Annotated in this window: 56 protein-coding genes and 2 riboswitches (2 of these 58 only partly in view); of the genes, 33 read left to right on the forward strand and 23 right to left on the reverse strand. The window is 58.7% G+C overall.

Annotation, left to right across the window (positions count from 1 at the left end; all coding sequences use genetic code 11):
- From PH5382_RS09595 to cobJ, 7 genes are all read left to right on the forward strand, one after another.
- On the forward strand, nucleotides 1–365 hold the 3' portion of the coding sequence (locus PH5382_RS09595; protein WP_306341245.1) for a DUF1636 domain-containing protein. 157 nt of this gene lie to the left of the window's left edge; the window shows 365 of its 522 coding nt (coding positions 158–522); the start codon falls outside the window, past its left edge; the stop codon is at nucleotides 363–365.
- 3 nt (nucleotides 366–368) lie between these two features.
- Nucleotides 369–1403, forward strand: a complete 1035-nt coding sequence (gene cobW / locus PH5382_RS09600) for a cobalamin biosynthesis protein CobW (protein WP_058334158.1) — start codon at nucleotides 369–371, stop codon at nucleotides 1401–1403.
- Nucleotides 1404–1563: 160 nt separating this feature from the next.
- Nucleotides 1564–4809, forward strand: coding sequence for a cobaltochelatase subunit CobN (gene cobN, locus PH5382_RS09605; RefSeq protein WP_058334159.1), 3246 nt, complete (start codon nucleotides 1564–1566; stop codon nucleotides 4807–4809).
- Entirely contained in the window at nucleotides 4806–6008 is a 1203-nt protein-coding gene (gene cobG / locus PH5382_RS09610) for a precorrin-3B synthase (RefSeq protein WP_058334160.1), read from the forward strand. Before cobN ends, cobG begins: the two co-directional genes overlap by 4 nt.
- Before the next feature lies 1 nt (nucleotide 6009).
- Nucleotides 6010–6639 carry a precorrin-8X methylmutase gene (locus PH5382_RS09615; RefSeq protein ID WP_058334161.1) on the forward strand — a complete coding sequence of 210 codons (630 nt, stop codon included), beginning with the start codon at nucleotides 6010–6012 and terminating at the stop codon, nucleotides 6637–6639.
- Nucleotides 6640–6641: 2 nt separating this feature from the next.
- On the forward strand, nucleotides 6642–7382 hold the full coding sequence (gene cobI / locus PH5382_RS09620) for a precorrin-2 C(20)-methyltransferase (protein WP_058334162.1): 741 nt from the start codon (nucleotides 6642–6644) through the stop codon (nucleotides 7380–7382).
- Nucleotides 7379–8140, forward strand: coding sequence for a precorrin-3B C(17)-methyltransferase (cobJ, locus tag PH5382_RS09625; RefSeq protein WP_058334163.1), 762 nt, complete (start codon nucleotides 7379–7381; stop codon nucleotides 8138–8140). Before cobI ends, cobJ begins: the two co-directional genes overlap by 4 nt.
- Here cobJ and PH5382_RS09630 read toward each other — a convergent pair.
- Nucleotides 8122–8865: a cobalt-precorrin-6A reductase gene (locus PH5382_RS09630; RefSeq protein ID WP_058334164.1), complete on the reverse strand. Its 744-nt coding sequence runs from the start codon at nucleotides 8863–8865 to the stop codon at nucleotides 8122–8124. The genes cobJ and PH5382_RS09630 overlap by 19 nt on opposite strands.
- Here PH5382_RS09630 and PH5382_RS09635 point away from each other — a divergent pair.
- The 11 genes from PH5382_RS09635 to cobF all read left to right on the forward strand — a co-directional run bounded on the left by PH5382_RS09635 (nucleotide 8864) and on the right by cobF (nucleotide 17615).
- Nucleotides 8864–10075, forward strand: a complete 1212-nt coding sequence (locus PH5382_RS09635; protein WP_058334165.1) for a bifunctional cobalt-precorrin-7 (C(5))-methyltransferase/cobalt-precorrin-6B (C(15))-methyltransferase — start codon at nucleotides 8864–8866, stop codon at nucleotides 10073–10075. The genes PH5382_RS09630 and PH5382_RS09635 overlap by 2 nt on opposite strands.
- Complete coding sequence (locus PH5382_RS09640; RefSeq protein WP_058334166.1) at nucleotides 10072–10458, forward strand: cobalamin biosynthesis protein; 387 nt, start codon at nucleotides 10072–10074, stop codon at nucleotides 10456–10458. Before PH5382_RS09635 ends, PH5382_RS09640 begins: the two co-directional genes overlap by 4 nt.
- On the forward strand, nucleotides 10455–11249 hold the full coding sequence (gene cobM / locus PH5382_RS09645; protein ID WP_058334167.1) for a precorrin-4 C(11)-methyltransferase: 795 nt from the start codon (nucleotides 10455–10457) through the stop codon (nucleotides 11247–11249). The genes PH5382_RS09640 and cobM overlap by 4 nt, the downstream gene beginning before the upstream one ends.
- On the forward strand, nucleotides 11242–12573 hold the full coding sequence (locus PH5382_RS09650; RefSeq protein ID WP_058334168.1) for a cobyrinate a,c-diamide synthase: 1332 nt from the start codon (nucleotides 11242–11244) through the stop codon (nucleotides 12571–12573). Before cobM ends, PH5382_RS09650 begins: the two co-directional genes overlap by 8 nt.
- Entirely contained in the window at nucleotides 12570–13307 is a 738-nt protein-coding gene (gene cobA, locus PH5382_RS09655; protein WP_058334169.1) for a uroporphyrinogen-III C-methyltransferase, read from the forward strand. The genes PH5382_RS09650 and cobA overlap by 4 nt, the downstream gene beginning before the upstream one ends.
- 4 nt (nucleotides 13308–13311) lie before the next feature.
- Nucleotides 13312–13659 (forward strand): DUF1636 family protein, encoded by a 348-nt coding sequence (locus PH5382_RS09660; protein WP_058334170.1) that lies wholly within the window; start codon nucleotides 13312–13314, stop codon nucleotides 13657–13659.
- 83 nt (nucleotides 13660–13742) lie between these two features.
- A riboswitch (cobalamin riboswitch) is annotated at nucleotides 13743–13965 on the forward strand.
- A gap of 32 nt (nucleotides 13966–13997) precedes the next feature.
- Nucleotides 13998–14168, forward strand: a complete 171-nt coding sequence (locus PH5382_RS19455; RefSeq protein ID WP_082645619.1) for a CbtB domain-containing protein — start codon at nucleotides 13998–14000, stop codon at nucleotides 14166–14168.
- A 4-nt stretch (nucleotides 14169–14172) separates the two neighbouring features.
- Nucleotides 14173–14862 carry a CbtA family protein gene (locus PH5382_RS09665; protein ID WP_058334171.1) on the forward strand — a complete coding sequence of 230 codons (690 nt, stop codon included), beginning with the start codon at nucleotides 14173–14175 and terminating at the stop codon, nucleotides 14860–14862.
- 86 nt (nucleotides 14863–14948) lie between these two features.
- Nucleotides 14949–15497, forward strand: coding sequence for a hypothetical protein (locus tag PH5382_RS09670; RefSeq protein ID WP_058334172.1), 549 nt, complete (start codon nucleotides 14949–14951; stop codon nucleotides 15495–15497).
- A gap of 258 nt (nucleotides 15498–15755) precedes the next feature.
- Nucleotides 15756–15974: riboswitch (cobalamin riboswitch) on the forward strand.
- Between the two features lie 56 nt (nucleotides 15975–16030).
- Nucleotides 16031–16708, forward strand: coding sequence for an energy-coupling factor ABC transporter permease (locus PH5382_RS09675; protein WP_058334173.1), 678 nt, complete (start codon nucleotides 16031–16033; stop codon nucleotides 16706–16708).
- A gap of 88 nt (nucleotides 16709–16796) precedes the next feature.
- On the forward strand, nucleotides 16797–17615 hold the full coding sequence (cobF, locus tag PH5382_RS09680; RefSeq protein ID WP_231751840.1) for a precorrin-6A synthase (deacetylating): 819 nt from the start codon (nucleotides 16797–16799) through the stop codon (nucleotides 17613–17615).
- Between the two features lie 22 nt (nucleotides 17616–17637).
- On the opposite strand, the gene PH5382_RS09685 is transcribed toward cobF, so the two are convergent.
- Nucleotides 17638–18504, reverse strand: a complete 867-nt coding sequence (locus tag PH5382_RS09685; protein WP_058334174.1) for a DMT family transporter — start codon at nucleotides 18502–18504, stop codon at nucleotides 17638–17640.
- 55 nt (nucleotides 18505–18559) lie between these two features.
- Nucleotides 18560–19960: an aminotransferase-like domain-containing protein gene (locus tag PH5382_RS09690; protein WP_058334175.1), complete on the reverse strand. Its 1401-nt coding sequence runs from the start codon at nucleotides 19958–19960 to the stop codon at nucleotides 18560–18562.
- Nucleotides 19961–20169: 209 nt separating this feature from the next.
- Between PH5382_RS09690 and PH5382_RS09695 the strand changes: the two genes are divergently transcribed.
- Nucleotides 20170–20547: a DUF983 domain-containing protein gene (locus PH5382_RS09695; protein ID WP_082645628.1), complete on the forward strand. Its 378-nt coding sequence runs from the start codon at nucleotides 20170–20172 to the stop codon at nucleotides 20545–20547.
- A gap of 243 nt (nucleotides 20548–20790) precedes the next feature.
- Nucleotides 20791–21246, forward strand: coding sequence for a response regulator (locus PH5382_RS09700; protein WP_058334176.1), 456 nt, complete (start codon nucleotides 20791–20793; stop codon nucleotides 21244–21246).
- Nucleotides 21247–21447: 201 nt separating this feature from the next.
- Here PH5382_RS09700 and PH5382_RS09705 read toward each other — a convergent pair whose 3' ends face one another.
- The 10 genes from PH5382_RS09705 to PH5382_RS09750 form a co-directional block, all read right to left on the reverse strand.
- Nucleotides 21448–23364 (reverse strand): methyl-accepting chemotaxis protein, encoded by a 1917-nt coding sequence (locus PH5382_RS09705; RefSeq protein ID WP_058334177.1) that lies wholly within the window; start codon nucleotides 23362–23364, stop codon nucleotides 21448–21450.
- A gap of 326 nt (nucleotides 23365–23690) precedes the next feature.
- Nucleotides 23691–24155 (reverse strand): CoxG family protein, encoded by a 465-nt coding sequence (locus PH5382_RS09710; protein WP_058334178.1) that lies wholly within the window; start codon nucleotides 24153–24155, stop codon nucleotides 23691–23693.
- A 110-nt stretch (nucleotides 24156–24265) separates the two neighbouring features.
- Nucleotides 24266–25060: an XdhC family protein gene (locus PH5382_RS09715; protein WP_058334179.1), complete on the reverse strand. Its 795-nt coding sequence runs from the start codon at nucleotides 25058–25060 to the stop codon at nucleotides 24266–24268.
- Nucleotides 25057–26247 (reverse strand): vWA domain-containing protein, encoded by a 1191-nt coding sequence (locus PH5382_RS09720; protein ID WP_058334180.1) that lies wholly within the window; start codon nucleotides 26245–26247, stop codon nucleotides 25057–25059. Before PH5382_RS09720 ends, PH5382_RS09715 begins: the two co-directional genes overlap by 4 nt.
- Nucleotides 26244–27134 carry an AAA family ATPase gene (locus PH5382_RS09725; RefSeq protein ID WP_058334181.1) on the reverse strand — a complete coding sequence of 297 codons (891 nt, stop codon included), beginning with the start codon at nucleotides 27132–27134 and terminating at the stop codon, nucleotides 26244–26246. Before PH5382_RS09725 ends, PH5382_RS09720 begins: the two co-directional genes overlap by 4 nt.
- Nucleotides 27135–27211: 77 nt before the next feature.
- Nucleotides 27212–29629, reverse strand: coding sequence for an aerobic carbon-monoxide dehydrogenase large subunit (locus PH5382_RS09730; protein WP_058334182.1), 2418 nt, complete (start codon nucleotides 29627–29629; stop codon nucleotides 27212–27214).
- On the reverse strand, nucleotides 29626–30135 hold the full coding sequence (locus PH5382_RS09735) for a (2Fe-2S)-binding protein (RefSeq protein ID WP_058334183.1): 510 nt from the start codon (nucleotides 30133–30135) through the stop codon (nucleotides 29626–29628). The genes PH5382_RS09730 and PH5382_RS09735 overlap by 4 nt, the downstream gene beginning before the upstream one ends.
- 12 nt (nucleotides 30136–30147) lie before the next feature.
- The gene (locus PH5382_RS09740) at nucleotides 30148–31002 is read right to left on the reverse strand and encodes an FAD binding domain-containing protein (RefSeq protein WP_058334184.1); all 855 of its coding nucleotides are present in this window, start codon (nucleotides 31000–31002) and stop codon (nucleotides 30148–30150) included.
- Nucleotides 31003–31168: 166 nt separating this feature from the next.
- On the reverse strand, nucleotides 31169–32344 hold the full coding sequence (locus tag PH5382_RS09745) for an MHYT domain-containing protein (RefSeq protein WP_058334185.1): 1176 nt from the start codon (nucleotides 32342–32344) through the stop codon (nucleotides 31169–31171).
- A 353-nt stretch (nucleotides 32345–32697) separates the two neighbouring features.
- Entirely contained in the window at nucleotides 32698–33468 is a 771-nt protein-coding gene (locus PH5382_RS09750) for a transporter substrate-binding domain-containing protein (RefSeq protein ID WP_058334186.1), read from the reverse strand.
- A 159-nt stretch (nucleotides 33469–33627) separates the two neighbouring features.
- Here PH5382_RS09750 and PH5382_RS09755 point away from each other — a divergent pair, with 159 nt between their 5' ends.
- The 4 genes from PH5382_RS09755 to PH5382_RS09770 all read left to right on the forward strand — a co-directional run bounded on the left by PH5382_RS09755 (nucleotide 33628) and on the right by PH5382_RS09770 (nucleotide 37136).
- The gene (locus tag PH5382_RS09755) at nucleotides 33628–34368 is read left to right on the forward strand and encodes an amino acid ABC transporter ATP-binding protein (RefSeq protein ID WP_058334187.1); all 741 of its coding nucleotides are present in this window, start codon (nucleotides 33628–33630) and stop codon (nucleotides 34366–34368) included.
- 15 nt (nucleotides 34369–34383) lie between these two features.
- On the forward strand, nucleotides 34384–35145 hold the full coding sequence (locus PH5382_RS09760) for an amino acid ABC transporter permease (protein WP_058334188.1): 762 nt from the start codon (nucleotides 34384–34386) through the stop codon (nucleotides 35143–35145).
- A gap of 12 nt (nucleotides 35146–35157) precedes the next feature.
- Nucleotides 35158–35496, forward strand: a complete 339-nt coding sequence (locus tag PH5382_RS09765; RefSeq protein WP_058334189.1) for a carboxymuconolactone decarboxylase family protein — start codon at nucleotides 35158–35160, stop codon at nucleotides 35494–35496.
- Nucleotides 35497–35831: 335 nt separating this feature from the next.
- Nucleotides 35832–37136: an alpha/beta hydrolase family protein gene (locus PH5382_RS09770; protein WP_058334190.1), complete on the forward strand. Its 1305-nt coding sequence runs from the start codon at nucleotides 35832–35834 to the stop codon at nucleotides 37134–37136.
- Between the two features lie 247 nt (nucleotides 37137–37383).
- Here the strand turns inward: PH5382_RS09770 and PH5382_RS09775 are convergent, their stop codons facing one another.
- On the reverse strand, nucleotides 37384–37974 hold the full coding sequence (locus tag PH5382_RS09775) for a 2-hydroxychromene-2-carboxylate isomerase (RefSeq protein WP_058334191.1): 591 nt from the start codon (nucleotides 37972–37974) through the stop codon (nucleotides 37384–37386).
- 291 nt (nucleotides 37975–38265) lie between these two features.
- Between PH5382_RS09775 and PH5382_RS09780 the strand changes: the two genes are divergently transcribed.
- From PH5382_RS09780 to PH5382_RS09790, 3 genes are all read left to right on the forward strand, one after another.
- Nucleotides 38266–38823, forward strand: a complete 558-nt coding sequence (locus tag PH5382_RS09780; protein ID WP_058334192.1) for a carboxymuconolactone decarboxylase family protein — start codon at nucleotides 38266–38268, stop codon at nucleotides 38821–38823.
- Between the two features lie 248 nt (nucleotides 38824–39071).
- A complete protein-coding gene (locus PH5382_RS09785; RefSeq protein WP_058334193.1) occupies nucleotides 39072–39725 on the forward strand; it encodes a DsbA family oxidoreductase in 654 nt (217 codons plus the stop codon).
- Nucleotides 39726–39745: 20 nt separating this feature from the next.
- Entirely contained in the window at nucleotides 39746–40345 is a 600-nt protein-coding gene (locus tag PH5382_RS09790) for a TetR/AcrR family transcriptional regulator (protein WP_058334194.1), read from the forward strand.
- Nucleotides 40346–40355: 10 nt separating this feature from the next.
- On the opposite strand, the gene PH5382_RS09795 is transcribed toward PH5382_RS09790, so the two are convergent.
- From PH5382_RS09795 to PH5382_RS09825, 8 genes are all read right to left on the reverse strand, one after another.
- Nucleotides 40356–42158, reverse strand: a complete 1803-nt coding sequence (locus PH5382_RS09795) for a putative bifunctional diguanylate cyclase/phosphodiesterase (RefSeq protein ID WP_197410028.1) — start codon at nucleotides 42156–42158, stop codon at nucleotides 40356–40358.
- A gap of 115 nt (nucleotides 42159–42273) precedes the next feature.
- Entirely contained in the window at nucleotides 42274–43077 is an 804-nt protein-coding gene (locus PH5382_RS09800; protein ID WP_197410029.1) for a PstS family phosphate ABC transporter substrate-binding protein, read from the reverse strand.
- A gap of 316 nt (nucleotides 43078–43393) precedes the next feature.
- On the reverse strand, nucleotides 43394–43873 hold the full coding sequence (locus PH5382_RS09805) for a phosphatase domain-containing protein (RefSeq protein WP_058334197.1): 480 nt from the start codon (nucleotides 43871–43873) through the stop codon (nucleotides 43394–43396).
- Complete coding sequence (locus PH5382_RS19460) at nucleotides 43821–44414, reverse strand: histidine phosphatase family protein (RefSeq protein WP_082645621.1); 594 nt, start codon at nucleotides 44412–44414, stop codon at nucleotides 43821–43823. Before PH5382_RS19460 ends, PH5382_RS09805 begins: the two co-directional genes overlap by 53 nt.
- Complete coding sequence (locus PH5382_RS09810; protein ID WP_156414877.1) at nucleotides 44411–45508, reverse strand: MBL fold metallo-hydrolase; 1098 nt, start codon at nucleotides 45506–45508, stop codon at nucleotides 44411–44413. Before PH5382_RS09810 ends, PH5382_RS19460 begins: the two co-directional genes overlap by 4 nt.
- Complete coding sequence (locus PH5382_RS09815; protein WP_058334198.1) at nucleotides 45509–46552, reverse strand: ABC transporter ATP-binding protein; 1044 nt, start codon at nucleotides 46550–46552, stop codon at nucleotides 45509–45511.
- Nucleotides 46540–48243 (reverse strand): ABC transporter permease, encoded by a 1704-nt coding sequence (locus PH5382_RS09820; RefSeq protein WP_058334199.1) that lies wholly within the window; start codon nucleotides 48241–48243, stop codon nucleotides 46540–46542. The genes PH5382_RS09815 and PH5382_RS09820 overlap by 13 nt, the downstream gene beginning before the upstream one ends.
- Nucleotides 48243–49211 (reverse strand): ABC transporter substrate-binding protein, encoded by a 969-nt coding sequence (locus PH5382_RS09825; protein WP_058334200.1) that lies wholly within the window; start codon nucleotides 49209–49211, stop codon nucleotides 48243–48245. Before PH5382_RS09825 ends, PH5382_RS09820 begins: the two co-directional genes overlap by 1 nt.
- A gap of 172 nt (nucleotides 49212–49383) precedes the next feature.
- Between PH5382_RS09825 and PH5382_RS09830 the strand changes: the two genes are divergently transcribed.
- Nucleotides 49384–50163, forward strand: a complete 780-nt coding sequence (locus PH5382_RS09830) for a DeoR/GlpR family DNA-binding transcription regulator (RefSeq protein WP_058334201.1) — start codon at nucleotides 49384–49386, stop codon at nucleotides 50161–50163.
- Nucleotides 50164–50207: 44 nt separating this feature from the next.
- On the opposite strand, the gene PH5382_RS09835 is transcribed toward PH5382_RS09830, so the two are convergent.
- Nucleotides 50208–51077: a LysR family transcriptional regulator gene (locus PH5382_RS09835; protein ID WP_058334202.1), complete on the reverse strand. Its 870-nt coding sequence runs from the start codon at nucleotides 51075–51077 to the stop codon at nucleotides 50208–50210.
- A gap of 124 nt (nucleotides 51078–51201) precedes the next feature.
- On the opposite strand from PH5382_RS09835, the gene PH5382_RS09840 reads away from it, so the two are divergent.
- The 5 genes from PH5382_RS09840 to PH5382_RS09860 all read left to right on the forward strand — a co-directional run.
- Nucleotides 51202–52380: an ABC transporter ATP-binding protein gene (locus PH5382_RS09840; protein WP_058334203.1), complete on the forward strand. Its 1179-nt coding sequence runs from the start codon at nucleotides 51202–51204 to the stop codon at nucleotides 52378–52380.
- Nucleotides 52381–52480: 100 nt separating this feature from the next.
- On the forward strand, nucleotides 52481–53347 hold the full coding sequence (locus PH5382_RS09845) for a carbohydrate ABC transporter permease (RefSeq protein WP_231751842.1): 867 nt from the start codon (nucleotides 52481–52483) through the stop codon (nucleotides 53345–53347).
- Nucleotides 53347–54309, forward strand: coding sequence for a carbohydrate ABC transporter permease (locus PH5382_RS09850; RefSeq protein ID WP_058334205.1), 963 nt, complete (start codon nucleotides 53347–53349; stop codon nucleotides 54307–54309). Before PH5382_RS09845 ends, PH5382_RS09850 begins: the two co-directional genes overlap by 1 nt.
- A gap of 101 nt (nucleotides 54310–54410) precedes the next feature.
- Nucleotides 54411–55658 carry an ABC transporter substrate-binding protein gene (locus PH5382_RS09855; RefSeq protein ID WP_058334206.1) on the forward strand — a complete coding sequence of 416 codons (1248 nt, stop codon included), beginning with the start codon at nucleotides 54411–54413 and terminating at the stop codon, nucleotides 55656–55658.
- Between the two features lie 66 nt (nucleotides 55659–55724).
- A protein-coding gene (locus PH5382_RS09860; RefSeq protein ID WP_058334207.1) for a phosphodiesterase crosses the window boundary here: on the forward strand, nucleotides 55725–55948 show its beginning. Its footprint extends 607 nt past the window's final position; 224 of the gene's 831 nt are visible here — the first part of the coding sequence; it begins with the start codon at nucleotides 55725–55727; its stop codon lies off the right edge, out of view.

Genomic DNA, 55948 nt, shown 5'->3' on the forward strand with positions numbered 1-55948 from the left:
CCCTGACGATTTGCACCACCTGTCGGCGCGAAGACGTTGACCCCGAAGCGACGCGCCCCGGTGCCATCTTAATGGCCGCGCTGGACGAGGCCACTCTGCCCGCCGGTGTCACTGTGCGCGGTGTTGAATGCCTGTCAGCCTGCAAACGTGGCTGTGCCATGGTGCTGACCGGCGGCGAAAACCGCTGGAGCTACATCTACGGCGATCTTGACCCTGCAGCCCATGTCGATGACATTCTGGCCGGGGCCGCCGCCTATGCCGCCACGACCGATGGCCTGGTCCCCTGGCGCGAACGCCCGCAGGTGTTTCGCAAACAATCCATCGCCCGCATTCCCCCGATCAAACTGCCTTCCAAGGACGAATAAGCCATGAGCGACCTTAACAAAATCCCCGTCACCGTCATCACCGGCTTTCTGGGTGCGGGTAAAACCACGCTGATCCGCCACCTGATGCAGAACCCGCAGGGCAAACGTCTTGCAGTGCTGGTCAATGAATTTGGCACCGCAGGTGTCGACGGTGACATCCTGAAATCCTGTGCCGATGAGAACTGCCCGGAAAACAACATCGTTGAGCTGGCCAATGGCTGCATCTGCTGCACCGTAGCGGATGATTTCATCCCCACCATCGAAGCCCTGATGTCGCTGCCGGAACAGCCAGAACACATCCTGATTGAGACCTCTGGCTTGGCCCTGCCCAAGCCCCTGTTGAAGGCCTTTGACTGGCCCGCGATCCGCTCGCGCATCACTGTTGATGGCGTCATTGCCCTGGCAGATGCCGAGGCCGTGGCTTCGGGGCAGTTCGCCCCTGACCTGGCCGCTGTTGAAGCCCAACGTGAGGCGGATGATAGTCTCGATCACGAAACCCCACTGTCCGAGGTTTTTGAAGATCAAATCTCCTGCGCCGACATCGTTTTGCTATCCAAGGCCGATCTGGCTGGCGAAGCAGGACTGGAAGCAGCGCGCAAGGTGATCGAGGCCGAAGCGCCGCGCCAGCTGCCTATCCTGCCGATGAGCGAGGGCGTGATTGATCCGCGCATTATTCTGGGTCTGAATGCCGCCGCCGAAGACGATCTGGAGGCTCGCCCCAGCCACCACGATGGTCATCACGACCACGAGCATGACGATTTTGAAAGCATTGTTGTCGAAATGGGCGAAGTATCCGACCCAGAAGCGCTGCAAAATGCCATCGTGAAACTGGCCCGCGAACGCAATATCCTGCGTGTCAAAGGCTATGTCGCAGTGGAAGGGAAGCCGATGCGTATGTTGGTTCAGGCCGTCGGCGAACGCCTGCGGGCACAATATGACCAACCCTGGGGTGATGCACCGCGTCGCACCCAGCTGGTGGTGATTGCCGAACACGACAATATCGACGGCGCCGCTATTCGCGCCGAACTCGGGGCCTGAACGCCATGGCTCTGCGCCCGACATGCCAATCTCTCATGCGGAAAGGATCGCGCCCGGCCAAGCCTGGGCGCAGTCGCGCCCGCCATGAAGGCGGGTCGGGCGCGATCCAGAGCTTTTGCGATGGAATCGAACTCTCTTTTACTCCGCGAGGCAAAGCCTGATGCATGTCGTCTTTCGCGAAAACCATGGGCTGGATGAAACCGATACCCCGCAGGATTTGGGGCAAACGCCTGCAGATCTTGTGGCGCTGTCGTTTTCCGACAGCGATCTCGGCGCTTTTGCGGCGGGTTGGCATCGTGCCGACGGCAAGCTGCCCTCGCTGCGGCTGGCCAATCTGGTTGCCCTCAAACATCCCCTGTCCGTAGACACCTACGCCGAACAAACGCTGGACGGCGTCAAAGGCATTCTGGTGCGCCTTATCGGTGGCGAAAGCTACTGGTCCTACGGACTGGCGACACTGCAGGATCTGGTGCGCCGCCGCGGCATTGCCCTAGCCATCCTGCCCGCAGATGGCCGCGAAGACCCGCGCCTGGATGAGCTTTCGACCCTGCCGGTTTCCACGCTGCGACGCCTGCAAGCCTTATGCGATGCTGGCGGTGCCGTTGCCGCGCAGGCCGCGCTGGCGCAGCTGGCGCTGGCGGCCGGGCTCTATGCCGGTCCGGTACTCGGACTGAAAACCACGCCAACCCACGGATTCTATGACCCCGAAAAGGGTGTGATCGCAGCCCTGCCGCAGGATGACGCCCCCTTGGTACTGGTGAGCTTTTACCGCTCCTACCTGACGGCGGCCGATACCGCGCCGGTGGATGCCCTGATCGCTGAGCTGCGCGGGCGTGGCTATGCCGCCTATGGTGTCTTCGCCGCCAGCCTCAAAGCGCCTGATACGGCCAGATGGCTGCGGGAACACCTACCAGCGCTGGCACCGGCCTCGATAATCAATGCCACCGCTTTTTCCGCGCAGGGCACCGACGGCAGTGCCTCGCCGCTAAACACCACCGGCTGTCCAGTGTTTCAGGTCGCCCTGTCGACCGCGCGCAAAAAGGACTGGGCCGAGGCCGCTCGCGGATTGTCGCCCGCCGATCTGGCCATGCATGTGGTCCTGCCAGAGGTCGACGGCCGCATTCTGGCAGGCGTGGTCAGCTTCAAATCGCCGGGCAAGAAGGACCCGGATCTACAGTATTCCCGCTTTGCACATCGCGCCCAACCAGATCGCATCAAGGCGGTTATCGATCGGGTCGAAGGCTGGCTGCAGCTGGCCACTTTGAAAACCACCGAGAAGCGCCTGGCACTGGTTCTGTCGACCTATCCCGGCAAGGGCTACAATCTCGCCCATGCCGTGGGATTGGATGCGCTGGCGTCATGCACGGAAATCCTGCGCGAACTCAGCGCTCAGGGCTATGCTGTCACGCCGCAAGACGATATTGGCCCCCGCCTGATGAGCGAAAGTATCAGCCTGCCCCTGGCAGATTACCGTATCGCCCTGACGGCCCTACCGTCCGCGCTGCGTGATCCGCTTGATGCGGCATGGGGTGCGCCAGAGGAAGACCCCGATTGCCAGAATGGCGCCTTTCGTTTCAAGGCCATCCGTGCTGGCAAGGCCTTGATCGCGCTACAACCCGAACGCGGAGAGGTGAAGACCCGCGTTGATGACTACCACGATCTGGAGCGCACGCCGCGCCATGCCTATGTCGCCTTCTACCTGTGGCTGCGTCAGGAGATCGACGCCCTCGTCCATATCGGGGCCCACGGTACATTGGAGTGGCTGCCCGGTAAGGCCGTTGCCCTGTCACAGGACTGCTGGCCCGAGGCGCTGACCGGATCGCTGCCAGTGGTTTACCCCTTTATTGTCAATGACCCCGGCGAGGCCGCACAGGCAAAACGGCGCATCGGGGCTGTCACTCTGGGTCACTTGCCACCGCCGCTGGCTCTGACAACCCTGCCCGAGGGCATGGGTCGGCTGGAAAGCCTGCTGGACGAGTATTCCACCGCTGACGGGCTGGATCCGGCACGCCGGGATCGCCTGATCGACGATATCCGCGCCGAGGCTCAAGGCACCGGAGTTGAGGCCGATCTGGGTCTCACGCCCGACAGCTCCGCTGCAGAAGCCATCACCCGCATCGATGCTTTTGTCTGTGACATCAAAGAAAGCCAATATGGCGAGGGCTTGCATATTTTTGGCACTGGCGAAAGTGGCGAGAGCGAGCGCGCCGGGCTTGTTGCAGCACTGAGCGGACAGTTGGTGCCGCCGGGTCCGTCCGGCTCTCCCTTTCGCGGGCGCCGTGATGTTTTACCCACCGGGCGCAACCTCTTTACCACCGACCCACGCGCGGTGCCCTCACGGGCGGCGCAGGCGCAGGGGGTCAAGCTGGCGGAAGAGTTGCTGCGCCGCCACCTGCAGGACCATGGCGACTGGCCGCAGGGTCTGGTGATAGATCTCTGGGGCTCAGCCACTATGCGCACGGCCGGTGAAGAATTTGCCATGGCGCTGCATCTGGCTGGGCTGGCTCCCAAATGGGATGAAAACTCGGAACGCGTCTCAGGCTTTGAAGTGCTGCCTCTTTCGATGCTGGGGCGCCCCCGTATCGATATCACTCTGCGTGTCTCCGGCCTGTTTCGCGATGTCTTTCCCGGCCTTGCCCAGATGTTCGATGCCGCCGCCGCAGCACTTGGTGCCCGCGAAGAGGCCCTTTCTGACAACCCCTATCTGGCCCAGGCCCCGCGTGTCTTTGGTCCCAAACCCGGTCAATACGGGTTATCTATGGGGGCTCATATCGAAGACTACAGTGACGAGGCTCGCGCAGCGGCTGGCGAAGCCTGGCTGGTCGCCTCCTCGCATGCCATCGATGCCAAGGGTGAAATATCCGAAGCCCGTGAGGCACTTGAGGATCGACTGAAGACCGCAGACAGTTTTGTGCATCTACAGGATCTGCCGGAAACAGATGTTCTTGTCGCCTCAGACTATGCCGCTCATGAGGCAGGATTTGCCGCTGCGATGGCCCGTCTCGGAGAAGCAACCCCCACGCTCTACCATCTGGATGCCACCCAACCGGATCGCCCAAAGGCGCGCTCACTGGGCGAAGAAATCGCCCGTGTCACCCGCGCCCGGGCGATCAATCCCGACTGGGCCACAACGATGATGAACCATGGCTTTCGCGGCGGTGCAGAAATCGCCGCGACGCTCGATCACATGGCGGCCTTTGCCCATCTGGCGCAAGTGGTGCCTGCGCATCTGTTTGATCTCTACTTTGAGGCCACATTGGGTCGCGAAGACCTCGTCGCCTTCCTTGAGGCAGAAAACCCCGCAGCCCTGCAGGCGATGCGCGACAGATTCCGCACTTTGGCCGAGGCTGGTCTTTGGGCGACGCGGCGCAATTCGATCATCGCCACGCTTGAGGGGGCCGCATGAGCTGCCCGCCCCTCAAAAAAGCACTACAGGACAAAGCCTCTCCGGACGGCGTACCAAAGGTCTACGGCTGGTGCCCGGGGGCACTGCGCCCGATGATGTCCGGCGACGGATTGGTGGTACGCATTCGTGCCCCTCTGGGGCGGCTTAGCCAGGAACATGCACGCGGCCTTGCACAGCTCTCGCAGCACTTTGGCAATGGGTTGATAGACCTTTCGGCCCGTGCCAATCTGCAAATGCGCGGCGTAGCGCCAGACCAACATGCGACTCTCATTCAAGGGCTCCGCGGCCTTGATCTGGTGGATCAGGACGCCGCAGTTGAAGCCCGGCGCAACCTGCTCCTGACCCCATTCTGGAAAGTTGGAGACGACAGCCACCGGATCGCCTGCGATCTGGCGCAGGCCCTTTCCCAAGCGCAAGATCTAGACCTGCCGGGGAAGTTTGGCTTTGCGATTGATTGCGGCAACCGGCCTGTCCTTGCAAATGCGGCAGCAGATATACGGCTTGAGCGACAGGGAAAACAAATCCTGTTGGTTGCCGACGGCGCCGACAAAGGCCTGCCTGTCAGCCCGGAAGACGCAGCCGAAGCAGCTATTGCGCTTGCTCGCTGGTTTCTTGCCCAGGGCGGCGCGCCTGAGGGGCGTGGCAGAATGCAAACGCTCATTGCACGCCGCGGGCCTCCGGCACCGCATTCCTCGCCGCGGGCGACCAGCGCGCCCCAGCCGCCTTTGGGCTTCAGTGCCACTGGTCGCCTCGTTGCACTGGAATTTGGACAGATCCGAGCCGAGGCGCTTGCAGCGCTGGCTGAAGCCGGAGCGCTGCGCCTTACACCCTGGCGCATGCTGTTGGTTGAGAACGCACAAAACCTTGCCCCACTGCCCGGTCTGATCCTGGATGCAACCGATCCCCGCCTGCAGGTGAGTGCGTGCACCGGGGCGCCCGGCTGCCTGCAGGCGCTGTCGGCCACCCGCGATCTGGCCCGCGATCTGGCTCCGCATCTGCCCAATGGCGCGCATCTGCACCTGTCGGGCTGCGCCAAGGGCTGCGCCCATTCCGACAGTGCCGATCTGGTCTTGACTGCCACCGGCCCCGATACTTTCAACCTGATCCACCATGGCAAGGCCGGGGATCAGCCGCTAAAAGAAACCCTGAGTGCGGACACATTGCGTGCCACACCCGCAATTCTGACAGAGGGCAGCTGACATGCTCCATACCTATGAAACCAACGGCGCCGCCATCTATGCCGAAAGCTTTGCCACCATCCGCGCCGAGGCCAATCTGGCCCGGTTCAACAAGGATGAGGAAAGCGTTGTTGTGCGCATGATCCACGCCGCCGGCATGGTCGGCCTAGAAGAGCACGTGCGCTTTTCCCCCGGCATGGCCGAGACCGCCCGCGCCGCGCTCTCAAAGGGCGCGCCAATCCTCTGTGATGCCTATATGGTTTCAGAAGGCATCACCCGCCCGCGCCTTGCGGCAGATAACGAAGTCATCTGCACGCTACGTGACCCCAAGGTGCCCGATATGGCCAAAGAGATGGGAAACACCCGCTCTGCCGCCGCGCTGGAGCTGTGGCGCCCCAAGCTGGAGGGCGCAGTTGTTGCCATCGGCAATGCCCCCACCGCCTTGTTCCATTTGCTAAACATGCTGAAAGATCCCAACTGTCCGCGCCCCGCAGCCATCATCGGCTGCCCGGTCGGCTTTGTTGGTGCGATGGAATCCAAAGAGGCCCTGATGGAGGATCTCCCCGTGCCCTCGATGATCGTCAAAGGCCGCCTGGGTGGCTCTGCCATAACCGTCGCCGCTGTCAACGCGCTTGCCAGCTGGAAAGAGTGATCATGAGTTCCGCAACAGGCTCCACAACAGGCAAAGTCATCTGCGCGGGCCTCGGCCCCGGTGATCCGGAACTGATGAGCGTCAAATCCTGGCGCGCCATTCAGGGCGCCGGCCATGTGGCCTATTTCCGTAAGGAAGGCCGCAAAGGACAGGCGCGCACGCTGGTAGACGGGTTACTGCCCGAGGGCGTCACCGAACATGCGATGGAGTATCCGGTCACCACTGAGATCCATTTCTCCGACCCCGAATACAACCGCATCCTGAGCGAATTCTATGACCGCTGGGCCGATACCCTGGCCGAGATCGCCCAAACTGAAAACGTCGTGGTCCTCTGCGAAGGCGATCCTTTCCTGTATGGCTCGTACATGCATCTCTATACACGTCTGCAGGGGCGTGCCGCGCAGGAAATCATTCCCGGCATCACCGGCATGTCCGGCTGCTGGACGGCCTCGGGGCAACCTATCACCTGGGGTGATGACGTGGTGACCGTGGCCATGGCCACCCTCAGCGAGGACGAACTGGTCCAACGCGCCACCGAAACGGATGCGCTTGTGGTAATGAAGATCGGCCGCAACCTGCCAAAGCTGCGCCGCGCGCTGGAGCGCGCCGGAAAACTGCAGGACGCCTGGCTGGTGGAACGCGGCACCATGCCCAGCCAGACCGTGCAAAAACTCACCGAGCTGACAGGCGACGTGCCCTATTTCTCGATCGTGCTGGTGCACGGACAGGGGCGCAGACCATGACACAAGACGCTGCAAACGGCTGGGTCAAGATCGCAGGCCTCGGCCCCGGAAATGAAGCCATGGTGACGGCTCAGGTTCAGGAGGTACTCGCCGAGGCCACAGATGTGGTCGGCTATATCCCTTATGTGAAACGCATCCCCGAACGCCCGGGCCTGACGCTGCATGCCACCGACAACCGCGTCGAGGTGGAGCGCGCTACCCATGCGCTGGAAATGGCCGCCGCAGGCAAGCGCGTTGTGGTCGTCTCCTCGGGCGATCCCGGCGTCTTTGCCATGGCATCGGCTGTGTTCGAGGCACTGGAGGTAGCAAACAAACCGGACTGGCTGAATCTGGACATTCAGGTATTGCCCGGCATTACCGCCATGCTGGCCGCCTCGGCCCGGATTGGCGCGCCCATGGGGCATGATTTTGCCGCCATCAACCTCAGCGACAATCTGAAACCCTGGTCACTGATCGAAAAACGCCTGCGGCTGGCCGGGGAAGCCGGTTTTGCCATGGGGTTCTATAACCCGCGCTCCAAATCACGGCCGCACCAGTTTGCCCGCGCGCTGGAAATCCTGCGCGAAGCCTGCGGTGGTGAGACACTGATTTCCTTTGCCCGCGATGTCTCCAAACCGACCGAAGAGATCATCACTGTCACCCTCAACGAGGCGCGGCCAGAAATGGCGGATATGCGCACCGTGGTCATCGTCGGCAACAAGGACACCCGTCGCATTGGCGCCCATGTTTACACGCCGCGCTACGCGTCAGACGCATGAAACAGCCAGGCCATAACCTCTGCCAGATCGCCCAGCACCTGCCGGGTCGGCAGCTCGGGTCTGTTGATCATCACGATCGGCAGGTCCAGCTTGCGTGCGGCGGTGAGTTTGGCCATGGCCCCCGTGCCGCCTGCGTTCTTGGCCACAATATGGGTGATGCGATGGTGCCGCAGCAACTCCAGATCGCCCGCCAGATCAAAGGGGCCACGCGCCAGTTCCACCGCGCAGTCGGGCAGCGGCAGCTCCGTCTCCGGTGCATCGACCAGTCGCAGCAGATAGTGATGCTGCGGCTTGACGGCAAAGACATTCAGGTTCTGTTTACCGATGGCCAGAAACACCCGCATGGGCGTCTCGGGCAGTGCCGCAACGGCCGACGCCATGTCGGCGACATGGATCCAGCGGTCTCCTTCTGCAGCCTGCCAGGCTGGGCGTTCAAACGCACAAAGCGGCACGCCTGTCGCGTCACAGGCAGCAATGACATTCCGGCTCATCTGCGCGGCAAAGGGATGGGTGGCATCGACGACATGGGTTATGGCTTCGGCGCGCAGGTAGTCGACAAACCCTGCGACCCCGCCAAAGCCGCCCACGCGAGTGGGCAGAGGTTGCGCCACTGGGCTATGGGTGCGCCCCGCATAGGAAAACACCGCATCCGCACCGGCCTCTGCCAGCGCTCTGGCCAGTCTCGTGGCCTCGGTTGTGCCGCCCAAAAGAAGGGTGCGTGTCATGTCTGATCCTGCTCCGAAACCTGCAAAGGAGCCCTGGCTCACGGTGATTGGTCTGGGCGAAGATGGACTGGCAGGCCTCTCGGAGGCAAGCCGCAAAACGCTGGCAGCGGCCAAAACCATTTTTGGCGGACCGCGCCATCTGGAATTGGTCGGCGCAGGTGATCGGGGCCAAGCTTGGCCCGTGCCGTTTTCCACCGCACCTGTATTGGCCTTGCGGGGACAGCCCGTGGTGGTTCTGGCCTCGGGGGATCCATTCTGGCACGGCGCTGGCGGGTCCCTGGCACGCGATCTTGCCGCTGATGAATGGACCTCACACCCGGCGCCATCGGTGTTTTCGTTGGCGGCCAATCGCCTGCACTGGAAAATTGAGCAGAGCCTCTGCCTGGGCCTACACGCTGCGCCCTTTGAACAGCTGGTGCCGCTGCTTGCGCCGGGGCGTCAGATCCTCTGCACCCTGCGTGACGGGGCCGCCGCCGCTGAGCTTGCCGCATGGCTGACCACACAGGGGTTTGGAGCCTCAGAGCTATCTGTACTGGAACGGCTTGGTGGCGCGCAGGAATGCATTCGCAAAACCACGGCAGACGGATTTGACCTGACGGATGTTCAAGCACCAGTTGCCATGGGTATCCTCCCGGCGGGCCGCAAGGGCTTGCCTCAAGCTTCCGGGCTTGCAGACGCGCAGTTCGCCAGCGACGGGCAGATCACCAAACGCCCCATTCGCGCCCTTACCCTTTCAGCTCTGGCACCGCGGGCGGATGAATTGCTGTGGGATATCGGCGGTGGCTCGGGCTCTATCTCAGTCGAATGGTGTCTTGCAGCGCCCGGCGCCCGCGCCATCACGTTTGAGCCACGTGCAGCCCGGCTGGAAAACATTCGCACCAATGCCACCTGTTTTGGTCTGTCCCGCCACATGGCCGCGGTCCATGGCAAAGCCCCCGAGGTGTTAACTGGCTATGAGCTGCCCGATTGCGTCTTTATCGGTGGCGGCGGATCACAAGCCCTGCTGGACCATCTGTGGATGATCTTGCCGGAAGGCACGCGTATTGTGGCCAATGGTGTGACGCTCGAGACCGAAACCCTGCTGATGCAGGCCCATGCCCAACACGGCGGGCACCTGCTAAAGGCGGAAATAGCCGAGGCCGGGCCTTTGGGGTCGATGCGCGACTGGCAGCGCGCCCGTCCTGTTATCCAGTGGAGCGTCACCCGATGAAGGTTGCAGGCATTGGATTTCGCGCCACCGCGACCCTGGCTGATCTGCGCGCGGCATTGGCCCTTGTCGGCACCCAGCCCGATGCGCTGGCCTCTGTCACTGACAGGGCAGACATGCCCGCGCTGAAACAGCTGGCCAAGGAGATGCAGCTGCCCCTCTTGGCTCTTGCTGAAACCGATATCGCCGGCGAACAGACCCTGACCTGTTCGCCCCGCATCAAGGCGCGGTTTGCCACCGGATCGCTGGCCGAAGCCTGCGCCCTGGTGGCGGCCCGCAAAGGAACACCGGGCATGGCGCCCGCGAGATCGCGCCTGATCGCCCCAAGAAGTGTCACCGCGGATGGGCTTGCCACCGCGGCTATTGCAGAAAGACTTGAGCCATGACCGTTCACTTCATTGGCGCCGGCCCCGGTGCTGCCGATCTTATCACCCTACGCGGACGCGACCTGATCGCCGCCTGCCCGGTCTGCCTTTATGCTGGCTCTCTGGTGCCAGAGGCCCTGCTGCAGCACTGCCCCGAAGGCGCAAAAATCGTCAACACTGCTTCGCTGTCCCTGGATGAGATCATGGCAGAGATCAAAACAGCCCATGATGCGGGGCATGACATTGCCCGGCTGCACTCCGGTGATCTGTCGGTCTGGTCAGCACTTGGCGAGCAACTGCGCCGCCTGCGCACGCTGGACATCCCCTATGATATCACCCCCGGTGTGCCCGCCTTTGCCGCTGCCGCGGCCACCCTTGGCGCTGAGCTGACGCTGCCCGGTGTGGCACAATCGCTGGTGCTGACGCGCACCTCCGGCAAGGCGTCGGCCATGCCCGACGGTGAAACACTGGAGAACTTTGCCCGCACAGGGGCGACACTCGCCATCCACCTCTCGGTGCATGTGCTTGAGGACGTGATTGCGCGCCTGACACCGAGCTATGGCGTGGACTGCCCAGTAGCTGTGGTCTGGCGCGCCACCTGGCCGGATCAAAAGGTGGTCAAAGCCACCCTTGGCACCCTGGAAGAGGCCACCGATGGCCTGCGCGGTCGCACGGCGCTAATCTTGGTAGGTCATGCCCTTGGTAATGAAGACTTTGACGAAAGCTGCCTTTATGCGCAGGATTATGACCGCCGCTACCGACCACAAAGCGCCGATAGCCAATGGGCAGACTGGAGCGAAGGCGATGACTGATCAGTTTCCAAATGGCTTCCCTCCGGGGCTGATGATTTCAGCGCCTGCCTCTGGCACCGGCAAAACCACCGTGATGCTGGGCCTTTTGCGCGCACTGGCCGAGGATGGCCTGAAGGTGCAGCCCTATAAAAGTGGTCCCGACTATATCGACCCGGCTTTTCACTTTGCCGCCGCCAAACGCCCCAGTTTCAATCTTGATACCTGGGCGATGGATAGCGGATTGCTTAATGCGGTCGCCGGACAGGCTACAGGAGCTGAGATCTGCATTGGCGAAGGCTCGATGGGGCTGTTCGATGGCGTTGCTACCCGTGGCCAGACCGGTTGTGGGTCCTCCGCTGAAACCGCCAAACGCATGGGCTGGCCGGTTGTGCTGGTGATTGACGTGGGTGGTCAGGCGCAGTCTGCCGCCGCCACCGCACTGGGGTTCAAATCCTATGACCCCGACGTGCCATTTGCGGGCGTGATCCTCAATCGCGTGGCCAGCCCCCGCCACGAGCGCCTGACCCGGCTCGGCATGGAGCGCGCAGGCGTCAAGGTGCTCGGCTCGCTGCCGCGTCGCGGCGATCTGGCCCTGCCCGAACGCCACCTTGGCCTCATTCAGGCGGTTGAGCACCCCGATCTAGAAGCCGCAATCGCGGGCTATGCTACCTTCCTGCGCGACCATGTCGACCTGGAAGCCATCAAGGGTGCCGCCATGGGCGCCGCCGCCCCTGCCCCCAGCACCCTGCCAAGCCCCCCGGCACAGCGCATTGCACTGGCGCGCGATGCTGCCTTTTCCTTTACCTATCCGCATCTTTTGACCGGCTGGCGGGAAGCAGGCGCAGAAATCCTGCCCTTTTCGCCACTGGCGGATGAAGCCCCAGCTGCCGATGCCGATCTGGTCTGGCTGCCCGGCGGCTATCCCGAGTTGCACGGGGGTACCCTTGCCGCTGCGGAGAACTTCCGCGCGGGTCTGCGCAAACACGCGGAAACCAAACCCGTACACGGTGAGTGCGGTGGTTACATGGCTTTGGGTGAAGCCTTGATCGACAAGGAAGGCAACCGCCATCAGATGGCAGGCCTTCTGGGATTGGTCACCTCCTATGAAAAGCGCAAATTCCACCTTGGCTATCGCCGGGCAGTGCTGCAGGCACAGATGCCCGGCTTTGATACAGGTGCGGCCCTGCGCGGCCATGAATTCCACTATTCGACCATTCTGGATGAACCCGACGCGCCACTGGCCCAGGTGATGGATGCCGATGGCAACCCGGTGCCGGAAACCGGATCGATCAAGGGCCATGTCACTGGCACCTTCTTTCACCTGATCACCGGAGAAGGCGTATGAGCGGATTTGTCAGCTTTGTCTCGTCAGGCCCGGGCGATCCAGAGCTGTTGACCGTCAAGGCCGTGAAACGTCTGGAAACTGCAGATGCGGTGCTGTTTGACGATCTGTCCTCTGGGCCGATCCTGACCCATGCCCGTTCTGATGCCGATCTGGTGGGCGTGGGCAAACGCGCCGGGCGCCCTTCGCCGAAACAGGATCATGTGAGCCAGCTGCTGGTGGACTACGCTCAGAACGGCCTGAACGTGGTACGCCTGAAATCAGGCGATTCAGGCGTCTTTGGCCGCCTTGAGGAAGAGATCAGTGCCCTGCGCGCCGCCGGTATTCCGTTTGAGATTGTGCCCGGTGTCACCGCTGCCTCGGCCGCCGCTGCTGCCGCCAATATTCCGCTGACGCGTCGCCTGACGGCCCGACGGATGCAGTTTATCACCGGCCATGATGTCACTGGCGGGCTGCCCGACAGTCTCAATATGACCGCGCTTGCCGATCCGGACGCCACGACTGTGGTCTATATGGGTAAACGGACCTTTGCTTCCCTGGCGGAAAAGCTGGTCGAGGCGGGGCTGCCATCAGAAACCCATGCGCTGGTTGCCCTTGGCGTGTCGACCCCCGACCAACAGCTCAGCTGCCATACGGTCGGAGAGCTGCCACAGGTCCTGCGCCAAATGGAGACCACAGCCCCGGTGCTGATACTTTATGGACCCTTGGCGGATTCGGATCTGCCCGCTCTCGGATGAACCTATGACTGGCCCCACCCTGACCCTTTGCAACACCTGCCAGGGCGCGGATCCCACGCTGGCCCAACAGCTGATGGATACGCTGGCCGAGGCAGGCCAGAACGCAAAGGTGCAGCAGGTGGACTGCATGTCTGGGTGCAAACGCCCGCAGACGCTTTCGCTGCGCCAAAGCGGCAAAACGGCCTATCTCTTTGGAGAGATCACATCGGCCGATCTTGCTGACATCGTTACCTTGGTGCGATTGTTTGCAGACAGCCCTGACGGCAATTTTGCCGACGCCCGCCCATTGGGAGCACTGCGAATGAAGGCTATCGCGCGAATCCCTGCCGATATAGGCGCGCAAGCATACTGAAACTTCTGTCGATTTGGCCGCACAAAAGTCGCATCCAACCTTATGCAGGCCGGATTCAAACTTGACCCCCAGACACATCAAAGGGCACAACAGACAGACATGGTGTCCAACGATGCAAAGCATCAGGGCTGAAACGGGAATGAGGAATGGTGGACCCAATTGCGGCACCGAGACCTCGACCGCCCCCGCGACTGTGAGCGGCGAGCGGTTTTTCATCACCCACTGGTGGCTGGTCTGGCCACTGGGAAGGGGAAAAGCTGCTGAGACCTGCGAGTCAGGAGACCGGCCATGTATGGGACGCAATTTTTGCCGTCGGGTGTGACGGTATGGAGAATGATATGACGACGAAGACACTGAAAACATCTGTTTCTGGCACGCGCTTCATGCCTGCTCTGTTTGCCGTGATCCTGGGCCTGGGTGTTATCACCCTCACCGGTCACGTACAGGCCTCCGCGCTGCATGACGCCGCACATGACGTGCGTCACGCCACCGGCTTCCCCTGCCACTAAGCAGATGTTCAGCCGAATTTTGACCAGCGCGTTGTTCGCTGGTGCTGCAGCAGGGGTGTTGATCGCCTTGCTGCAGCTTCTTTTTGTTCAGCCTGTGCTCTTGCATGCCGAACTATATGAAACAGGGGCGCTGGTGCATTTTGGCGGCACCGCTGTCTCTGCCCATCCCGAGCTGCCTAGCTTTGACGCCGTGCGTGATGGTCTCAGCATTGTTTTCACCATGCTCACCTACACCGGCTATGCGCTGGTGATGGTTGCACTGATGTCGATGGCTCAGAATCTGGGCCACAGCATCACGGCACGCAGCGGGCTTCTCTGGGGGATTGCGGGTTTTGTCACCTTCCATCTGGCGCCAGGGTTTTCGCTGGCCCCGGAAGTGCCCGGTGTCGCGGCAGCCGATGTCGTGGAGCGTCAGATCTGGTGGAGTGCAACTGTTGCCGCCGCCGGTGTGGCGATGTGGCTGCTGGCCTTTGGTGGCAATATGGTCAGCTATGCAATCGCAGCTGCCCTACTGTTGCTTCCTCATCTGGTTGGCGCCCCGGAGCCCGATACCTTTGCAGGACCGGTTCCGACCGAAATTGGCGCTCTTTTTGCCGCGCGTGCCTTTGGTGTTGGCCTCGCAGCATGGAGCCTCTTGGGCTGTTTTGCCGGCTATTTCTGGAACCTAGAAGAAATATCTGACGCCACCACGTAACTCAAACTTCAGCTCCTGCCCGGCAGAATGACGCAAACCTTGACATTGCGGCTGGGCAGGGGCCTTCTAGTCCCAAAGGATACTAAATGTCGCGTCCCCTCGCTCTTTTTGCCATCGGTCTCGTCTTTGGGGGGGGAATCGGCTTTGTAACCGCCGCCGGCAATGGCGTGACCTTCACCGGGCATGACCACTCCGACCCTGCTCAGCATGGCACCAGCGCAGAGCAGCATGCAGCAATGGGGCATGCTGAACAACATGGAGCAGCCGGGCAAAAGGCCGAGTTGGCAGCCCACAACCATACCAAAGCCATTAACTTCCCGGCCGGGCCTGATGCGCCTGGTCTCGAGGTCGCCGTGATCAAGGACCGCATGGCAGGCTGGAATCTTCAGGTCGTGCCGCACAACTTCCGTTTCGCTCCTGAAAATGCCTCTTCGCTTGATAATCCCGGTGAAGGCCACGCACATGTCTACGTCAATGGCAGCAAACTAGCCCGGCTTTATGGCACTTGGATGCATCTAAGCGAACTACCCAAGGGCAAGGTTGAGGTCAAAGTCTCGCTCAATACCAATAGCCACAGCACCCTGACGGTTGACGGAAAAGCTGTGGATGCAAGCGTTACCGTCGACAATCCCTAGTCTGCATCAAGCCCCGAGATACGGTCGGCGACGCCACCTACTTTGCGCTGATCTTTGGAGCACATTGGTTCAGAAACCAGCCAATTCAGAGACCCGCCCGCTCTCCCCCCCCTTTAAGAGACTGCCGCCTAAGATCCCGGCCAGAACGCCCGCATTTGCGTTCGTTTTCCTGTCCCCCCTGCGGCTTTGGCGCGCGGTGACGCAAATGAACAAGAAACGCCGCCTCCTAGGAATTGACAGAGCAAGCCAGTTCGTGACACCTCTCTGACCATCGACGGTTCCATTGGGGTCTCAGACCCCTGGATGAAAAGGGAATACGGTGAGGTGTAGCCAAAAGGCGCCAAAACCGGAACTGCCCCCGCAACTGTGAGCGGCGAGCCATCGGGAACAGCCACTGATCTGCACAGCAGATCGGGAAGGTCCCGGCCCGGCCCAGACCCGCAAGTCAGGAGACCTGCCGTTGCGAGCTGGCACCCCCAGCTGTTCATAAACCCAATAAAATGTCGCCGGGGAGGCGACAGGGAGACAGACCTATGCATATCGAACCCGGCGTCGTCGACGGCGCAAAAATGACCTTGGCCTATGCGACTGCCGCAGGGGCCGCGACCTATGCCGCAAAAGAAACCTTTGCGGATCTGCGCAACAGCAGTCTCGCCTCATACGCCGCGCGCTCAGCGATTGCCGCTGTTGGCGTGTTCCTCTTCTTCGAAGTGCTGCCACATTTTCCGGTTGGTATCTCCGAGGTCCATTTCATCCTCGGCTCCACCCTGTTTTTGATCCTTGGCGCCGCCCCTGCCGCCTTTGGTCTGGCCGCGGGCCTGCTGATTCAAGGCGCATTCTTCGCACCCAGCGACCTGCCGATGTATTTCGTGAACCTCACCACCCTTTTGGTGCCACTGTTCGCACTGCACGCATTGGCTAGCCGTATTATCCCAGCAGGCACTGCTTATGTGGATCTGAAGTACAGCCAGGCGCTGGCGCTTTCGACTGCCTATCAGGGCGGTGTTGTCGCCTGGGTCGCCTTCTGGGCCTTTTACGGCCAGGGCTTTGGCGCCGAAACCATGACATCGGTTCTGACCTTTGGCGGCGCCTATATGCTGGTGGTGCTGATTGAGCCCCTCGCAGATCTGGCGGTTCTCGCCGCAGCAAAAGCGCTGCGTGGCGCCGAAAACAGTGGCCTAGTGACGCCCCGGCTCTACAAAGCGGCTTGATCCGGCAAGGCGCTATGATCGAGACTTGATAAAATCCGAACACGGCCCTATCGCGGGCCGTGTTTCTTTTTGGCAGGAGCCTCGCCCCATGATGAACAGCGGCAAGATCGAACTTTCCCTGATCGGTATTGGCACCGGCAACCCCCAGCATCTGACCTTGGAGGCGGTTGCGGAGCTGAATGCCGTGGATCTGATCCTGATCCCCAACAAAGGCGCTGGCAAAGACGATTTGGCGGGCCTGCGGCAAGAAATCTGCGCCCGCGCCATCTCTACACCCGCACCCGCTTCCGGCGCAGAACTGCGCACAGCGCCCCGTCCAGCGCCTCGTATTGTCGAATTCGATCTGCCGGTGCGAGATCCTTCCATCACCGACTACAAAGCACGTGTTGACCGCTGGCATGACGCTATCGCCCGCATCTGGCTCGAGACAATTCGCGCCAATCTGCCTACGGGTCTGGCCAGGGTCGGATTTTTGGTCTGGGGGGATCCTTCGCTCTATGACAGCACCATGCGCATTGCTGAACGCCTGAAAGCCGTCAGCGATATCAGACTGAAGATTTTTCCCGGCATCACCTCGATTCAGGCACTGACGGCGGCCCATGCAGTACCGCTCAATGAGATCGGTGCGCCCTTCACCGTCCCCCCCGGCCGTCAGCTGCGCGAGACCGGCTGGCCCGCCACTGCCGACACAGTGGTGATCATGCTGGATGGGGAGTGTTCCTTTCAGGCCATCGACCCCAAAGGCGTAGAAATCTGGTGGAGCGCCTATGCCGGCATGGAAAACCAGATCAGCCTGTCAGGTCCACTGGAAGACGTCGCACAACAGATCATCGCAACTCGCGCCAAGGCCCGGGCCGAGCATGGCTGGATCATGGATATCTACCTGTTGCGCAAATCCCGGATCTGAGCCTTCTCAGGCTCCCCCATAGTCAGGCCCGCGCAACCGGTCGCCCCGCCAGCCAGAGCGAGGAGAGCCCCGACAGGATGATGACTGCCAACCCGGCCAGTGCCACAGAATCGGGCAAATCACCAAAGACGACAAATCCAATAATCGTGGCGGCCAAAAGCTGGCTATAGACCAGTGGCGCCACAACATTGGCAGGCGTATGGCGGTTGACGCGCACCAATAGATAGTTGCCCGCCGCAGATCCCAAGGCGCTGATCAGGATCAGACTGGAGCCTTGCAGATCAAAACTCTGCGGCATGCTTGCAAAACAAAAGGGCAGCAAAACCACTCCCCCAATGGCCAGCTGCGAAAACAACAGCACGCGCGGTCGGTAGCGACCTGCAAGCCAGCGTGTCGCCACAAGGAACGAGCCGTGAAAGCAGCCCGCCAAAACCGCATACCCCATGCCAACCTGCATTCCGAACCCCGGCCTGACCACCAAAAGCACCCCGCCAAAGCTGACCAGCAACATTGCTGCCCGCCCCAGGCTCGCCCGTTCTTTGAGCAACAGGGCCGACAGGATAAATGCAATGATCGGCCCGACGAAAAAACCGCCAAAGACATTGGCGATCGGCTCGGTTTTCAGGGCGGTGAGGATACAGGAAATTCCGCCCACGATCAGCAGCGCCCGCAGGATGATGCGCCAATCCACAAAGGCACGCAGCTCTGCCCTTGTCAGACCTGAAAATGGCAACATCACCAATGCTGCCACTGCAAACCGCGCCCATGCCACAAAAATCGGATTAAAGCCGTCCGCAGTCAGCGCCTTACCGGCAGCATCACCAATTACAATGAGGGTCATCGCCAGCACGACCGCGCCTAATGTTTGCATCGAAATATTGGGTGTCATGACAGTTTCCTGAAGGTCTGTGATCTGAGAGTGCAATGCGCAAGGAGCGGAGGCTTCACCCCAGCCAATCCTTGCGCAGGATGGCATCGCGCAGCGCTATCAAATCCTCACGCAGCTGTGTCAGGCTGATGGGGCCACCCAGACAGACGCGCAGCGCCTCTTGTGGCTGATCCGATACCGCAAAGGCATCGCTTGGCATGATGCCGATCTGACGGTTGGCCATCCGCCCCATGACTTCGGCCCGATTGGTGCCGCGGGGCAACTCGACCCAGAGATTAAAAGCCTCCGGCGCGCCTTTTACAAAACAGCCTGTCAGTATTTCCTCCGCCAATGCCTGCCGTTCAGCCGCAGCACGGCGCACAAAGTTCTGGATTTCTGTGGCAGTGCCATCCTCGATCCAGCGCCCCATAAGCGCCAGACTAATGGGAGAAGCCATCACATTCATGCTACGCAGAGCCTGAGAAAACCGCCCCATTTCGGCCCGCTGCGGCACCGTGGTATAGGCAAGTCGCAACCCGGCACCGAAACATTTGGAAATCCCCGCCACATGCCAGGCCAGATCCGGCAACTGATGGGACAGGGGCTGCGGCGCATCGGAAGCGACGAACCGATAGGCGTCATCCTCGATCAGTTGCAAATCAAAACGCTCCAGAACCTCGGCCAATTCGGCGCGGCGCCCGGCTGTCACTGTGGCTGTGGTCGGATTCTGCAATGTCGGATTGAGATAGAGCGCCGCAGGCCAGTTCTCCTTGATGGCACGCTCCAACGCATCCGGTTTCACCCCTTCGGCATCACTCGGCACCCCGACCAGTTTAAGGCCCAGCCGGACAGCGATGGAGCGGATGCCGGGATAGGTCAGGGTTTCGCACAGGACAGTTTGACCGGGCTCCGTCAGAAGTGTCAGAATCGCGTAGATGCTGGCATGTGCACCCGGGGTGATAGCAAAGCGCTCTGGTTCAGAAGTCATTCCATTTGTCTGCATCCAGTTGCGGGCAATATCGCGATCCGAAGCACTACCGATTACGGATTGATAGCGTAACAAAGGCACCAAATTGGCCGACACATGCGTCAGGGCCTGACTCATGCGGGCAACCAAACCCGGATCATCCGGCTCCGGCGGCATGTTCATCATTGGATCTTCTTCCAGAACCCGGCGTGGGTCGGGCTGTTCGGCTTCTACCGGCAACACGCCTGGGGTTTCTGGGTGGCGCACAAAAGTTCCGCGACCGACAAAGCTTTCGATATCCCCGCGCCGCACGGATTCTGCATAGCCTCTTGATACAGTTGAGAAATCAACACCAATTTCCTGGGCGATACCACGTTGCGGCGGCAAGCGGTCACCGGGTTTCAAGATCCCGGCTTCGATATCAGTGCGAATGGCCTCGGCGATTTCGAGATAGCGGGGCTTGCCTGATGTCAGGCCGGACATCAACAGCGTCGGGCTCCATTGCTTCATCGCGACTCTCCCCCAAACGGTCCGTTAGCACAGCCCCGGCCTCTGTGGATCGGCGGCTCTCATTTGATCACAATAGCAGAAGCTCGCAAAAATACAATCAGATTGATCGGATCAATGATTGCATTCAATTTCAGATCAATCTACACCGCCAGCATCAGCAGGGAGTCACCATCATGACAAATGCCAAGCTCACAGATGCCGGATCCGAAATGTCGCAATCGCAACTGGAGGAAAGTCCGCGCGACTGGAAGCCAGCGATCCTGCGCGGGTTGCGGCTGCGTTGTCCCAAATGCGGCGAAGGCAAACTCTTGCGCAGCTACCTAAAGGTCAAAGACAGCTGCGATTGCTGCGGCTTGGAACTGCACCACAATCGAGCCGACGACGGCCCTGCCTACCTGACCATTCTGCTTGTCGGGCACGTTCTGGGGTTTGTGCTGCACATTGTTTACACCAGCCTTCGTCCCGACCCGCTGACCCTGGCATTGATCATGTCTGCCGTGACAATCACTGCTTCGCTTTGGCTTTTGCCCCGCATGAAAGGCCTAGTCGTCGCCTATCAATGGGCCAAGAGAATGCACGGCTTCTAGCAAAACCGCTCCCCAACAGACCTTGATGCCTCAATCCACGGAGGCATATACACAGGCCCGCCCCTACGAGACCAAATGGCATTGCCCGGCACCTGGAGCCAAGTATCTCCTGTCTACCTCCCGTCACCCGGAAGCATAGCTTTATCCTGGCGGCGGTTATTTTTTACGCAGCGCTCACGAATTGCGCCCAAAACTGACGGCAAATGAGGGAAAACCTCTTGGAATTCAGTTTGATATCGACCGGTGCCGCCCTATAAAATATATGTGTGTTGTGGTTTTGATTGGGTGTGTTTCGGGGTGCCTGTAAGTAAACTCTATATTGCTGATGACAATGCCGATTTTGCTGGCTACCTCGCCACGGTTGCTGAGCGACAGGGATGGTCGGTCGAGATTTTTGCAAATGGCAATGAGCTCGTGAAGGGACTGATGTCAGAGACCTGCCCAGCCGTGGCACTTGTGGACATCCATATGCCAGAATTAGACGGCATCGAAGTCATCGAGCTTTTGGTGGATATTGATCGGCCACTTCGGTTCAGATTCATGACCGGCGGCGCAGATGCGCCGATGCTGGCGGCTAAGCTCATGGCGCGGGCCAGAAATCTGGCTGTAGGGCGCAATCTCTACAAACCGGTTGAAATGGAAACATTGAAACGGGTTCTCGACGAAGAACGAAATGCTCTTCTGGCACTCGCCTCCTGACACGCGCCTGCAGGCACATCCTAAGGCCTACCCTGAACATATCCGCCAGCTGCCTCCTGTCTCAAAGTCTGCCTAGGGCAAAAAGGCTACTGTGCATTTTTTGCAGAGCACTTTTCGGAATTTTTCAATTGCTGCCATCACAGAAAAAGAGGTGGCAGATTGCTCTGCCACCTCTCGTGTTTTTTACCTGGTGCTCGGCAATCAGAAGTCCTGCCAAAGGTCCTTGGCAGCATTGCCGTCTGCGCCACCACCAACAGCGGCTGCCGGCGCAGGTGTGACCTCATCGAGGTCCCAGTCGCCCTCACCATGTGCGGACGGGGCTGAAGGGGCGGCCTCCGGACCCGCAGGGGCCATGTCTCTCTGCATCTGTGACACAGGGCTGCTGCCATCGATCTTGAAGGCCGAAATCAACTCTGCCAGTTTCGTGGAATCCGCGTTCAACAGATGCCCGGCGGCAGTGGCCTGCTCGACCATGGCGGCATTCTGCTGGGTCACCTGGTCCAGCTGGGTCACACCGGTATTGATCTCGTTCAGGCCGGTAGACTGCTCCACTGCCCCTTCGGCAATGCCAGAGACCAGCTTAGAGATATGGCTCACCTGACCGACAATGCTGTTCAGCGCCTCGCCTGCCTTGCCCACCAGATCAACGCCGCGGCCAACCTGTTTCGAGCTGTCGTCGATCAGCGTTTTGATTTCCATCGCCGCATCCGAAGAGCGCTGCGCCAGAGCGCGCACCTCGGAGGCGACAACCGCAAAGCCCTTACCGGCCTCACCGGCGCGTGCCGCTTCGACCCCGGCGTTCAGAGCCAGAAGGTTGGTCTGGAAAGCAATGTCGTCAATCACCGAGATGATCTGGCCAATATGGTTCGAGCTCTGCTCGATCTCGGTCATGGCAGCAACAGCGCTTTGCACCACTTCACCGCTAACTTCAGCCTCCTGCTTGGCCGCCTCCATGGTGGCCTCGACGCTGCGTGCGCCTTCGGCAGCGGATTTCACGCTAGCTGTCAGCTCGTCCAGTGCCGCAGCTGTTTCTTCCAGCGTTGCTGCCTGGCTTTCGGTGCGATGCGACAAATCATCAGAGGCTTGGCTAATTTCTGCGGCGCCACTGCGGATAGATCCGGTGGCTTCGACCATCTTAGAGACTGTGCCGCTCAGGGTTTCTACCGTCTGGTTAAAATCCCGACGCAGCTGGCCATAGTCAGCCGGGAAATCATCGCCAATTTTGATCGTCAGATCACCCTGCGACAGGGACGCGAGGCGTTCACTCAGGGTTGTGACAACATCTGACTGTTCCTGTTCGCGGACTTTCTGTTCATTTTCCAACTCTTTTTGGCGACTCAGGGACTCGCGGAAAATATCCAGCGTCCGCGCCATATCACCAATTTCACTTTTGTTGGTTGTGGCCGGGATCGCACTGTCTGTGTCCCCGTCCGCCATGGTGTGCATCCGGTGCTTCAAGGCATTTACAGGGTTCGTCACACTACGCGTGATAACGGCGGCGCCAATCACCAGAATAATCAGGCTGATTGTCAGAGATCCGATCGCGGTCCAGCGCATGATGCTCAGTTCAGCATTGATGTCTTCGACATAGGCACCTGTACCGATAATCCAGCCCCAAGGTTCAAAGAGCTTAACATAGCCCATTTTGGCCTGCTGAACGTCGGAATCCGGTTTATTGAAATGATAAACGACCGCGCCACTGCCATTGGCCTGGACTACTTTATTGAATTCCTGGAAGACCATAACGCCATTTACGTCTTCAAAATCGGTTTGAACGTTCCCAATCAGCTGCTTGGCTACCGCATGGGCTCGCATGACATTGTTTTCATCAAACGCAAAGAAATAGCCCGCAGCACCGAACCGAACCAGTTCAATCTGCTCCTTGCCCTTTGCCTGGGCTTCTTCCAGGGTGAGCGTCCCAGCTTGCACTTGCTCGTCCAAATTGGCCAGGATGCTGACCATCGCATTGCTAAGGCTGTCGAGCTCTTTTTCCCGCATCTCGTAGGCATTATCCACGGCACGGGACAACAAAACAAACGTCAGCAGCGCGGCCAAACTGACCGCAAGGGCCGCAAGGGCATAGATCCGTATGGGCAATCGGAAGAGAAGCTGTGGCATTTTGGAAGGTCCTTTGATGTAGTACTGGTCTACTGGCCTACGGCAACTCTCCTAATATTCCATTATTCGGACCTTTTTCTCGTTCCCCCCATTGAAAACACGTCCGAAAATTGTGTCCGCTCGGCAAATGTTCATCTCCCTTTAGGAGATTTCAACCTTCCAGACACATCCGTCGGCAGGCCTCGCGACTCACTTGAAAAAATGAAGCAAAAATGCAGCTTTGTCTCAATTCCCGGAAATCGTTTTGGACCTTCTCCACGCTAACCCGTGATCTGAGCCCACATCCGGATGGCCTCGGCCTTCGAGGCCATCCAAAAATTTGACCGCTAAGCATCAAGCGAGGCTGAGACGTCCTGATCCACGATCTCGGCAAATTTCAAAAAGAACTTTGACGCCAGTTTTTTTGCGGTGCTCTGGATCAGGCGACTGCCAAGCTGTGCCAGTTTCCCACCGATCTCGGCTTTGGCCTCATAGCGCAGCACGGTCTTGCCATCCCGCTCTTGCAGGGTCACATGCGCGCCACCTTTGGCATGCCCAGCAGCGCCACCGTTGCCCTGGCCCGTCAGCGAAAACGCCTCCGGCGCGCCAGAAACATCCAGTTGGACCGTGCCGCTGAACCGCGCCTTTACCGGCCCGACCTTCAACACTACTTTCGCTTCCAGATCCGTCGCGGAATGCTGGATCAGCTCTTCGCAACCCGGGATGCACTGTTGCAGAACCTCAGGGTCGTTCAGCGCTGCATAGACTTTGGCCAAAGGCGCCTTGAGGGTGATTTCGTCAGTAAGTTCCATGAATTTTCCTTGTTAACAGCATGGGAGTTTGATTTTGGCCAAGATTTCGATCTGTTCCGGGCTCAGCGACGGTGTGCAAAAACGGGCCCGCACCAACATTAGAAACGCCTTCATTGTGGAGCTTCGCGACTGTCGCGACGGCGTTGTTGAATAAGTTCGGCCAGGATCGACAGGGCAATTTCATCCGGCGTAACGGCATCGATGGCCAACCCAGCCGGTGCGCGCACCTGGTCCAACTGCCTGGCTGCCACACCAGAATCCTGCAGCCGCTGTGACAGGGCCGCGAATTTGCGCCTGCTGCCAACAAAAGCGATGAATTCGCTTTTGCTGTCCAAGGCCGCCTTTAGGCAATCCAGATCCCCCTGCCCCTGGGTGGCAACCACCACCATGCGGCGGGCGCCCTCTGGGAGTGGGATAAGGCCGCTGCCTGCCACAGCAGGCTGCACCGCCCACTGGAAGCCTTCCGCCAGTTTTGACAGGGCCAGCGCCACAGGAGATCGCCCATAGATCAACAATTCCGGCAGAGGTAAAATCGGTTCGACAAAGATATCCATCGATCCCTTTGAGGGGCAGCCATTACGGGCAAAACGAATGCCGTCGTGATCCTCGCCTGCATCAACACCCTTCTCGGCCAGCACTTCGGATGGATGCAGGGATATCAATTGCGGCCCTCCCGCCTGCAGGCATTCGCGCGCGGAACGGGCCAGCGCAGATCGCACGCATCCACCGCCAATCCAGCCCTGCACAAGACTGCCATCCGCCCCCAGAACTGCCTTGGCACCGGGTTTTGCCGCTGTCAGCCCCAGAGTGCGGACCACCGTCGCAATCGCAAAGGGCTCTCCCTTGGCGCGCAGGCGACGGGTCGCCTCTTCGATATCAGTGTCGTGGATGTCTACAGGTGTCATAGGCGTGCAAGCTCCTGTTCCAGGGCGGCGAGATCCGCCAGCCGGTTGGCGGGATAAAAAAGATCGAGATATGGCAAGGCGGCGGCCATGCCCTGCGCCACGGGGGCGTAATCTGCCCAGCCCTTCAGAGGGTTGAGCCAGATGATCTTGCAACCGCGTTTGCGCAGACGTGCAAGGGCGGCCGCCAGATGTTGGGGCGGGTCGGTGTCATAGCCATCCGACAGGATCAGCAGCACGGTGCGACCATCTACAAAGCGCCGCGCATAGGTCCGCGAAAACTGGTCCAGCGAAGCCCCGATCCGCGAGCCGCCGCCAAAGCCATCGGCAAGCAGCGACAGACGTGCTAGGGCCCGCAGTCGGTCCTTGTCGCGCAGCGCATCGGCAACGCGCACCAGACGGGTGTGAAACAGATAGGCATCCGTCGCATCATCCGCCTGCATCAGCCCCGACAGAAAGGCCAAAAACACTTGGGCATAAAGCCCCATCGATCCAGACACATCACAGAGCGCCACGATCTTTAGCGGACGGTCCGGGCGCTGTTTCTTTGGCAGGCGCAATGGCTCGCCGCCGGTTGCCAGGCTTTGGCGCATGAGCTTGCGGAAATGAATTTTATCGCCCCGGTTAGCGGCCTTGCGGCGGCGCGAGCGACGGTGATGCAGGGCCGTCCCCAGACGCCGGGCAATGATCTCGGCCTCTGCGATATCTTCCGGGCGCACCAAATCGCGCAGATCCTGCTTCATCCGGGTCCCCTGCGCAGTCGCAACAAGCTGCCCCTCGCCTTCGGCAAGCGCGTCATGATCGGTGCCATTGTCAGGCGCAACGGCCTGCCCCGCACCCTCTGCCTGCTGTTCGGTGCCCGGCAGTTCGCGGGAGGAATGATTGTGTTCCAGATTGCCCGAAGGCGGGCAGGCTTGGACCTGTTGCGTCACCCGGCCACCGTTCAGCCAAAAGGCGTCAAACAGATCATCAAAGCGCGTGGCATCCTCAGCCGATCCGGTGCAGATCGCCCGCAGCGCCAGACGTGCCTCGGCCGGGTCTGCTGCCTTGATTTCGGCCAATGCCGCTAAACCTGTCTCAGTCTCACTCACGCCAAGCCGCAGCCCATGAGCGCGCAGATGTGCCATAAAGCCGGCCATCCGGGTGGCAGGACCGGGGTCACGCGCCGCAAATCTGGTGACCCGGCTCATGCCGCCTTACCTGCCAGACGCTGGCTGATCTCGGTGCTGATGGCAGCCCGATCGTTCTCGGTTTTCAACAGGGTCGCAAGGCTCGCCTGCAGTGTCACAGGGTCTTGCGTCAAATCCGCAATCCCCAGCCCCATAAGCGCGGCGGCAAAATCCAGCATTTCGGCAATGCCAGGTGTCTTTTCAAGATCTTCGCGCCGCAGGGCCTGCACAAAGCCGACAATCTGTGCCGCCAGTCGCGTCTCGATCTCAGGGGCGCGGGCCAACAGGATCGCGCGTTCAGCAGCGGCATCGGGATAGTCCAGATGCGCATAGAGACACCGCCGCCGCAATGCGTCGCTCAAATCGCGGGTGCCATTGGCTGTCAGGATCACCATGGGGCGCGAGGTTGCGGTGATGGTCCCCAGTTCCGGCACCGTCACCTGATATTCGGATAGCACCTCAAGCAGGTAGGCCTCGAATTCCTCGTCGGCGCGGTCGACTTCATCGACCAGCAAGACAGGGGATTTCTCCTGCCGAATGGCCTGCAACAGCGGGCGCTGCAGCAAGAAGTCTTCGGAAAAGATCCGGTTTTCAATTTCGGTGGCAGATTGGGTCTTGCCGGTTTCACCCGCCTCAGCTGCGGCGCGGATGGACAAGAGCTGGCGTTGATAGTTCCATTCGTAGATCGCCTGCCCCGCATCCAGCCCTTCATAGCATTGCAACCGGATCAGCTGGGTCTCTTTCAAGGCAGCCAACACCCGCGCGACTTCGGTTTTGCCCACACCGGCAGGGCCTTCCAGCAACAGCGGTCGGCCCAGCGTCAGCGCCAGATGCAGCGCCATGGCAAGGTCATCTCCGGCAATATACCCCTGATCTGCCAGAGCAGTTTTAAGTGTGGTCCAGGTCATCTTGAATGTCTCAATCTCGGTGGGATGAGGCTGGCCCTGAGGCCAGCCTCCTTCGTGAGTGGAGCGTGAGTGGTGGTCTAGTCGTGCAGGCCAAGCTTGTTTGCGGTCTGCCAGATGCGCCAGTGATCATGGGGCATATTGGTGTGACGCAGACCAAAGGCGCGGAACGCGTCCTGCACCGCATTGGAGAAACACGGCACGCCGCCCACATGCGGGCTTTCGCCAACGCCCTTGGCCCCGATTGGGTGATGCGGACTGGGGGTCACGGTGAAATCGGTCTCATAGTTGGGCACTTCCCAGGCCGTGGGCAGGAAGAAGTCCATCAATGTGCCGGTCTTGACGTTGCCGAGATCATCATAGGCAATCTCTTGCCCCAGCGCGACAGCCAGCGCCTCGGTCAGACCACCATGGACCTGACCTTCGATGATCATAGGGTTGATCCGGGTGCCGCAGTCGTCCAGCGCGTAAAAACGACGGATTTCAGGCACACCCGTATCCACGTCAATATCCATCACGCAGACATAGGCACCAAAGGGATAGGTCATGTTTGGCGGATCATAATAGCTCACCGCCTCAAGCCCTGGCTCCAAGCCCGGAATGGCCTGATTATAGGCCGCATAGGCGATGTCCTTCATGGTGCTGAAGCGTTCTGGCGCGCCTTTGACCACAAAGCGATCGACGTCGAATTCAACGTCGTCATCGTGTACCTCAAGCAGATAGGCCGCGATCATCTGCGCCTTTGCACGGATCTTGCGTCCCGCCAGCGCCGTGGCAGCACCCGCCACTGGGGTCGAACGCGATCCATAGGTGCCAAGCCCGTAGGGTGCCGTGTCGGTGTCACCTTCTTCGATGGTGATACTGTCCGCCGAAATACCAATCTCGCTGGCGAGGATCTGGGCAAAGGTGGTCGCATGACCCTGCCCCTGGCTGATGGTGCCGAGGCGTGCGATGGCCGATCCGGTAGGATGGATGCGGATTTCACAGCTGTCAAACATCCCCATACCAAGGATATCGCAGTTCTTCACCGGGCCAGCACCGACGATTTCGGTAAAGAAGCTGAGACCAACCCCCATCAGCTTGCGGGTCTCACCGCGCTTGAAGGCTTCGACCCGTTCGGCTTGTTCCGCGCGCAGGCCCTCATAGTCGACGGTTTTCAGCGCCTTGTCCCAGGCGGTGTGATAGTCGCCACTGTCATATTCCCAGCCCAGAGCGGCGGTATATGGGAACTGCTCTTTCTTGATGAAATTGATCCGACGCAGCTCGGCGGCATCCATATCCAGCTCGATCGCCAGAACTTCGATCATGCGTTCGATAAAATAGACCGCCTCAGTCACACGGAAGGAACAGCGATAGCTGACCCCGCCCGGTGCCTTGTTGGTATAAACGCCGTCAACGCCAAGATAGGCCACCGGAATGTCATAAGACCCGGTGCAGATATTCATGAATCCGGCAGGGAATTTGGTGGGGTCGGCACAGGCGTCAAAGCCGCCATGGTCTGCCGTCACATGGCAATGCAGACCGGTGATTTTACCCTCTTTGGTGGCAGAGATCTTGCCCTTCATCCAATAGTCGCGGGCAAAGGCGGTGGACATCAGATTTTCCATCCGGTCCTCGACCCATTTCACCGGCTTTCCAGTGACAATCGAGGCGACGATGGAACAGATATAGCCTGGGTAGACGCCGACTTTGTTACCAAAACCACCGCCGATATCGGGGCTGATCACCCGGATATTATGCTCTTCGATACCCGACAGCAGGGCGGCCACCGTACGCACCACATGGGGTGCCTGAAAGGTGCCCCAAAGCGTCAGCTTGCCATTGACCTTGTCCATCGAGGCAACTGAACCGCAAGTCTCCAGAGGACAGGGGTGGGTGCGGTGGTAGTACATGCTTTCTTCAGCGACCACTTCGGCAGAGTCCATCACCTGATTGGTGGCGGCCTCGTCGCCCTGTTCCCAGGTGAAGATGTGGTTGTGGTGCTTGCGCGGCCCATGCGCGCCCTCGGTCTGGCCTGCCAGATCCTCGCGCAAAACCACATCGGATTGCAAAGCCTCAAAAGGATCGGTGATCACTGGCAGCTCTTCGTAGTCGACTTCGACCAGCTCCACGGCATCTGCCGCGATGTAGCGGTCATTGGCCACGACAAAGGCCACTTCCTGGCCCTGAAACAGCACCTTGCCATCAGCCAGAACCATCTGTTTGTCGCCCGCAAGAGTCGGCATCCAGTGCAGGTTCAGCGGTGCCAGATCTTCTGCCGTGAGCACAGCAACAACGCCGGGCAAAGCCAGAGCGGCCTCTTTGTTGATCGATTTTACCCGTGCATGAGCATAAGGAGAGCGGACAAAATCGCCGTGTAGCATGCCGGGCAGTTTGACATCATCGACATAGTTGCCCTGGCCTTGGGTAAAGCGGGCATCTTCGACCCGCTTACGGGCGCAGCCCATGCCTTTGAGATTGGCAGTACGTTCCTCGCGGTTTGGTGTCAGGTCGTTCATTCTGCCGCCTCCACGGTTTGGCCCTGCTCAGAGCCGTTCATTTCGTCGGCTGCAGCCAGAATGGATTTCACGATGTTCTGGTATCCGGTGCAGCGGCAGATATTGCCGGCCATGCCAAAGCGCACGTCTTCTTCGGTCGGGGTCGGGTTTTCTTCCAGCAGTTTGGCCGCGCGGGTAATCATGCCCGGTGTGCAAAAGCCACATTGCAGCCCGTGGTGTTCGCGGAAACTTTCTTGCAGCACATGCAGCGCGTCTGGCGTGCCAAGACCTTCGACGGTGGTGATATCGGCACCATTTGCCTGGCCCACGAACATGGTGCAGGATTTTACCGATTTGCCATTCAGCGTAACGGTACAGGCACCGCAGTGCGAGGTGTCACAGCCGACGTGCGGACCGGTGATGTTCAGGTGCTCGCGCAGGGCGTAGATCAACAACTCACGCGGCTCGGCCAGAAACTCGCGCCCCTCGCCGTTTACTGTCAGCTTGATATGCATCTTGTCAGACATTTTTCATCCTCCTCAGGCGCGGGACCAGGCGCGATTGATCGCGCGGGTCAAAACCACACCAGCCACATGGCGTTTGAAGGCCACGGGGCCCCGGTTGTCTTCGCTGGGATCAATATCGCCCAGCATTGCAGCAACAGCAGCTTTCACCGCCTCCGGCGCACATTCCGTCCCAACGAGGGCCGCATTGGCCGCCTCGGACCAGACTGGCACGTCGCTGAGATTGGTCATGGCGACAGAGGCGGTCGCAACCTTGCCATCGGCCTTGCCGATCTGGACTGCGGCAGCAGCGGTAGCATAATCGCCGATCTTACGCTTTTGCTTTTCATAAGCAAAACCGCCCTGCGGCACCGGCATAGTGATCGCGACCAGAACCTCGTCATCGGCGCGATCTGTCATATAGGCTGCTTCATAGTAGTCGCGGGCGGCAACCTGACGTTCGCCTTCAGGGCCAACCAGGGTAAGCTTGGCATCGAGGCATTGCATCAGCCCCGGCATATCGTTGCCGGGATCGCCGTTGGCGACATTGCCTCCGATGGTTCCCATGTAACGCACCTGTGGATCGGCAATCTGCAAAGCCGCTTCGCGCAGGATGGGTGCTGCCTGCACAAGATCAGGATGATTGATGATGGTATGCTGGGTCACCATGGCGCCCAAGGTGATCTCCTCCGCGCTGAGCGAGATCTGATCCAGCCCTGCGACATCCTGCAGGTCGATCAGATGCGGCACCTCGGCCATGCGCAGTTTCATCATCGGGATCAGGCTGTGCCCGCCCGCCATGACGCGCGCGTCATCCCCGTGTTGTTGCAAAAGTGCGAGCACCCCTGCCATGTCTGTTGGGCGATAATAGTCAAACGCCGCTGGTATCATTGCTTGTCCTCCCTGCCATGCAAGTGATCTGGCTGGAGGTCAGGGTCCGACGCGAGGGCGTTTTAAGCGATTGATTTTGAGTGAAAACCGCTGATTTCTGCACGAAATGCGCCTGTGGCTGCACGAAATGCGCGCATCAATTGCAGGCTCTGTAGCTGATTTCGGCTCAGACTCCCAGGACGGCGCGCACCTGCTTGAGCCGTGCCCGGCTCACCGGAACCTTAGGCAAAGCAGCCAGATCAAAGTGGCAAACGCCATTGTCTTTGAGCCGTTCAAAGCTGGCAACATGGGCCGGGTTGATCAGGTAGCTGCGATGAGTCTTGGTGAACACCCCCGGAGACAGGCGTTTCTCCGCTTCGGTGATAGACCAAGCACAGAAGAATTTGCCTGTCTTGGTATAGATGTGCGTGTAGTGCCCCTCGGCCCGGATTGCCGCCACGGCGCTCGCATCAAAGAAAAAGCTGCGCCCTTCCTGCTCATAGGGGATTTGAGTCGTTGTTACCGGTTGGGTGTCAGTGTCGGGTGCTGGTGACGGTTGAGCATCTGCTTTGGCACTTTCTGCCGTTGGCTTGTCGCCGGATGGCTCTTGCGCCTTGTCACGTTCTGAAGGGTGCGCTTTGGCTGCCGGGCTCGGGGTCAGAAAGGTTACTCCAGTCAGCAATAAGGCTCCACACAGCGCAAAACTGGTCAGCACCACACCGATCGCCAGGACCTCATTGCCGATGAGCGGCCCCACCTCAGTGCTGGCTTCAACCGCGACAAAGGAGGTTCCCCACAGGGCAATAAAATGCACCGCGAACACCGCGACACCAAAACAGACCGTGCCGAGCAGGATATTGCGATGACTGCGTTGCCCATAAGCACAGGCAAAGGCCGCGATATTAAACGCCACCGAGGACACCACCGCCAGCGCTACACCTGACGGCGTATAAAGGGCCCGGCACAGTTCCAAACCGGCCATGCCGATATAGTGCATGGCCAGAACCCCAAGCCCCACGATAGTGCCAGCCAGCACCAGCATCTGTGGGGTACGGGGACGAAAATGCAGGATCAGTAGCGCAATGCCGACTACCAGAATGGCAACCAGAGCCGAAGCCAGCGTGACCGCAGCATCATAGTAAAACAGGGTCGGCATCTGCATGCCCAGCATGGCAACAAAATGCATCGACCAGATCCCACCGCCCAGCGCGATCGAAGCCATTGCAATCGAAAGTTTGCGCTGCAAAAGCCCGCGTTCTGACAGCCCCTTGGTCAGCGAAAGCCCCGTGAACCCAGCGATCAGCGCAACCAGAAGCGAGGCCACGACCAGACCTGGATTATGTGTATAGTCCAAATACGCCATGTCGGTTCAATATCGCCTCAGAGTGTTTTTCGCAATCTTCGGCAGAGCAAGCCCGCAGTCAAGCAGCAATCTCCCACTGTTCGTCGGCCTGGTAGCATTGCCAAACCACCCACAAAGAAACAAAGCAACCTATTGATATGAAAATAAAACCAACACACACTACCAATCTGAACAGGCAGACCCAGCATGTCTGTTTGAGCAGAAGAAAACAAAAACCAGCCTCATCAGGAGCAGTTCAGAGATAGAGCTCAGACAAGTTGAGGTGCCCTTTCTTTGGCTTTTCAAATATTAAGACCTGTTCCGACCTGCTGGCCCGGCCCTTCCTTAGGGCCGGACAAACAAGCAGCAGAACCTCAGAGGCCCCATTTTGCGCTATTTGCGGCAAAAAAGCCCTTGGCCTGTTTCACCTTCACCCAGTTGTTCACATAGTTGATCCAGACCTGATCGGCCTGCGGCAACAGCATCGCGATGGGAGATGGAGACCGTGGACCGGTGTCCGGTACGCGCACCACCGGAAACTTCGCTTCCAATGTGGAGCCCTCGATATTTGACGTTATGAACACATCCGCCCGTCCGGACAGAACTTCCTGAAAGCCACGTGCCGGGGCTTCGACCACTTTAATATCGGCATTTGGGAACCATTCACGCGCCATCTTCTCGAAGGTGGTGCCCAGAGTTGTCGCAACCTTTACACCCGGCTGATTGATGGACTCGTAGCCAGAGAAACCACCCGCCTTGTCCTTTGTGGTGAAGGGAAAGATTTCGACGGCGATATAGCTTTCTGAAAATCCAGCCACTTTCATCCTGGCGGGTGAGATAGAAGCCGACCCGGTGATATGGTATTTCCCTGCCACAACTCCGTTGACCAGTGTTTTCCAATCGGTTGGCACAAATTCCACCTCGACGCCAAGATCCTTGGCCAGCTCTGTCATGATGTCGATATCAAAGCCCTTGTAGCTGTTGGTGGCCGGATCGCGCACCGACATCGGGTTCCAGTCGCCGGTGGTCCCAACCTTGAGAACGCCAGTGTCGAGAATTTCATTCAAGGCAGATTGTGCCTGCGCGCCGACGGCCAAGCCCATGCTGATTGCGGCGGCCGCGATGACTTTCAGAAAGCCTTTCATTATTCACTCCTGCTGATTGCTAACTGGTTGCTTTGTATTAGTAGTATATTGGATGTCTGCTATATCGATACGCATAACAGCACCTTCGAGATCACTTTTTTCTCAGAGGCTGCCCTCAGAAACGCTTCTACGTAAAGACTGTCAGGGAGAAGCCAGCTAATGCCCGCAGCTGCCATTGAACTTCGCAGTGTCAACAAATGGTATGACACTTTTCACGTACTGAAGGATATCGACCTTTCGGTCGGAAGCGGTGAGAAAACCGTGATCTGTGGTCCGTCCGGGTCGGGGAAATCCACCGTGGTGCGTTGCATCAATCGGCTGGAAGAGCACCAATCTGGCAGCATCAAAGTCGATGGGGTTGAGCTGACCAATAACCCGCAATCGGTGGCCGCAATCCGGTCTGAGGTTGGCATGGTGTTTCAACAATTCAACCTGTTTCCGCATCTCAGCGTGTTGGAAAACCTCACGCTGGGGCCGATCAAGGCTCGTGGCCTCAGCCGTCAGGCTGCAGAAGAACGGGCGATGCACTATTTGGAACGGGTTAAGATCCCGGAACAGGCCAAGAAACGTCCCGGCCAACTGTCGGGCGGGCAGCAGCAGCGGGTGGCCATCGCGCGCTCCCTGTGCATGGAACCCAAAGTACTGTTGTTTGATGAGCCGACTTCGGCGCTGGATCCTGAAATGATCTCTGAGGTGCTGGATGTCATGGTGGAGCTTGCCGAGGACGGCATGACCATGGTGGTTGTCACCCATGAGATGGGCTTTGCCCGGCGGGTTGCAGATCAGATGATCTTTATGGATGGTGGCGAAATCGTCGAGCGCGGCACCCCGGAAGAGTTCTTTGGCGCCCCGCGCTCTGTGCGCTGTCAGAAATTCCTGTCGCAGATCCTGCAACATTGAGCGAGCAATAGAGACATGAAAAAACTGTTCGTTATGCTTGTGCCGCTCTTGTTTCTGACCGGCTGTTCCAGCTCCTCGACCTGGGGGTGGTACGTTATCAATCCCATGACCGCCAGCGGCTGGACCAATGTGAAGTTCCTGATATCGGGCATGGGCGACACCATTGTGATTTCGCTGATTGCCGCTGTGATTTCTATCGCTCTGGGGTTGGTGGTCGCCCTGCCCGGCCTTGCCAAGCACCGTGGCTGGCGGCTGCTCAACAGGATCTATGTTGAATTTGTCCGCTCGATCCCCCTGCTGCCGATGTTGTTCTGGGTCTTTTACGGCCTGCCGATCATCTTTCGCGAGATGGGTTTGGACATCCCGATTGATCCCTTCTGGGGCGCAGTTATCACCCTGGCTCTGTCCGACAGCGCCTTTACCGCCGAGATCTTTCGCGCCGGTATCCAGTCCATCGCCAGGGGGCAGACCGAAGCGGCGCAGACCATTGGTCTCAACTATCTTCAGACCATGCGCTATGTGATCCTGCCCCAAGCGATCCGGCGCATCCTGCCGCCTTTGGCCAACCAGTTCATCTACATCGTCAAGATGAGCGCCTTTGCCAGCGTCATTGGCATGCAGGAGCTGACACGGCGGGCCAATGAGCTGGTGGTCACAGAATACCGCCCGCTGGAAATCTATTCCCTGCTTATCCTGGAATATCTGGTGCTGGTGCTGGTCATCAGCGCCGGGGTGCGCTGGCTGGAGCGCCGCCTGGGATCGGACGAGCGCAACTAAGGAGACAAAAACATGGACTGGAAGACCTTCATGACGGACATCGAGGGCGATATCGCCGCCTTGTCAAAAGAAATCCCCGACACCGTCCAGGGTTTTGGGCTGATGGGCAAAGCCGCCAAGACCGACGGCGCACTTGACCAGGTAACTAAGGAATACATGGCCCTTGGCATCGCCATCGCGACTCGTTGCGACAGCTGCATCGGGTTTCACGTCAGGGCACTTGTGCAGCTCAACATCAGCCGCGAAGCTTTCTGTGAGGCGCTGTCGATGGCGACCTATATGGGCGGAGGACCTTCCTTTGCCTATAGCGCCAAGGCACTGGCGGCCTTTGACCGGTTCTCAAAATCGTAGACGCCGCAGCGCGGGCAGTTTTCCAAAACACCGCGTTCAGTTGTGCAGCCGTAGAATGAACGCTGCGTTATTGAGCCGGGCTCTACTGCCCGGCTTGACCTGCTGGGTTTGCTATCGCGTCATGGTCCTTAAGTGACGCGCGCAGCCTTGCGACCAAGACATCCACGCCCCCCGGCGGCAGCTTTGAACAAGCGCTGCCTTTTGAAGGTCTGTGCCATCACCCTGTTACACTGCGGCCCGAAAAGAGGCCATTCCTGCCGCTCAGGCGGTAGCAGAAATGCCCGGCAGGCATCCATCGGGTTGCTGCCATCAGCACGTTCAAAAGGGAGACCACAATGACCAAGACATCTATCGCAACCGGAGTTGGGCTTGCACTGGCAGCCACGGCCCTGTCCTCAGCGGTGCTGGCTGGTGAAAACCGAATTGACCGGATCCGTCCCGATGCGCCGGAACTGGCCGCCTTCGGCACATTTCCGATCGGGGTGCAGACGCTGGAATTCACCAATCCCGGCCAGCATGACATCCTCAACACCACAGACGCGGATCAGCCGCTTTATGATCGCGATTTGACCGTCGAAGTCTGGTATCCGGCCGCCGCCGAGACCCAGCCGGGCGGCAGTTATCAGGCCATTTTGCGCGACGGCAAGACCGAGGTCACATTACACGGGCGTGCAGCGCGCGATGCCAGCCCGGCTGACGGAGAGACCTTTCCGCTGGTGGTGATTTCACATGGCTACCCCGGCAACCGCTACCTGATGTCCCATCTTGGTGAAAACCTTGCGACCAAGGGCTATGTGACAGTCTCCATCGACCACCGCGACAGCACCTATTCCGACAAGGCTGCCTTTGGTTCAACCCTACTGAACCGCCCCATTGACCAGAAGTTCGTCATTGATCAGATGCAGGCGCTGGATGGGCCACTGGGGGCCATTATCAACACCGATCAGACAGGTGTTATCGGCTATTCCATGGGCGGCTATGGGGCTTTGGTCTTTGCCGGGGCCGGCGTCACCGAAGCCTCAACCCAATATAGCTGGGGCACACCGGCTGGATTGCTGGCACGCCATCAGGCCGGATCAGAAAGTCACAGCGACCTAGTCGACCCTCGCGTCAAGGCGGTGATTGCCATCGGCCCCTGGGGCATGAACACCGGGTTTTGGGACGAAACCGGTCTGGCAGGCATCAAAAAGCCACTGATGATGATGGCCGGTAGTGTCGATGATGTCTCTGTCTATCCAGCCATGCGCAAGATCTTTGAGGGTATGACCAGCACCGAGCGCCACCTGCTGACCTTTGATGCCGCCAACCACAATGCCGCCGCGCCAATGCCCGCCCCAATCGAAAGCTGGGCCCCTGTGGACAATCTGGATTTCATCCCCTTTGAGCACTACGCCGATGCCGTGTGGGACACCAACCGGATGAACAATATCGCCCAGCATTTCGCCACGGTCTTTATGGACCTGCACCTCAAATCGGATGCTGACATGGCGGCCTATCTGGATCTGGTTCCGGTAGCCGCAGAGGGTGTGATCGCTGTCGATGATGCCGGTGTCGAGCAACCCGAGCACAGCCATTGGAAAGGTTTTGCCCCCCGCACCGGTCAGGGGCTGCGCTTTGAGACCCTGCCAAAGGGCCAGTAGGCGGCGCTCCCATCCAATCGGAACGGCTGTAGGAATTCCTGCGTCCGCGATTGTCTGATCCCACAAGACAGCTGAAACAGCGAGGGTATATGGAACCACTCCATATGCCCTCTTCTTTTTGCCACCTAGTGCATAGCCCTAGTGTGCCGGATCTTCTGTACGCCGCCGCTGGCAACCACCCGTCCCCCCGTCACCGGCAAGCACCAGGGCATAGTGCTATCAGCGCATGCCTAGGTGGCCGACGATGTCACCCATGGAGCGTTTCAATATCCGCAAACCTGTCGCCACCCCAATAGGGTTGATCGTCGATCAGGATGAATGGAGATCCAAATACCCCCCGCTCCAGTGCCTCATCGGTGACTGCTCGCAGACGACCCTTTATCTCTGGGCTCTCCATACCGGCCAGCGCCTTTTGGCGGTCAAAGCCCAGCGCCTCTGCTACATCCAATGCCGCCGCCATATCCGACGTGTCGCCACCGCCGGTCCAATAGGCCTGGTAGGCGGCCACGACAAAATCGGACACCCTGTCAGGGGCCTCACGTTCAATCCAATAGGTCAGTCGGGAAGGTGGAACCGAATGCGCCGGGAAATTTTCCGGTTTGTTCATCCTTTCAATGCCGTCCAGTTTGGCGCGCCGGAACGCATCGGTGAACATGTATTCCTCTTTCAACGGGTGGCTAAGGGGCGTTGACCCATGCGCCTGATAGACCACTCCGATCAGAAAAGGGCGCCAATTAATGTCGCGGCCAATATTTTCTGCCAGAGCGGACAGTTTGCGGGCCGCAAGAAAGCCGTAAGGCGAGGCAAAATCAAAAAAGAAATCTAGCGATTTGATCATGGCAGCACTTCTTTCTACCCCCTAGTTTCATCGCGTGGACGGCAATTACCTTTCGAATTGGTAGGTCGAAAGCCCCACACAGACAATCAGATTCTGGCAATTTTTTCGACACGGGTTCCACAGTCCGAAGATCAACTGCCGAAGATCGAGTGTCGCAGACACATTGCAGCCAAGAGGCTTTGACCTATGCGTCGTCACATTTGAGTGATCACTAAAATATAACTATTGAGCAATCACTCAAATCCTCCTATCTCGGCGTCATCAGTTTCCAAGCAACCTCAGGAGGTCACCATGACCGAGTTCACAATCCACAACGAAACAACTGCCCCCGACGCAGCAAAACCTCTGCTGGCCAAAGCCAAAGCCGATTATGGCATGATTCCAGGTCTCTACGGTGTCATGGCCGAGGCCCCCGGCCTGTTGCAGGCCTATTTTCAGGTGCATGAGCAGTTCGAAAACTCAAGCTTTGATAAGGATGAACTCACCGTGGTTTGGCAGACGATCAACGTCGAGAACAACTGCCACTACTGTGTGCCTGCCCACACCGGCATCGCCAAAAGCATGGGGGTGGACGACGCGATTTCAGATGCACTACGCAATGAAACACCGCTGCCGACCCCACGGCTGGAAGCTCTGCGTGATTTCACCCTGAAACTTGTCCGCGACCGCGGCAATGTCGATGATGCCTCAATACAGGCCTTTCTGGATGCAGGTTTCACCCGGCGCAATATTCTGGAGGTGGTCCTGGGGTATTCGCAAAAAATCCTGTCGAACTACACCAACCACCTTGCCAAGACCCCCGTCGACAAACCGTTCCAGCAATTTGACTGGCGCAAGGCCGCTGCATAGCGGACACAGTCTGACTGAAACAGCATGACTGATCCGGGCGGCCCAACAAGCCCTAGGGCCGCCCGGATGGTTTCGCTCTCAGGGCCACGCAGATTGGCCGCCCAACTATTCTCCTGCCTCCGCTGTCGGTGATAGAAACCCTCTCGCGGGGCCTTAGTATTTACGATATGCAGCTCTGTATATGTGCCCCCAGACGAGCCATTTACCAGCCACCTGCCTGTTTCGATTTGACCCTGGAGGGATACATCATGACCACTGCGCCTACTCCGCTACGAATTGACATCATTTCTGACGTCATGTGCCCCTGGTGCATCATCGGCTATCGCCAGCTGGCACAGGCGCTGGAAGCAACTGACACACCGCACGAAATCCATTGGCACCCCTTTGAGCTCAACCCGGACATGCCGCCTGAAGGCCAGGATGGGGCTGAACATATCGCCGAAAAATACGGCGCAACCCCGGAGCAATCCGCGCAAAACCGGGTGCAAATGACCGAGCTCGGGGATAGTCTTGGCTTTGAGTTCCGCTTTACCGATGGCTTTCGCATGCACAACACCTTCGACAGTCATCAATTGCTGCACTGGGCCGATCAGCAAGGCCGCATGCATGACCTGAAACAGGCACTGTTCTCGGCGCATTTCACCGACAAACGCGACCTTTCCGATCAACAGGTTCTCGCCGATATTGCCGCAGAAACCGGGCTAAATCGTGCCGAGGCCCTGGCGGTTCTACAGGACCAGCGTTTTGCCGCGCAGGTCCGCGAGGCCGAAGGCTTTTGGGTGCAACAGGGCATTCAGGGCGTCCCGGCTGTGGTCTTTGATCGTCAGCACCTTGTCACTGGCGCACAGGGCGTTGAAAACTACAGCAACATTCTGCAGCAACTGGCTGGAATGAAGGGCTGACCAACCGAAGGACTGACCACATGGCCCGCGCTGCCGCCTATGATCGAGATGCCGCCCTTGATACCGCCCTGTCCCTGTTTTGGGACAAGGGCTATCACGCGACCTCTCTCAAGGACCTTGAAACGGGGCTGAAAATGAAGCCCGGCAGTATCTACGCGGCCTTTTCCAGCAAGGAAAACCTGTATCTGCTGGCAATGGCCCGCTATTTTGAAACAGCAAGAGTGATGCTTGAAAGGCAATTGTTGCATTCACTCTCTCCTTTGGACGCCCTCGCCGATCATCTGCGCAGCTATGCCCGCCTGTCGCAGGGAGATGCCAACCGGCAGGCCTGCATGCTGACCAAATCACTGGTGGACACCCGCAGCACCGATCCAGCCATAGCTGGACAGGCAAAAGACTACCTCTTTCAGATCCGCGAGATTTTCAGCGCAGCCTTTGACCGCGCCAAAAAGCTGGGTGAGTTGCCTCAGTCGGCCGATCAAGATCGCCTGGCCCGGCGATTTCAGGCCAATGTCACAGCTCTGCGGTTTGAACTGCACCAAAACGCCAGCTCCCAAAGCATAGAAAATCTTGCCGAAGATATGGCGCAAGAGATTGAGCACCTCAGAACCGGCACCTAACAATGCCGCCTTATTCCGACGCTTCACCTGTTTTTGGCGTTTGTTCGGTGATCTCGGGTTGGTTTTCGTCGGCGTAGCTGTTCCAGTGCCAATCGGCCAAGAGTTCGGAAATAGACGCTGACGACAGGGCTTTGCTGAAATGAAACCCCTGAACTTCCTTGCATCCCTGAAGGCGAAGCAGCTCTGCCTGCTCAAGTGTCTCGACACCTTCGGCATTTGAGGTCATCCCCATGGATGCCCCCAGCCTGATCACGGCCGCGATAATGCTGTCGGCGTCAGCACAGGTGCCGAGATCTTTTGTGAATGATTGGTCGATCTTGATCTTATCGAAGGGGAACCGCCGCAGGTAACTGAGACTTGAATAGCCAGTGCCAAAATCATCCATCGCGATCCTGACGCCCATTGCCTGCAGTTCTTTCAAAATCTCAATGGTTTCATCCGTATGGGCCAACAGCACCCCTTCGGTAATTTCGATCTCCAAACGGCTCGGATCTACCCCCTCCTGCGCGAGGGCATTGCTTACGGTCCTTACGATATTACCCTGCCGAAATTGGATCGGCGACACGTTCACCGCGAAGGTCAGATCAGGCCAGTCTTTGGCCTGACGGCAGGCTTCCTGGATCACCCAGTCTCCAATCGGAATAATTAGGCCACACTCCTCTGCGAGCGGGATGAAAGCATCGGGCGAAATCAGCCCTTCTTCGGGATGGTTCCACCGCAACAGAGCCTCGACCCCCTTGATGGAGTTCGTCGCCAGATCGATTTGTGGCTGGTAGTGCAGGATAAGCTGATTGTCCGAAATCGCCGACCTAAGGCTCGCTTCGATCTTTTTGCGGGCCACCAAGGCATCATTCATGTTATTTTCAAAATACGAGAAAGTTCCGCGCCCGTCGCTTTTCGCTCGGTAAAGCGCCATATCAGCATGGCGCATCATCGTTTCGCCATCGGTTTTTTCGCCAGCATCATGTAGCGAAATGCCGATGCTCACCCCGATAAGCACTTCGTTGCCGTCCAGATTGAAGGGTTCAGAAAGCGAAGAGATCAAGCGTTCAGCCAGCGCAGATGATCCACGCGGCTGGTCGATATGCTTTTGAATGATAGCAAATTCATCGCCACCAAGACGCGCAAGCATATCATTGCTACGCAGGGTCGCAGACATCCTTTCTGTCGCCTGTCGCAGCAGGTCATCCCCGGCTGCATGGCCCAGAATATCGTTGACCTCTTTGAAATGGTCCAGATCAAGGCAAAGCACAGCCAGAGAGGTGTTTTGCCTGTCGACATCCGCAAGTGAGTGCGACAGCCATTCATTGAACAGAGATCTGTTGGGCAAATTCGTCAGGGGGTCATGGCTCGCCAGATACGAAGCCTGGTCGCTTGCCCGCTTCAGCAATTTGAGGGGAAAGGTGCGCAGAAAGTAAAACGCCCAGAACCCGACGATCAAGGTGGCCAAAGAAAGCATGACCGAAGACTGCGCCACACCGGAAGCACTATGGGTCACCACCAGGGTTCCTGCTTCGTTGCCGCCGTCATAAAGCGCCTGTGCAAAGGAAACACGTGGCGACGGAACCTGATCCGCACCAGTCTGGGTAACGATCTCCATCGCAGCATTGTAGACCACAATCTGCTGCATCGGGCTGTTGGTCTGCAGCAATCCGTCTATCCGAAGGGTTTCGAACTGCCACATGGTCGGGTTGCGCCCGATCATTTGCGTCAAAAGCCTGGCATTCACTTTTGCCTCGGATGCAACCATACCTTTTTCGTACTGCACCCCGTAATAGTAGTGCAGCAGCGGAGGAAATATCACGATGCTCATCGCAATCGCAAAAGCCATTAGTGTCGCGAACCTGACGACACCGGGTGCGATAGGCGAGCTGGTTCCCTGGGACACTTTGGCGTGGAGTTTTGAGGGCTGAGGTGTCATGGCCGCTTCAGTTCACGGGCGTATGATCATGGGCCGCAAGAATGGATGCCGCCTCGTCGGAAAAGAGAAAATCATAAAACCGTGCAGCCGTGCCAGAGGTTGCCTGCGTCTTCACAATATATAGATCCCTCCTGAACACTCCAGCCTGCGCAGAAGGGTCGCCTGGCTTTGGCAGAACACCATTCAGCCTTAGAACTTTCAGTTGTCTTTTTTCAGTCGCGATCTGTCCCAGCGCGACTGCCCCCAGAGAGCCCTCAAGATTTTCGAGCGTTTCCGCGTTTTCCTGATCATTCATCGCCGAGATGAGGCCAGGCCGCTCCTGCGCAGCCTTGATTGCCTGTGACACGGCACCGGACAGACTGCTTAGGATACGTGTGTCAGTTTCCGATGCGGGGCGCAAAACCACCCTGACAAGCTGGCCAGAGGGCCAATGGGCCAGTTCCCCTGAATACATTTGAGCGAGCTGTTCGGTTGTGACCGCTTCGGCATTGGTTTTCGATGAGGTGACAATTGCCAGCGGCGTTGTCGCATAGCGTTCCGCTTGGGCACCCTTTTCCGCCTCAGCCGGTTTCAGCGCTCGCGAACTGACCGAAAGATCGATCGCCCCGGCAACCAGCGCCTTGATCCCGCCAGAACTGCCAAGACTTGGCAGAACGTCAACAGACACATCGGGATTTCGCGCTTCGAACGCCGCCCCGACCAAGGAGATACTCCCCAGCGCGACCCCGGTTCCGCCGATGCGCAATGTCTCCGCATTGGCCACGCCGCTCATGAAAATCACGGCAAAAGAAAGCGCTTTCGTCAATTTCACTGCAAAACTCTTTACTCGCATGGGGCTTCCTAACACATAACAATGCCCTTACCCCTGCCACTCCCGGTCTTAAAAACCTTCTAACTTGGCCCTGTCAGATCCTTAAATTTGTTTCCGTTTTCGAGCTCCTGCAATGGATCACGCACTCAGAACGTCGGGCAAGGTCACGCGAAAGACCGACATCCGGCGCCAGCACATTCGGTATCAGAGCCTTATGACGGTAAAGGATCCACGCGTGCCCCATACCAGTCAGAGGCTATGTGCCTGGACGAAACCACAGCGTCAGGCGGACAATGGCCGCCGTGATGAAAATGGATCAGAAATCTCCGGCAGCACATTGAAGGCAAACCAGGCCTTCTGCCCGCCATGTTTCCACAACAGAGCTGCGGTCATCGACGACGATCCAGAGCTCAAACCCATCCCGGCGCATGGTCGCAAGCAATTGCCGTTTGACCTCTTCATCGCTTATGGCATCAAGGCCGTCCGGGCGCAGATAGATCGCGTCATAGGTCAGATCGTTCTGCGCGAGCCAGGCTTCAGTATGGCTGGACCAGCCCGCGGGGCGACCGGAACAAATGACAATTACCTCACCACTGTCGCGCAACCGGCGTAAGAGCATCCCAACCGGTGCGATAACCTCAGCACCAGCCATGGCCTGGTGAAAGGCGTCCCAGTTCTTTACCTCGCCATGCACCAAGCCCCCCAGAGAGCCTGCGTCAAATTCAGCAAGGGTGCCGTCAACATCAAAGACCACACAGGGGGTGGACGGAGTTGCCGAGGTTGAGGTTTGCAGCATGTGAAAGTTCCTTGTGACCGTGATCTGTCCAGTAAAAGTGAACCGGACTGGCATTGTCTGGGCGGGTACCAGTGGTGGTTTGACCGCTTAGCAATCTGACGGCCCGGATTACGCCGGAATGGCACAGAATGACTGGCAGGTCAGTCTGGGCGGCCAGACAGCAATCGGTGACAGCTCCGGCAACCCGTCTGATCATATCCGACCAGTCCTCTCCCCTTTCGGGGCACCCCTCCCGCGGGGGCAGTTGGGCAAGCGGTCTGCCCTCAAACACGCCCCAATCGCGCTCTCTCAAATCCGGGTGTATCTCAAAACTCTGGCCGGGAAAGCCGAGCCTGCAACTTTCCACGGCCCGCGCCATCGGGCTGGTGAACAGCGCGAGAGGTGATGACCATTCAAGATGCCGAAGGGTTTCTGCCTGCTGACGCCCGGTTTCGGTCAGCGCAACATCCCATCTGCCCGCAATGATCTGGTCGCGATTGGCAGTGGTCTCGCCGTGCCGGATGAGACAGAAGCTTTTTTGCGGCAAATTTCCTAGGCTCATAGCTGTATGCTTTCGTGCAGAAAAACCTTGGCACCTAGGCCGGAACCGCCTGGGCCTGTCTCGATCAGGTAGTCCTCTGGGCAGGTACAGAATGCCGGTGCAAAAACTTGCGCATTCAGCCGCTCGAGCATGCGGATCTGATCGCGCAGCGGCGGGTGCACATTCCAGCGTTGGAAATAGCCCCCTGGAACGGAACAAATTCCCCGTGCATGGGCGGTCATGTGACCGGTAAAGACCACATGGGCATCTTTGCCCAGCCGACCGGATTCACGCCAGGCCCGCACATAGCCCCAAGCGGCGCCGCCATCTGCATTGGGCGTATCACAAATCAGAAACCGCGCATCCGCCAGATCCCCGCGCTCCAGCAGCGGTGCAATTTGCGGTGCCGTCTTTCTCAACCCCTCACTGGCCACAGCAGAACCCAGCGCGGATTTCAGGGCCGTACGGCATTCCGGGTCCAGAATGACCGCATCCAGACCGTAGCGTTCCACCAGATGCAGAGCCAGCTCACCTGCCCGCCCCGAAGGCGGAACCGGCAACAGAACCTGTCCCACCAGCCTATCTAGGCGCGCATCCAATGCGGCAAGACGTTCGTATTGTGGCACATTGTCCAGATGATAAGAGCAATCCAGGATCGCAGTTTTGGCAGGCGGGGGCAGATCAAAGGCGAACCAGGCAGATTCTTCTGACCAGTCGCCGGAATAGAACAGCCCATCACCGATATCGAAATGCAGCCAGACACCGCCCAGTGCATGACCGTTGTGCCCAGTGGTGACTGTCACGCCAGCGATCTCATGCACGCCGCGTTCCAGCAACAAGCGCACTTCGGCCGCTGGCGGCAAAGCCTTAGCCGTCTGTGCGGTGGTATAGATCGGCAGGCCCGCCTCTACCGCATAGGCCGCACCGCCAATATGGTCGATGTGATCATGGGTCACAAAGACGGCATCGACACCCTTCAGCCAGCTCGGGTCAAAATGCGCATTCGCCTCGGGCCCGTGGCCACAGTCCAACAACCAGCACTGGCCATTGACCTTTAGCTGCATGCAGGCCGGCCCCTTGTCGCCGATACCCGACAAAACTCTGATTTCGTTCATTTACACCTCGGTGAAAGCCCATGGATTGGAAATTGAGAGCCCCAGTTGGGTACCCTCTGCATGTCGTTGGCGTGCATGGGCAACCACCATCGCGCCACTGTTGGTTTGCAGATCGAGGCGATACGTCCCGCCCAGATACGTCGCGCGGACGACCTGTGCGCGCAGATCAGAGGTCTCGCAGATCGAGATATTTTCGGGCCGCAGACAGATCAGATTAGGGTTCTCATCTTGGCTAGTGATGGCAATGCGGCTGCCAAGAACCTGTGCCTCCATCCCAACCTGGCCGATTGTCACGGCCTCGATCGGCAGCACGGTGCCTTCGCCAACGAAACTGGCGACAAAAAGGTTGTCCGGCTGGTTGTAGAGTTTTTCTGGCGTATCAAATTGCACGATCTCGCCGTCCGACATCACTGCAATACGATCAGCCATCGCCATGGCCTCGGCCTGATCATGGGTCACATAGACCATAGTCGCACCGGTTCTCGTGTGAAAATCTGAAAACACCGCCTGCATAGAGGAGCGCAACGCGACATCCAGATTGGCCAGAGGTTCATCCAGCAGCACCGCCGCCGGATCAGAAACCAGGCACCGCGCCAGGGCAACCCGTTGGCGCTGCCCGCCAGACAGATCAGCCGGCATCCGGTCCGCAAACGGCATAAGCCCCGTGGCCGCCAGGGCAGCATCGGTGCGCGCAACACGCGCGACCTTTGTGAGCCCACGCACCTCGAGCGGATAAGAAACATTGCGGCGCACGCTCATATGCGGCCAAAGCGCGTAGGACTGGAAGACAAAACCGATATTGCGCGCTTCAGGTGGGATGGCCTGCCCGGTCTCGGCATTGGCCACCTCGCGCGCGCCGATCCGGATCTGACCACGTGTTGGAGCCTCAAACCCAGCCAAAACCCTTAGCAAGGTGGACTTGCCGCAGCCCGAAGGCCCAAGCAGCGCCACAAACTCACCATCCTGGATGGAGGCCGTAACGGAACGCAGTGCTGCAACACCGTCGAAGTGTTTTTCGACCGCCTGCAATTCTATGTCTGCCATGGGATAACTCCTTTCGGCAATTGGCGGGCCAAGAGCTGGATGGCGATCATCAACAGCATCACCACCAGAACAATGGTCGCCGCAAGTGCGGAGGCCATAACGATCTCGCCGCTGTCATCCAGGTTGAAAATCATCACCCCCAGTGTTTCGGTCCCCGAAGACCACAGCAGTGCCGAAACGGTCAGCTCGTTGAAAGCCGTCAGGAACACCAAGATCGCGCCTGCCGCTGCCGACGGGGCAGTCAGCGGCAGAATGATAGACCGCAATCTCTGAAACAACGTCGCCCCAACCGATTGCGCGGCTTCGTTCATGGCCGGGTCAAGCTGGCGGATGCTCGCCTGAACCGGGCGGAACATGACGGTCAGAAAGCGGGCGAGATAGGCCAGAAAGATAATCCAGATGGTGCCGTAGAGTGTTGCTTCGGTAAAAGGCAGGTTGATCAGCAGCAGGATCATGGCGATGGCCAAAACCACCCCCGGCAGGGCATAGGGCAGATCAACTAGGCTATCAAAGACACGGCCCAATCGGGATGGGCTACGATCCATCAGCCAGGCCAGGGGCAGACAGATCGCCATCAGGACGATGGCTGCACTGATCGATAGCGAAAAGGAATTCACAAAGGCCCGCGCTGTTACCGGCTGGCGAAACAGCACTTCATGCCAGGAGGCGAAAGTCATGGTATCAAAGCCCAAAGGCACGCCATAGGCCGGCACCAGAGAGGTCGCCAGAAGCCCCGCCATCGGCAGCACAAGCAGGGCAAAAACAACGCACCACAGGGTGATCTCGACCGGCAGCCGCGCCCCCTTCAAAGGGATCGCTAGGGGGCGTGATGTGGCGCCAACCAGATGCACCCTCTGGCGGGTCTGGAAAAAGCGCTGCACCCCGATGCCGCAAATAGCCACCGCTCCGATCAGGATGGCGAGCACGGCAACCTCGGCCAGGACTGTTGTGCCCATCCCTGCCAGTTTCTGATAGATCAGCGTCGGCAGCGTTGCATAGCCTGCGGGAATACCCAGCATCGCCGGGATGCCAAAGTTACCCAGTGCGGTCACAAAGGTGATCGCAATGCCTGCCGCCAGACTGGGAAGGCACAGCGGGACAATGATTTGCCACCAGAGCCGTAGTCCACGGGCGCCGCTGATCCGGGCGGCCTCAACCGTTTCTTGTGGGATGGCACGCAGACCTGCACGCAATGTGAGAAAGATGATTGATGTGTGCTGAATGCCCAGCAGCAGGATGATCCCCGCCGGGGAATACAGTGGCTGTGGCGCACCCAGCGGCGGCGCAAGCCCAAGGGTTTTCAACAAAACCGAAGAGGGCCCCATGATCTGCGTCCAGGACAATGCCGTGATTTGCGGCGGGATCATCATCGGGATCATCAGACAAAACACCAGCGCAGCTTTTCCCCGCAAATCTGTCAGCGCCACGAGAAACGCAAAGGCACTACCAATCACCAGTGACACCAAAGTCCCCAACCCGGCCGTCAGCAAGGAATGCTGTAGGGCCCTTTGTGTGGATGGCTGCGACAGCACCTCAGAGATCAAGCTCAGATTCAGGCGATCATCGACTGTTATACCTTCGGCAAACAGGCGCAGGACAGGCGCAAGCGTCAGCACGATCGCCACCAACAGCACAAAACGAAGCAGCCGGTCCTCTGACCGGCTGCTGCCATATTTTTGCGTCGCAAACACTAGTTCGCGCCAAAGAGCTCGGCGAATTTCGCCTTGTTGCTGTCAGCGTTTTCCAAGGCAACAGCCGGGTCAAAGGCCATCAGCTTGATCTCTTCGCGGGCCGGGAAACCTTCTGGAACCCCCATATCGCCGCGCGCAGGGATATAGCCCATCTCAAGCACCAGATCCTGGCCGCTCTGGCTCAGCATGAAGTCAACAAAGGACTGCGCGGCCTCAACATTCTTGGCGCTAGACATGATGGCTACCGGCTCTGTCACATAGGAAACGCCTTCCTCAGGGAAGACGAATTCCACTGGGGATCCGGCGGCCTTGTTGCGGATCGCCAAGAAGTCGACGACCATGCCATAGGGTTTTTCACCTGCGGCGACGGCTTTAAAGGTGCCGCCGTTGCCGCCCTTGGCACGCGCGTCATTGGCGGCCAGGTCACCGTAAAAATCCCAGCCCAGAGATTTGTCGCCGGTTAGGGTGGCAAGGTGGATCAGCGCAGCACCGGAATACAGCGGCGATGGCATAGCGATCTGGCCCTTCAAGGCCGCATCTTTCAGATCCATCCAGGAGGTCGGGGCCAGCGCAGCACCCGTGTTATAGATGATGCCGGTCGTGATCAGTTTGGTGGAGTGATAGAATCCTTCGGCGCTAAAAAGTGCGGGATCATAGCTGGCGGCTTCTGGCGACTGATACGCGGTCAGCAAGCCGTCCTGCGCCATACCTTCGAGGGTCACGGTATCTGCAATCAGCAAAACATCAGGCTGGGGATTGCCCGCTTCGATTTCAGCGCGCAGACGGGCCATCAATTTGGTGGTGCCATCACGCACCCACTCCACTTCGGTGCCGGGATTGGCCGCCATAAAGGCATCCACGGTTTTCTGTGCATCCGCGTTGGGCTGCGAGGTATAGAGCGTCAGCGTATCAGCAAAACTGGCAGTCGCGAGGCAGGCGAAAGTTGCGGCGGTCAGAAAGGTTTTCATCACGGGTCTCCAAAAGGTTTTTGCTTTCGAACGAAAGACATTGGGCACGCGACCTTATCGAGACCTTTTGCAAATGATTTATGACGTTTTTGTCAATTTTTGCTTTTCATTTGTAGACCAACTGCCTTCGGAATACTGTGCGAAGAAGAGTTTGGTTTTCGAAGGAAAGCAAATGAAGCGTGATGAACTCAACCTGCGTCGCGATAGAATTATCGCCCTACTGTCGGAAAACGAAGCCCTTTCCGCCCGGGAATTGTCCGACTGCCTGTCGGTGTCGGTACAAACCATTCGAGCTGATTTGCGGGATCTGGACACGGCTGATTTGGTGCAACGGCGCAATGGCGTTGCGCGTCTGCGACAACAATCCGAAAACATTGCCTATCTACCCCGCAAAGCTGCATCACGTCTTGAAAAGCAACGCATTGCGCTGGCGGTAAAAAATCTGGTTCCCGATGGGGCGCGGATTGCACTGGGAACGGGGACAACGGTCGAAGGATGTGCCAGAATGCTGGCCACTCGGCAGGATCTTTTTGTGGCGACAAACAGCATCCCAGCCGTCAGCGCCCTGCAAAATGCCCCCGGTGCTGTTGTTGCTTTGGCGGGTGGTCAGGTACGGCTGCGTGATCTGGACTTGATAGGTACGGCCAGCCTGGAGTTCTTTTCGCGTTACCGCGTCGATCTGGCCATTTTCAGCTGCGGCGGCATTTGCGATTCCGGTCAGGTTCTGGACTATAACACCGAAGAAACCGCTGCCAGAAAAGCCATCACAGATTGTGCAAAAACCCGCATTCTCGTGGTGGACAGCGCCAAATTTGGTCTGGATCTAGCCTGCAGCATGCATAGTCTTTGGGACTACGATATCATCGTGACCCAAGGGGAGATCAGCCCTGCAATCAGAGCCCGCTGCGCGGATGCCGGGTGCCGGATTGTTGCGCCACAGGATGACGCCTGAAAGTGGCTCGGGCCGACTGCGCCAGCCTACAGGTCAAGTTCTTGTCAGTAGCGCGCTGTCGCCAGCTCAAAGAACGCTCGGATCAGGCGTAGATTCACCCTGTCTTTCGTGGCCACTAACCAAGTTTCGAAATCCATATCCAGCTCTTCAATCGACAGCTGCGCCAAGCCCTGACGACCCTCGTGGCTGTCATTGAGGAAAATAGCCGCGCCAATGCCCTGCTGCACCGCCTCACACATCACGGGAAATGTGGTCATCCGGATCATGCGGTCAAATGACAGCTCCAACTCAGATAGCTTGCGCGACACCACCCGCGTGGTCAGAGAACCTTTTTCCGGCAAGATCAGCCGATAGCCGGACAGATCGCGCAGAGAAACCCGCGCTTGCCCTGCCAGCGGATCATCCGACCGAACATAAAGCACGTATCGCGCGCTTTGCAGTTTGTGCATTTCCCAGTCCTGCGACACCGGAGGATCAGTGATCAGCCCGACATCTGCGCGCCTGTCACGAATCATCGCCGTCGCTGTTGTCCAGTCGTGCAGCCCAAAATCAACCTGCACCTGCGGATAGCGATCCCCAAAATCACGTATGATGCGCAGCGCCGGCTGCGGTGCATTGGCAATGATTTTCAAATGCCCTTGGTGCATCTGGGCAAATCCCTGCAGGCGTTCGGCAATTGTCGTATCCAGTGCGACCAAGCGATCTGCCAGCTCAAAGAATTCCTGACCGGTGCGGGTGGTGCTGACGCCATCGCGACCACGGATCAGCAATTGCGAGCCAACCTGTGCTTCGAGATTGGCAACATGCTGCGTCACCGTTGACTGCGTCACACCCAACCGTGCGGCGGCTGCGGAAAAGCTGCCTTCGCGCACCACATAGGCAAAGGCTGCAAACTGATGATGGTTGGGGCGCATTGAAAGGCTCCTTTCTCAAGCCGCCGTAGCACCCATTAGTCTCACTAATATGACGTCACCCGCCTGACACCTTGCCCGCCTACTGAGTTCTCACAACCAAGGAGAATCACATGGCTGGGATCACATGGCTGGGCTGAGCATCACCAACATCACCAAGCGTTTCGGCGACACCGAGGTGCTGAAAGGCGTGTCACTGGATATCGCAGATGGTGAGTTCATTTCACTGGTCGGCCCATCGGGTTGCGGCAAATCCACCCTGTTGCGCATCATTGCCGGCCTTGAAGACCAAAGCACGGGCGAGATCAAACTCGCAGGCAATGACGTCAGCGGGGTGCGGGCCGCAGACCGCAATCTGTCCATGGTTTTTCAGTCCTACGCGCTCTATCCGCATCTCAGCGTTGCAGACAATATCGCCGTGCCTTTGCGCATGCGACAACAAAAAGCGCTGCAACGCCTGCCCATGATTGGCCGCTTTGTGCCCGGCCAACGCCAGATCCGGCATCAGATCACTCGTGATATCCGAAACGCGGCTGACATGCTGGAAATCGCGCCCCTTCTGGAGCGCAAACCCGGACAACTATCTGGAGGTCAACGTCAACGGGTGGCTCTGGCGCGCGCTCTGGTGCGTGATCCGGCGGCCTTCCTGCTGGATGAACCGCTCTCCAATCTGGATGCAAAACTGCGGGTCCAGACGCGGGTCGAAATCGCCCAGCTGCACCGCAAACTGGGCGCGACCTTTGTCTATGTCACCCATGATCAGGTCGAGGCCATGACCATGTCCAGCCGGATCGCCGTCATGATGGGCGGGCGCATTCTGCAATGCGCCGAGCCCGATACGGTCTATCACGACCCCGAAGACATTCAGGTGGCCGAGTTCATCGGCTCCCCCAAGATCAATATCCTGCCAGTCGATCAGAATGCCACTGGCGCGCTTGGCCTGCTTGGGCAGGCGCTGCATTTGCAAGTGGAACAGAAATGCCAATCTGTGCGCATCGGCTTGCGGCCCGAGATGCTGCGCCTCTCCGGGGAGCAGTCGCTGTTGACCGGCACCGTCGAACACCTGGAGAACCTCGGCGCTGAGCTGTTTGCCCAGATTGCCGTGCCCGGTCTGGAAAACCGCCTGGTGCTGCGCTGCGACCCGAGCCAGCGCGCGGCTGTGCGATTGGGGGCAACCGTCGGCCTGGATTTCACCCCCGCACAGGCGCTCCTCTTTGATCAGGACGGGACACGCATCCGCAGGGTTCACGACACATCCCGCCGCCCCGTTTCAACAGCGGAGGTTGTGCAGCATGGGCGCACCTGACATCACTTTGCAGCCACTGACGAAGGATACGCGCCCAGTGCCCGCCACCGTGCAGGAGCGCCGCGCAGCCTGGTTGCTGACCGCCCCTGCCCTGAGCCTCATGGTGTTGATCTTGCTGCTGCCGGTCGTTGTTGCCGCGATCCTCAGCTTTACCGATTATGCGCTGGGGAATGACACGTTTCGATGGGTTGGCTGGAAAAACTACAGCCATCTTTTCACCCGCAGAACCTATGAAAAGATGTTTCTCGCCACCTTTACCTATGTGGTGACCGTGGTGCCGATCTCGGTCGGACTGGGGCTGGGTGCTGCCTTGTTGATCAACTCGCTTGGTCGCTTTCGCGAGATTTACAAAACGATCTATTTTCTACCAGTCATGGCGACTTTGCTGGCCATGTCCATCGCCTGGGAGTTCATGTTGCACCCTTCTATCGGGATGATCAACCGCACGCTGGAGCTGGGCTGTGGCACCCTGTTTGAAGCCATCCCATTGATCCGCGAAGGCTGCGCCGATCGGTTCCCGGTTTGGCTGGGCGACAAACGCTATGCCATCTGGGTGATCAGCTTCATCGGTATCTGGCAAGGCTTTGGCTTTAATATGGTGCTCTACCTTGCCGGGCTGACCTCGGTCCACCGCGAGCTGTACAATGCTGCCGAAATGGATGGCGCCAAATCCGCCTGGGAGCAGTTCCGTCTGGTGACATGGCCCGCGCTGGGACCAACCACGGTTTTTGTGGTCACCATCAGTTGTATCCGCGCCTTTCAGGTCTTTGACACCATCGAGGCCTTCTGGCCCCAAGGCGGCGGCCCCAACAAATCCACCTATGTGATGATGTTCGCCATCTTCGAGAAAGGCGTGCAGCAAAACCTCATCGGCATCGGATCAGCGATCACCATGCTGTTTCTGGTTTTTGTGATGCTTCTGACCATCGTGCAATGCTGGCTTGTAGAGCGAAAGGTGCACTACTGATGACCCGTAGCCTGTTCAAACACCTGATCCTGATCCTTGGCGCCATCGTGGTGATCGCGCCTTTCTACATGATGGTCAGCTACAGCTTCAAATCCCCCGGTGAGATCGACCGCGGCGAAGGCGGCTTTTTTGGCCGACAAGAGATGATGATCGACGAGCGCTGTGTGAAACTGCGCGACCCGGACCGACGGGACATCGCCCTGGCCGCAGATCGTTTTTCGGGACAGTCCGACGACCAGATCCGTCAGGCGCTGATCCAGGAGGCCGAGGCTGACTGCTCCATGCGACCTGTGGTGTTCAACTATACCAAGGCCTTCACAGAAGCGCCGCTGCTGCGATACCTGCTGAACGGCGTCATCGTGACCGGGTCGATCTTTCTGATCCAGGTCATCGTAGCCCTGCCCGCAGCCTATGCACTGGCCAAGCTGAAGTTCTGGGGGCGCGAAGCTGCTTTTGGCCTCGTGTTGTTCTGCCTACTGATCCCGGTGCATGCGATTGCACTGCCGCTCTATATCCTGCTGGCAAAGCTCGGTCTGACCAATACCTATGCCGCCTTGGTGGTGCCCTGGACGATTTCGGTCTTTGGCATCTTCCTGATGCGCCAGTTCTTCATGACGGTGCCGGATGATCTGATTGATGCGGCTCGCATGGACGGCATGCAGGAGCTGTCGATTGTCTGGCGCGTCATGCTGCCCACCGCCATCCCGGCCCTGCTCGCCTTTGCGATCTTCAGCGTCGTGGCGCATTGGAACGACTATTTCTGGCCGCGCATTGTCGTCACCGGCAACCGCGATCTGTTTACACCGCCACTGGGGCTGCGGGAATTCAAAGGCGACGGCGATGGCAGTTTCTTTGGCCCGATGATGGCCACGGCCACGGTGATCGTCACGCCCTTGATTTTTGCCTTTCTGATTGCGCAACGCCGCTTCATCGAAGGGATCACACTGTCAGGAATGAAGTAGGCGGGGAAATCCCCCGCCCACACCAAATCCCAATCGGGATCAACCGGTGCCGCCTCAAATCGCCAGACCTGCAGCGGTGCCAGAAACAGGAGAGAGAAAACATGAAATTCGCAACCACTGCAATGGCTTTGGTCCTCAGCGCCTCGGCTGTTTTCGCCGACGACAAAGTCACAATCGAATTCGCCTATCCCTACAGCCATCTGTTTGACGTCACCTATGAAGCGATGATGCCCGCCTTCCACGCGGCCCATCCCAACATCGACGTCAAATTCCGTGCCACCTACGAATCCTACGAAGATGGCACCAACACAGTTTTGCGCGAAGCCGTTTCGGGCAACCTGCCTGACGTCAGCATGCAGGGCCTGAACCGCCAGCAAATTCTTGTCGACAAAGGCATCGCCAAATCGCTGGAGCCTTTCATTGCCAAAGAGGCCGATTTTGCCAAGGACGGCTATCACGAAGCCATGCTGTCGCTGTCGACCTTTGACAACAAAGTCCACGGCCTGCCATTTTCCGTCTCGCTGCCAGTTGGCTATTACAACATGGACATCCTTGAGGCCGGCGGCATTGAACAGCTGCCAACCACTTGGGATGAGGTGATCGCCGCCTGTGAAACCATGAAGGCAAATGGCGTCGACAACCCGATCTTCTGGGGTTGGAACATCACCGGCAACTGGTTCATGCAGGCGCTGATGTGGAGCCAGGACAAGGCGATTGTCGAAGACGCAGCCGTCACACTGGACAGCCCCGAGGCCCTGAACGCTCTGAAACAGATGCAGGCGATCTTTGACAAATGCGAAATGCAGAACCTCGAATGGAAGGCCGCGCTGTCTTCTTTCTCTGCTGGTGAGATCGGCATGATGTTCTGGTCAACCTCCGCTTTGGGGGCTGTTGAGCGCTCGCAGGGGGATTTCGAGATGGTCACCGGCCCCTTCCCCGGCATGGGCGAAACCCCAAAAGGCCTGCCCGCAGGCGGCAATGCCGCGCTGCTGACCTCTACCTCGGATGATCCCAAGGTACAGGACGCGGCCTGGACCTGGCTCAAATTCATCACGTCGGGCGAAGGTGCTGCCGAAGTTGCAAAGACCACCGGCTACATGCCGCCAAACAAAGCCGCCAACGAAGTCATCCTGGCGGACTTCTACCAGCAGAACCCGAACAAGCAGACTGCCGTGGACCAACTGCCCCTGCTGCGTGACTGGCTTGCCTATCCGGGTGACAACGGTCTGGCCATCACTCAGGTAATCTATGACAGCATCGAACGCATCGTGACCAAGGATGCGACCGACATGGAAGACCTGCAGCAAGAGATGGTTGACGAAGTCAACGACCTGCTTGGCAACTCCTGATCCTGCAAACCTGTTCCTGGCCGCCTGCAAATGCGCAGGCGGCCAGTTTTACATCTGAGGCCTCAAATGAAATTTATCCATATTTCCGACATTCATCTCACGATCCCCGGCGAAGAAATGGGCGGGCTGGATCCCCACGCGCGGTTCGCGTGCGCGCTCAAGGATATTGCCGACAACCATGCTGACGCCGAGCGTATCATCATCACCGGCGATCTGACCCATTGGGGCGAGGTAGAGGCCTACCAAGCCCTACAGACGGCCATTCAGGATCTTCCTTGCCCGGTGCGACT

Source organism: Phaeobacter sp. CECT 5382 (genome assembly GCF_001457775.1).
GTDB lineage: Bacteria > Pseudomonadota > Alphaproteobacteria > Rhodobacterales > Rhodobacteraceae > Pseudophaeobacter.

What these genes read in the sequence shown, in the direction of transcription:
- cobW (WP_058334158.1), top strand. Translation starts at nt 369, where the DNA reads ATGAGCGACCTTAACAAAATCCCCGTCACCGTCATCACCGGCTTTCTG.
- cobN (WP_058334159.1), top strand. Translation starts at nt 1,564, where the DNA reads ATGCATGTCGTCTTTCGCGAAAACCATGGGCTGGATGAAACCGATACC.
- cobG (WP_058334160.1), top strand. Translation starts at nt 4,806, where the DNA reads ATGAGCTGCCCGCCCCTCAAAAAAGCACTACAGGACAAAGCCTCTCCG.
- PH5382_RS09615 (WP_058334161.1), top strand. Translation starts at nt 6,010, where the DNA reads ATGCTCCATACCTATGAAACCAACGGCGCCGCCATCTATGCCGAAAGC.
- cobI (WP_058334162.1), top strand. Translation starts at nt 6,642, where the DNA reads ATGAGTTCCGCAACAGGCTCCACAACAGGCAAAGTCATCTGCGCGGGC.
- cobJ (WP_058334163.1), top strand. Translation starts at nt 7,379, where the DNA reads ATGACACAAGACGCTGCAAACGGCTGGGTCAAGATCGCAGGCCTCGGC.
- PH5382_RS09635 (WP_058334165.1), top strand. Translation starts at nt 8,864, where the DNA reads ATGTCTGATCCTGCTCCGAAACCTGCAAAGGAGCCCTGGCTCACGGTG.
- PH5382_RS09630 (WP_058334164.1), bottom strand. Translation starts at nt 8,865, where the DNA reads ATGACACGCACCCTTCTTTTGGGCGGCACAACCGAGGCCACGAGACTG.
- PH5382_RS09640 (WP_058334166.1), top strand. Translation starts at nt 10,072, where the DNA reads ATGAAGGTTGCAGGCATTGGATTTCGCGCCACCGCGACCCTGGCTGAT.
- cobM (WP_058334167.1), top strand. Translation starts at nt 10,455, where the DNA reads ATGACCGTTCACTTCATTGGCGCCGGCCCCGGTGCTGCCGATCTTATC.
- PH5382_RS09650 (WP_058334168.1), top strand. Translation starts at nt 11,242, where the DNA reads ATGACTGATCAGTTTCCAAATGGCTTCCCTCCGGGGCTGATGATTTCA.
- cobA (WP_058334169.1), top strand. Translation starts at nt 12,570, where the DNA reads ATGAGCGGATTTGTCAGCTTTGTCTCGTCAGGCCCGGGCGATCCAGAG.
- PH5382_RS09660 (WP_058334170.1), top strand. Translation starts at nt 13,312, where the DNA reads ATGACTGGCCCCACCCTGACCCTTTGCAACACCTGCCAGGGCGCGGAT.
- PH5382_RS19455 (WP_082645619.1), top strand. Translation starts at nt 13,998, where the DNA reads ATGACGACGAAGACACTGAAAACATCTGTTTCTGGCACGCGCTTCATG.
- PH5382_RS09665 (WP_058334171.1), top strand. Translation starts at nt 14,173, where the DNA reads ATGTTCAGCCGAATTTTGACCAGCGCGTTGTTCGCTGGTGCTGCAGCA.
- PH5382_RS09670 (WP_058334172.1), top strand. Translation starts at nt 14,949, where the DNA reads ATGTCGCGTCCCCTCGCTCTTTTTGCCATCGGTCTCGTCTTTGGGGGG.
- PH5382_RS09675 (WP_058334173.1), top strand. Translation starts at nt 16,031, where the DNA reads ATGCATATCGAACCCGGCGTCGTCGACGGCGCAAAAATGACCTTGGCC.
- cobF (WP_231751840.1), top strand. Translation starts at nt 16,797, where the DNA reads ATGATGAACAGCGGCAAGATCGAACTTTCCCTGATCGGTATTGGCACC.
- PH5382_RS09685 (WP_058334174.1), bottom strand. Translation starts at nt 18,504, where the DNA reads ATGACACCCAATATTTCGATGCAAACATTAGGCGCGGTCGTGCTGGCG.
- PH5382_RS09690 (WP_058334175.1), bottom strand. Translation starts at nt 19,960, where the DNA reads ATGAAGCAATGGAGCCCGACGCTGTTGATGTCCGGCCTGACATCAGGC.
- PH5382_RS09695 (WP_082645628.1), top strand. Translation starts at nt 20,170, where the DNA reads ATGTCGCAATCGCAACTGGAGGAAAGTCCGCGCGACTGGAAGCCAGCG.
- PH5382_RS09705 (WP_058334177.1), bottom strand. Translation starts at nt 23,364, where the DNA reads ATGCCACAGCTTCTCTTCCGATTGCCCATACGGATCTATGCCCTTGCG.
- PH5382_RS09710 (WP_058334178.1), bottom strand. Translation starts at nt 24,155, where the DNA reads ATGGAACTTACTGACGAAATCACCCTCAAGGCGCCTTTGGCCAAAGTC.
- PH5382_RS09715 (WP_058334179.1), bottom strand. Translation starts at nt 25,060, where the DNA reads ATGACACCTGTAGACATCCACGACACTGATATCGAAGAGGCGACCCGT.
- PH5382_RS09720 (WP_058334180.1), bottom strand. Translation starts at nt 26,247, where the DNA reads ATGAGCCGGGTCACCAGATTTGCGGCGCGTGACCCCGGTCCTGCCACC.
- PH5382_RS09725 (WP_058334181.1), bottom strand. Translation starts at nt 27,134, where the DNA reads ATGACCTGGACCACACTTAAAACTGCTCTGGCAGATCAGGGGTATATT.
- PH5382_RS09730 (WP_058334182.1), bottom strand. Translation starts at nt 29,629, where the DNA reads ATGAACGACCTGACACCAAACCGCGAGGAACGTACTGCCAATCTCAAA.
- PH5382_RS09735 (WP_058334183.1), bottom strand. Translation starts at nt 30,135, where the DNA reads ATGTCTGACAAGATGCATATCAAGCTGACAGTAAACGGCGAGGGGCGC.
- PH5382_RS09740 (WP_058334184.1), bottom strand. Translation starts at nt 31,002, where the DNA reads ATGATACCAGCGGCGTTTGACTATTATCGCCCAACAGACATGGCAGGG.
- PH5382_RS09745 (WP_058334185.1), bottom strand. Translation starts at nt 32,344, where the DNA reads ATGGCGTATTTGGACTATACACATAATCCAGGTCTGGTCGTGGCCTCG.
- PH5382_RS09750 (WP_058334186.1), bottom strand. Translation starts at nt 33,468, where the DNA reads ATGAAAGGCTTTCTGAAAGTCATCGCGGCCGCCGCAATCAGCATGGGC.
- PH5382_RS09755 (WP_058334187.1), top strand. Translation starts at nt 33,628, where the DNA reads ATGCCCGCAGCTGCCATTGAACTTCGCAGTGTCAACAAATGGTATGAC.
- PH5382_RS09760 (WP_058334188.1), top strand. Translation starts at nt 34,384, where the DNA reads ATGAAAAAACTGTTCGTTATGCTTGTGCCGCTCTTGTTTCTGACCGGC.
- PH5382_RS09765 (WP_058334189.1), top strand. Translation starts at nt 35,158, where the DNA reads ATGGACTGGAAGACCTTCATGACGGACATCGAGGGCGATATCGCCGCC.
- PH5382_RS09770 (WP_058334190.1), top strand. Translation starts at nt 35,832, where the DNA reads ATGACCAAGACATCTATCGCAACCGGAGTTGGGCTTGCACTGGCAGCC.
- PH5382_RS09775 (WP_058334191.1), bottom strand. Translation starts at nt 37,974, where the DNA reads ATGATCAAATCGCTAGATTTCTTTTTTGATTTTGCCTCGCCTTACGGC.
- PH5382_RS09780 (WP_058334192.1), top strand. Translation starts at nt 38,266, where the DNA reads ATGACCGAGTTCACAATCCACAACGAAACAACTGCCCCCGACGCAGCA.
- PH5382_RS09785 (WP_058334193.1), top strand. Translation starts at nt 39,072, where the DNA reads ATGACCACTGCGCCTACTCCGCTACGAATTGACATCATTTCTGACGTC.
- PH5382_RS09790 (WP_058334194.1), top strand. Translation starts at nt 39,746, where the DNA reads ATGGCCCGCGCTGCCGCCTATGATCGAGATGCCGCCCTTGATACCGCC.
- PH5382_RS09795 (WP_197410028.1), bottom strand. Translation starts at nt 42,158, where the DNA reads ATGAGCATCGTGATATTTCCTCCGCTGCTGCACTACTATTACGGGGTG.
- PH5382_RS09805 (WP_058334197.1), bottom strand. Translation starts at nt 43,873, where the DNA reads ATGCTGCAAACCTCAACCTCGGCAACTCCGTCCACCCCCTGTGTGGTC.
- PH5382_RS19460 (WP_082645621.1), bottom strand. Translation starts at nt 44,414, where the DNA reads ATGAGCCTAGGAAATTTGCCGCAAAAAAGCTTCTGTCTCATCCGGCAC.
- PH5382_RS09810 (WP_156414877.1), bottom strand. Translation starts at nt 45,508, where the DNA reads ATGAACGAAATCAGAGTTTTGTCGGGTATCGGCGACAAGGGGCCGGCC.
- PH5382_RS09815 (WP_058334198.1), bottom strand. Translation starts at nt 46,552, where the DNA reads ATGGCAGACATAGAATTGCAGGCGGTCGAAAAACACTTCGACGGTGTT.
- PH5382_RS09825 (WP_058334200.1), bottom strand. Translation starts at nt 49,211, where the DNA reads ATGAAAACCTTTCTGACCGCCGCAACTTTCGCCTGCCTCGCGACTGCC.
- PH5382_RS09830 (WP_058334201.1), top strand. Translation starts at nt 49,384, where the DNA reads ATGAAGCGTGATGAACTCAACCTGCGTCGCGATAGAATTATCGCCCTA.
- PH5382_RS09835 (WP_058334202.1), bottom strand. Translation starts at nt 51,077, where the DNA reads ATGCGCCCCAACCATCATCAGTTTGCAGCCTTTGCCTATGTGGTGCGC.
- PH5382_RS09840 (WP_058334203.1), top strand. Translation starts at nt 51,202, where the DNA reads ATGGCTGGGCTGAGCATCACCAACATCACCAAGCGTTTCGGCGACACC.
- PH5382_RS09845 (WP_231751842.1), top strand. Translation starts at nt 52,481, where the DNA reads ATGGTGTTGATCTTGCTGCTGCCGGTCGTTGTTGCCGCGATCCTCAGC.
- PH5382_RS09850 (WP_058334205.1), top strand. Translation starts at nt 53,347, where the DNA reads ATGACCCGTAGCCTGTTCAAACACCTGATCCTGATCCTTGGCGCCATC.
- PH5382_RS09855 (WP_058334206.1), top strand. Translation starts at nt 54,411, where the DNA reads ATGAAATTCGCAACCACTGCAATGGCTTTGGTCCTCAGCGCCTCGGCT.